General features: G+C 73.5%; 45 protein-coding genes (1 of these 45 running past the window's edge). 26 read left to right on the forward strand and 19 right to left on the reverse strand.

Annotated features, from left to right (window positions below; genetic code table 11):
- Positions 1-407 precede the first annotated feature (407 nt).
- The 12 genes from DSZ44_RS13760 (at position 408) to DSZ44_RS13815 (ending at position 16,455) form a co-directional block, all read left to right on the forward strand.
- Positions 408-1,448 (forward strand): LacI family DNA-binding transcriptional regulator, encoded by a 1,041-nt coding sequence (locus DSZ44_RS13760; RefSeq protein ID WP_110853211.1) that lies wholly within the window; start codon positions 408-410, stop codon positions 1,446-1,448.
- Positions 1,445-2,419 carry a carbohydrate ABC transporter permease gene (locus DSZ44_RS13765; protein ID WP_110853212.1) on the forward strand — a complete coding sequence of 325 codons (975 nt, stop codon included), beginning with the start codon at positions 1,445-1,447 and terminating at the stop codon, positions 2,417-2,419. The genes DSZ44_RS13760 and DSZ44_RS13765 overlap by 4 nt, the downstream gene beginning before the upstream one ends.
- A 4-nt stretch (positions 2,420-2,423) precedes the next feature.
- Entirely contained in the window at positions 2,424-3,251 is an 828-nt protein-coding gene (locus tag DSZ44_RS13770; protein ID WP_110853213.1) for a carbohydrate ABC transporter permease, read from the forward strand.
- 41 nt (positions 3,252-3,292) lie between these two features.
- Positions 3,293-4,579 (forward strand): ABC transporter substrate-binding protein, encoded by a 1,287-nt coding sequence (locus DSZ44_RS13775; protein ID WP_110853214.1) that lies wholly within the window; start codon positions 3,293-3,295, stop codon positions 4,577-4,579.
- Between the two features lie 98 nt (positions 4,580-4,677).
- Positions 4,678-5,841: an ADP-ribosylglycohydrolase family protein gene (locus DSZ44_RS13780; RefSeq protein WP_110853215.1), complete on the forward strand. Its 1,164-nt coding sequence runs from the start codon at positions 4,678-4,680 to the stop codon at positions 5,839-5,841.
- On the forward strand, positions 5,838-7,220 hold the full coding sequence (locus tag DSZ44_RS13785; RefSeq protein ID WP_110853216.1) for an ADP-ribosylglycohydrolase family protein: 1,383 nt from the start codon (positions 5,838-5,840) through the stop codon (positions 7,218-7,220). Before DSZ44_RS13780 ends, DSZ44_RS13785 begins: the two co-directional genes overlap by 4 nt.
- A complete protein-coding gene (locus DSZ44_RS13790; protein ID WP_110853217.1) occupies positions 7,217-8,125 on the forward strand; it encodes a ribokinase in 909 nt (302 codons plus the stop codon). The genes DSZ44_RS13785 and DSZ44_RS13790 overlap by 4 nt, the downstream gene beginning before the upstream one ends.
- Positions 8,126-8,139: 14 nt before the next feature.
- Positions 8,140-10,293, forward strand: coding sequence for an SUMF1/EgtB/PvdO family nonheme iron enzyme (locus tag DSZ44_RS18840; RefSeq protein WP_110853218.1), 2,154 nt, complete (start codon positions 8,140-8,142; stop codon positions 10,291-10,293).
- Complete coding sequence (locus DSZ44_RS13800) at positions 10,290-11,498, forward strand: CaiB/BaiF CoA transferase family protein (RefSeq protein ID WP_110853219.1); 1,209 nt, start codon at positions 10,290-10,292, stop codon at positions 11,496-11,498. The genes DSZ44_RS18840 and DSZ44_RS13800 overlap by 4 nt, the downstream gene beginning before the upstream one ends.
- The gene (locus DSZ44_RS13805; RefSeq protein WP_110853220.1) at positions 11,495-12,334 is read left to right on the forward strand and encodes an HpcH/HpaI aldolase/citrate lyase family protein; all 840 of its coding nucleotides are present in this window, start codon (positions 11,495-11,497) and stop codon (positions 12,332-12,334) included. The genes DSZ44_RS13800 and DSZ44_RS13805 overlap by 4 nt, the downstream gene beginning before the upstream one ends.
- 177 nt (positions 12,335-12,511) lie before the next feature.
- Entirely contained in the window at positions 12,512-14,959 is a 2,448-nt protein-coding gene (locus DSZ44_RS13810; protein ID WP_110853221.1) for an alpha/beta hydrolase-fold protein, read from the forward strand.
- A gap of 269 nt (positions 14,960-15,228) precedes the next feature.
- Complete coding sequence (locus tag DSZ44_RS13815; protein WP_110853222.1) at positions 15,229-16,455, forward strand: cation:proton antiporter domain-containing protein; 1,227 nt, start codon at positions 15,229-15,231, stop codon at positions 16,453-16,455.
- On the opposite strand, the gene DSZ44_RS13820 is transcribed toward DSZ44_RS13815, so the two are convergent.
- Together DSZ44_RS13820 and DSZ44_RS13825 are read right to left on the reverse strand one after the other, a co-directional pair.
- On the reverse strand, positions 16,452-17,156 hold the full coding sequence (locus DSZ44_RS13820; protein WP_181424647.1) for a hypothetical protein: 705 nt from the start codon (positions 17,154-17,156) through the stop codon (positions 16,452-16,454). The two genes, DSZ44_RS13815 and DSZ44_RS13820, sit on opposite strands and share 4 nt — an antisense overlap.
- A gap of 164 nt (positions 17,157-17,320) precedes the next feature.
- Complete coding sequence (locus DSZ44_RS13825; RefSeq protein WP_373681254.1) at positions 17,321-18,766, reverse strand: MFS transporter; 1,446 nt, start codon at positions 18,764-18,766, stop codon at positions 17,321-17,323.
- Positions 18,767-18,941: 175 nt separating this feature from the next.
- Between DSZ44_RS13825 and DSZ44_RS13830 the strand changes: the two genes are divergently transcribed.
- The gene (locus tag DSZ44_RS13830; protein WP_110853224.1) at positions 18,942-19,493 is read left to right on the forward strand and encodes a TetR/AcrR family transcriptional regulator; all 552 of its coding nucleotides are present in this window, start codon (positions 18,942-18,944) and stop codon (positions 19,491-19,493) included.
- Between the two features lie 71 nt (positions 19,494-19,564).
- Here the strand turns inward: DSZ44_RS13830 and DSZ44_RS13835 are convergent, their stop codons facing one another.
- The 4 genes from DSZ44_RS13835 to DSZ44_RS13850 form a co-directional block, all read right to left on the reverse strand.
- Entirely contained in the window at positions 19,565-19,783 is a 219-nt protein-coding gene (locus tag DSZ44_RS13835) for a hypothetical protein (RefSeq protein ID WP_110853225.1), read from the reverse strand.
- A gap of 32 nt (positions 19,784-19,815) precedes the next feature.
- Positions 19,816-20,475 carry a hypothetical protein gene (locus DSZ44_RS13840; protein WP_110853226.1) on the reverse strand — a complete coding sequence of 220 codons (660 nt, stop codon included), beginning with the start codon at positions 20,473-20,475 and terminating at the stop codon, positions 19,816-19,818.
- A gap of 34 nt (positions 20,476-20,509) precedes the next feature.
- Positions 20,510-20,887 (reverse strand): nuclear transport factor 2 family protein, encoded by a 378-nt coding sequence (locus DSZ44_RS13845; protein WP_110853227.1) that lies wholly within the window; start codon positions 20,885-20,887, stop codon positions 20,510-20,512.
- 178 nt (positions 20,888-21,065) lie between these two features.
- On the reverse strand, positions 21,066-22,346 hold the full coding sequence (locus tag DSZ44_RS13850; RefSeq protein WP_258369519.1) for a glutamyl-tRNA reductase: 1,281 nt from the start codon (positions 22,344-22,346) through the stop codon (positions 21,066-21,068).
- 40 nt (positions 22,347-22,386) lie between these two features.
- Here DSZ44_RS13850 and hemE point away from each other — a divergent pair, with 40 nt between their 5' ends.
- From hemE to hemL, 6 genes are all read left to right on the forward strand, one after another.
- Positions 22,387-23,448: a uroporphyrinogen decarboxylase gene (gene hemE / locus DSZ44_RS13855; protein ID WP_181424648.1), complete on the forward strand. Its 1,062-nt coding sequence runs from the start codon at positions 22,387-22,389 to the stop codon at positions 23,446-23,448.
- Positions 23,445-24,872, forward strand: a complete 1,428-nt coding sequence (locus DSZ44_RS13860) for a protoporphyrinogen/coproporphyrinogen oxidase (RefSeq protein WP_220035203.1) — start codon at positions 23,445-23,447, stop codon at positions 24,870-24,872. The genes hemE and DSZ44_RS13860 overlap by 4 nt, the downstream gene beginning before the upstream one ends.
- Before the next feature lie 239 nt (positions 24,873-25,111).
- Entirely contained in the window at positions 25,112-26,068 is a 957-nt protein-coding gene (hemC, locus tag DSZ44_RS13865; protein ID WP_110853230.1) for a hydroxymethylbilane synthase, read from the forward strand.
- Between the two features lie 82 nt (positions 26,069-26,150).
- Complete coding sequence (locus DSZ44_RS13870; protein ID WP_146237562.1) at positions 26,151-26,912, forward strand: uroporphyrinogen-III synthase; 762 nt, start codon at positions 26,151-26,153, stop codon at positions 26,910-26,912.
- Positions 26,909-27,889 carry a porphobilinogen synthase gene (gene hemB, locus DSZ44_RS13875; protein WP_110853232.1) on the forward strand — a complete coding sequence of 327 codons (981 nt, stop codon included), beginning with the start codon at positions 26,909-26,911 and terminating at the stop codon, positions 27,887-27,889. Before DSZ44_RS13870 ends, hemB begins: the two co-directional genes overlap by 4 nt.
- A gap of 23 nt (positions 27,890-27,912) precedes the next feature.
- The gene (gene hemL / locus DSZ44_RS13880; protein ID WP_110853233.1) at positions 27,913-29,244 is read left to right on the forward strand and encodes a glutamate-1-semialdehyde 2,1-aminomutase; all 1,332 of its coding nucleotides are present in this window, start codon (positions 27,913-27,915) and stop codon (positions 29,242-29,244) included.
- Positions 29,245-29,655: 411 nt separating this feature from the next.
- On the opposite strand, the gene DSZ44_RS13885 is transcribed toward hemL, so the two are convergent.
- Positions 29,656-30,921, reverse strand: coding sequence for an AGE family epimerase/isomerase (locus tag DSZ44_RS13885; RefSeq protein ID WP_110853234.1), 1,266 nt, complete (start codon positions 30,919-30,921; stop codon positions 29,656-29,658).
- A 180-nt stretch (positions 30,922-31,101) separates the two neighbouring features.
- Here DSZ44_RS13885 and DSZ44_RS13890 point away from each other — a divergent pair, with 180 nt between their 5' ends.
- Together DSZ44_RS13890 and DSZ44_RS18980 are read left to right on the forward strand one after the other, a co-directional pair.
- Complete coding sequence (locus tag DSZ44_RS13890) at positions 31,102-34,134, forward strand: amidase family protein (RefSeq protein WP_110853235.1); 3,033 nt, start codon at positions 31,102-31,104, stop codon at positions 34,132-34,134.
- 146 nt (positions 34,135-34,280) lie between these two features.
- Positions 34,281-34,916 (forward strand): Atu4866 domain-containing protein, encoded by a 636-nt coding sequence (locus DSZ44_RS18980; protein ID WP_220035204.1) that lies wholly within the window; start codon positions 34,281-34,283, stop codon positions 34,914-34,916.
- Between the two features lie 147 nt (positions 34,917-35,063).
- Here the strand turns inward: DSZ44_RS18980 and DSZ44_RS13900 are convergent, their stop codons facing one another.
- The 6 genes from DSZ44_RS13900 to DSZ44_RS13925 all read right to left on the reverse strand — a co-directional run bounded on the left by DSZ44_RS13900 (position 35,064) and on the right by DSZ44_RS13925 (position 44,189).
- On the reverse strand, positions 35,064-38,030 hold the full coding sequence (locus DSZ44_RS13900; protein ID WP_220035205.1) for a metallophosphoesterase: 2,967 nt from the start codon (positions 38,028-38,030) through the stop codon (positions 35,064-35,066).
- 147 nt (positions 38,031-38,177) lie between these two features.
- The gene (locus tag DSZ44_RS13905) at positions 38,178-39,335 is read right to left on the reverse strand and encodes a DUF916 domain-containing protein (protein ID WP_110853236.1); all 1,158 of its coding nucleotides are present in this window, start codon (positions 39,333-39,335) and stop codon (positions 38,178-38,180) included.
- 72 nt (positions 39,336-39,407) lie between these two features.
- On the reverse strand, positions 39,408-41,306 hold the full coding sequence (locus DSZ44_RS13910) for an alkaline phosphatase (protein WP_181424649.1): 1,899 nt from the start codon (positions 41,304-41,306) through the stop codon (positions 39,408-39,410).
- A 397-nt stretch (positions 41,307-41,703) separates the two neighbouring features.
- Positions 41,704-43,230 (reverse strand): glutamate--tRNA ligase, encoded by a 1,527-nt coding sequence (gltX, locus tag DSZ44_RS13915; RefSeq protein WP_110853237.1) that lies wholly within the window; start codon positions 43,228-43,230, stop codon positions 41,704-41,706.
- A gap of 12 nt (positions 43,231-43,242) precedes the next feature.
- Positions 43,243-43,815 (reverse strand): DinB family protein, encoded by a 573-nt coding sequence (locus DSZ44_RS13920; RefSeq protein ID WP_220035206.1) that lies wholly within the window; start codon positions 43,813-43,815, stop codon positions 43,243-43,245.
- On the reverse strand, positions 43,812-44,189 hold the full coding sequence (locus DSZ44_RS13925; protein WP_220035207.1) for a VOC family protein: 378 nt from the start codon (positions 44,187-44,189) through the stop codon (positions 43,812-43,814). Before DSZ44_RS13925 ends, DSZ44_RS13920 begins: the two co-directional genes overlap by 4 nt.
- 105 nt (positions 44,190-44,294) lie before the next feature.
- Between DSZ44_RS13925 and DSZ44_RS13930 the strand changes: the two genes are divergently transcribed.
- The 3 genes from DSZ44_RS13930 to DSZ44_RS13940 all read left to right on the forward strand — a co-directional run bounded on the left by DSZ44_RS13930 (position 44,295) and on the right by DSZ44_RS13940 (position 47,377).
- On the forward strand, positions 44,295-45,665 hold the full coding sequence (locus DSZ44_RS13930; protein WP_258369521.1) for a TrkH family potassium uptake protein: 1,371 nt from the start codon (positions 44,295-44,297) through the stop codon (positions 45,663-45,665).
- Positions 45,658-46,356, forward strand: coding sequence for a potassium channel family protein (locus tag DSZ44_RS13935; RefSeq protein WP_258369522.1), 699 nt, complete (start codon positions 45,658-45,660; stop codon positions 46,354-46,356). The genes DSZ44_RS13930 and DSZ44_RS13935 overlap by 8 nt, the downstream gene beginning before the upstream one ends.
- Before the next feature lie 223 nt (positions 46,357-46,579).
- Positions 46,580-47,377: a carbon-nitrogen hydrolase family protein gene (locus DSZ44_RS13940; RefSeq protein WP_110853238.1), complete on the forward strand. Its 798-nt coding sequence runs from the start codon at positions 46,580-46,582 to the stop codon at positions 47,375-47,377.
- A gap of 168 nt (positions 47,378-47,545) precedes the next feature.
- On the opposite strand, the gene DSZ44_RS13945 is transcribed toward DSZ44_RS13940, so the two are convergent.
- Both DSZ44_RS13945 and DSZ44_RS13950 read right to left on the reverse strand, forming a co-directional pair.
- Positions 47,546-47,908, reverse strand: coding sequence for a hypothetical protein (locus DSZ44_RS13945; protein ID WP_146237563.1), 363 nt, complete (start codon positions 47,906-47,908; stop codon positions 47,546-47,548).
- Positions 47,909-48,396: 488 nt separating this feature from the next.
- The gene (locus DSZ44_RS13950; protein ID WP_110853240.1) at positions 48,397-49,884 is read right to left on the reverse strand and encodes an AAA family ATPase; all 1,488 of its coding nucleotides are present in this window, start codon (positions 49,882-49,884) and stop codon (positions 48,397-48,399) included.
- Between the two features lie 957 nt (positions 49,885-50,841).
- Between DSZ44_RS13950 and DSZ44_RS13955 the strand changes: the two genes are divergently transcribed.
- Positions 50,842-51,690 carry an early set domain-containing protein gene (locus DSZ44_RS13955; RefSeq protein WP_110853241.1) on the forward strand — a complete coding sequence of 283 codons (849 nt, stop codon included), beginning with the start codon at positions 50,842-50,844 and terminating at the stop codon, positions 51,688-51,690.
- A gap of 260 nt (positions 51,691-51,950) precedes the next feature.
- Here the strand turns inward: DSZ44_RS13955 and DSZ44_RS13960 are convergent, their stop codons facing one another.
- The 3 genes from DSZ44_RS13960 to DSZ44_RS13970 are packed head-to-tail and all read right to left on the reverse strand — an operon-like array spanning position 51,951 to position 54,459.
- Entirely contained in the window at positions 51,951-52,760 is an 810-nt protein-coding gene (locus tag DSZ44_RS13960; protein WP_110853242.1) for a MetQ/NlpA family ABC transporter substrate-binding protein, read from the reverse strand.
- An 11-nt stretch (positions 52,761-52,771) separates the two neighbouring features.
- Positions 52,772-53,473 carry a methionine ABC transporter permease gene (locus tag DSZ44_RS13965; protein ID WP_110853243.1) on the reverse strand — a complete coding sequence of 234 codons (702 nt, stop codon included), beginning with the start codon at positions 53,471-53,473 and terminating at the stop codon, positions 52,772-52,774.
- Positions 53,470-54,459, reverse strand: coding sequence for a methionine ABC transporter ATP-binding protein (locus DSZ44_RS13970; protein ID WP_110853244.1), 990 nt, complete (start codon positions 54,457-54,459; stop codon positions 53,470-53,472). The genes DSZ44_RS13965 and DSZ44_RS13970 overlap by 4 nt, the downstream gene beginning before the upstream one ends.
- Before the next feature lie 339 nt (positions 54,460-54,798).
- On the opposite strand from DSZ44_RS13970, the gene DSZ44_RS13975 reads away from it, so the two are divergent.
- Positions 54,799-57,153 carry a hypothetical protein gene (locus tag DSZ44_RS13975; RefSeq protein ID WP_110853245.1) on the forward strand — a complete coding sequence of 785 codons (2,355 nt, stop codon included), beginning with the start codon at positions 54,799-54,801 and terminating at the stop codon, positions 57,151-57,153.
- Positions 57,154-57,171: 18 nt separating this feature from the next.
- On the opposite strand, the gene DSZ44_RS13980 is transcribed toward DSZ44_RS13975, so the two are convergent.
- Positions 57,172-57,671, reverse strand: the end of a protein-coding gene (locus DSZ44_RS13980; RefSeq protein WP_110853293.1) for a pyridoxal phosphate-dependent aminotransferase. It continues 721 nt past the right edge of the window; only the last 500 of its 1,221 coding nucleotides appear in the window; the start codon falls outside the window, past its right edge; it ends in the stop codon at positions 57,172-57,174.

A 57,671-nucleotide genomic window follows, 5' to 3' on the forward strand; every position in this document is an offset into this window, starting at 1 on the left:
CTCCACCATCGAGCGCGGCAAACGCCGCGACGACGACCTCGCCCACCGCTACCGCCAATGGCTCCTCGCCGCTTGACAGACCATAGGAGCATCATCGCCCCGGGCGCCGGTGCGCCGGCACTCCCCGCGCCGCTCGGCCACCCACCCCGCACGACGGCACCGTCCGCGAGCGCCCCGCGTGCCGTCATCGACCCCACCTCCAGCGGTGCCCTCCTGCTCCTTCCACCGTAGAACCGACCACTGACGTCGCTCCGCACCACTGTGTTGACAGCCACACCCGTCCGGTGCCAGGATCTCGGCCAATCCCGGAAACGATTCCAGACCTCGCACCGGACTCGCTTGGAAACGTTTCCACCCCACCGCAGGGGCACACCGGCACCACCACTCAACGACGAAGGAGGGCGACAGTGACGTCACCACGCGCGACGCTGGTCCAGGTCGCCCGCCACGCGGGCGTCTCCCTCGCCTCCACCTCCCGCGCCCTGCACGGCACCGGCGCCAGTCCCGCGATGGTCGAGCGGGTGCGCGCCGCCGCGGCGGAGCTCGGCTACCGCCCTCACGAGACGGGCCGGTCCCTGCGGATGAGGCGCACCTTCCAGGTCGCCTTCGCCGTCGCGGACATCGGCAACCCCGTCTACGTCGAGATGCTCACCGCGATCCACGCGGTCCTCTCCCCCCACGGCTACCGCGTCGTCGTCATGTCCACCGGGGACACGGTCGCCTCCACCGTCGACCTCGTCCGCAGCCTCGAGGGCGGCTTCGTGGACGGCATGATCATCAGCCCCCTGCGCGTGGACGACGCCTTCGTCGCCGCCGTCGAGGAGGCCGCGGTACCGGTCGTCGTCATCGGCCGCTCCCTCGCCGCGCACGGCATCGACTCCGTCTCCACCGACTCGGCGGGCGGCATCGCGCAGGCGGTGGACCACCTCCTCGCCGTCGGCCGCCGGCGGATCGGCTTCCTCAACGGCCCTCTCGACACCACCCCCGGTGAGGCCCGCCAGCGCGGCTTCGACGCCGCCACCCGCGCCGCCGCCTTCACCGCCGGCGGCACCGAGGTGGCCGACGACTTCACCGTCACCGCCGGCCTCGCCGCCGCCCACCGCCTCCTCGACCGCGCGCACGACGCCCGCACACCGCTCGACGCCGTCGTCGCCGCCAACGACCTCCTCGCGATCGGCGCCATCCGGGCCGCCGGCGAGCGTGGACTCTCCGTCCCGGGCGACCTCGCCGTCACCGGCATGGACGACACGGACATCGGCCGCGTCTACCAGCCCAGCCTCACGAGCGTCTCGCTCGGCTCGGGACGGCGCGGCCACCTCGCCGCCGAGCTCGTGCTCGGCCTCGTCGACGACGGCGAGGAGCGGGGACGGTACGTCACCGTCGGCCCCGAGCTCATCGTCCGCGAGTCGTCCACCCCCACCCCAGCACCCCGCAAGGAGGACGCATGACGGCACCGACGCTCGCCGCAGGAGCGAGGCCGGACGCACCCGCGCCCCGGCCCGGCCGCGGCTCACCCCGTCGCCGCAGCGGGCTCGAGCGGGCCCGGCGCCGCGAGGCCGCCGCGCTCGTCATCCCCTCGCTCATCCCCATCCTCGTGCTCAGCGTCGCGCCCCTCGTCATCGGGGTCGCGCTCGCCTTCACCGACGCGCGGCTCGTGCGCAACCCGGAGTACACCGTCGTCGGCGCCGACAACTTCGCCCGGCTGCTCGACAACTCCTTCTTCTGGGACTCCTTCCGCATCGGCATGGTGTGGGCCGTCTCCGTCACCCTGCTCCAGCTCCTTGCCGCCCTCGGCCTGGCGCTGCTCCTCAACTCCGGGCTGCGGATGCAGGGGCTGACCCGTGTCCTCGCCCTCATCCCGTGGGCCATGCCGCCCGTCGTCGTGGCGATCATGTGGCAGATGATCTACTCGCCCAACGCCGGGCCGCTCAACGCCGTCCTCGGCGGCGTGGGCCTGCCGGACAACATCAACTGGCTGGCGAACTTCTCCACCGCGCTGCCCGCCGTCATCGTCGTCGGTGTGTGGGTCGGCATGCCGCAGACCACCGTCACCCTGCTCGCCGGTCTCCAGCAGATCCCCGAGGAGCTCCACGAGGCCGCCTCGATGGACGGGGCCTCCGCGTGGCGCCGCTTCACCGCCGTCACCTGGCCGAGCCTGCGCCCCATCGTCACCTCGATCACGTCGCTGAACTTCATCTGGAACTTCAACTCGTTCTCGCTGGTCTACGTCCTCACCGAGGGCGGACCGGGCGGCCGGACGATGCTGCCGATGCTCTTCACCTACCTCGAGGCGTTCAAGAACCGGAACATCGGGTACGCCGCCGCGATGGGCGTCGTCCTCGTCGCCGTCGTCGTCATCCTCCTCGCCGTCTACCTGTGGTCCCAGTTCCGCGAGGACCGCCCCGAGAGGAAGGGCTGAGCCGATGCGCACCCTGATCCGCCCCGCCCAGTACGCGGCGCTCGTCGCCTACATCGTCTTCCTGGGCTTCCCGCTCCTGTGGCTCATCTCGGCTTCGTTCAAGTCCTCGGGCGAGCTGAACTCGCTGTCGATCAGCCTGCTGCCGAACGAGTGGCACTGGGAGAACTACTCCGAGGCCCTCGCCCGGCAGGGTCTGGTGCGGTCCGCCGCCAACAGCGCCGCCGTCGCGCTCGTCTCCACGCTGCTCGTCATCGTCATCGCGATGCCGACGGCGTACGTCCTGGCCCGCCTCAAGGGCAAGGTCCGCATGGCCGGGATCGGCTGGATCCTCGTGAGCCAGGTCTTCCCCGTCATCCTCATCATCCTGCCGCTGTTCCTCATCCTGCGGACGCTCGGCCTGACCGACAGCCTCGTCGGCCTCACCCTCGTCCACACGACCTACACGCTGCCCTTCGCCCTGTGGATGCTCCAGGGCTACGTCACCGGCATCCCCGTGGACCTCGAGGAGGCCGGCTCGATGGACGGCGCCGCCCGCCTGCGGGTGCTCCGCTCGATCGTCTTCCCGCTGCTCGTCCCGGGAGTCGTCGCCACCGCGATGTTCTCCTTCGTCTCCTCGTGGAACGAGTTCTTCTTCGCCCTCGTCCTGCTCCAGTCCCCGGAGAACTACACGCTGCCCATCACGCTGAAGATGTTCATCGGCGGCGAGGGCAAGGTGGCGCTCGGCCCGCTGGCGGCCGGCTCGGTGCTGGCGGCGATCCCCAGCATCGTCTTCTTCTCGATCATGCAGCGCAAGCTCGTCGGCGGCCTCATGTCCGGTGCCGTCAAGGGCTGACCCCTCAACCCCTCAACCCATCCCCCTCGAAAGGTCGACCAATGAAGATCCGTGGAGCCTCCACAGCCGCATGCCTCACGATCGCCGCGCTCACCCTCGCCGCCTGTGGCGGCGGCGGGGACGACGACGGCGCCAGCGCGGACGGGCCCGTGACCCTCACCTTCCAGTCCCTGTCCGACCAGCCCGCCGCGATCGAGGCGACGGAGTCGATCGTCGCGGAGTGGAACGAGGCGAACCCCGACACCCAGGTCGAGATCGTCCCCGCCGGCTGGGACGGCATCTACGACAAGCTCATCACCCAGTTCAACGGCGGTGCCGCCCCCGACGTCATCCACTACGAGGCGGCGAGCATCGTGCCCTTCGCCCGGGACGGCTACCTCGCGGACCTCTCGGAGCACATGTCCGACGAGCGCCGCGCGGACATCCCCGAGGGCATCCTCGACTCGGTGACGGTCGACGACCAGGTCGTCGCCTACCCCACCGAGCTGCAGTCCTACATGGTCTTCGCCAACACCACCCTCCTGGAGGAGGCGGGCGTCGAGGTCCCCACCGGGGAGACGATGACCTGGGAGCAGCTGCGGGAGATCGCCCAGGCGACGACGTCGGGCGACACCTACGGCCTCGGCTGGGGCCTGGCGAGCCCGACGGCGGCGTTCATGTCCTTCGCCCCCGGCTTCGGCGGCACCTTCTTCGAGGGCACCGGCACCGACGCGACCCTCACGGTCGGTGAGGGCGAGCTGGCCGTGCCCGAGCTCGTCCACACCATGGCCTTCGAGGACGAGACGATCCTGCCGGTCACCCTCACCCAGTCCGGCTCGGAGGTCCTCGCCTCCTTCTACGCCGGCCAGATCGCCATGACGGTCCAGGGCTCCTTCCAGGCCGCGAACATCGCCACCGACGCCCCCGAGGGCTTCGAGTGGACCGTGCTGCCCCCGCTCGAGGGCCCGCAGGGCGCCGGCCAGGCCGCCAACCCGCAGACCCTCTCGGTCAACATCGACTCCGAGCACGTCGAGGAGTCGGCCGAGTTCATCGAGTTCTTCACCGAGACGGAGAACCTCGCCGCCCTCAACGAGGCCGACGCCCTCATCCCGGCGACGACCTCCGCCCAGGAGCACATGGCCGAGAACCTCGGCGAGGAGAACGGCTGGGCGACCATCCTGTCCTCCGGCCAGCACCTCGTCTCCGCGCCGTACCTCTTCGTCGACGCGTACGCGCAGTGGAAGGACACCGTGGCCACGCCCGCCTTCCAGCGCTACCTCGCGCAGGAGATCGACACCGCGGGCCTGGGCACCCAGCTCGAGGACGGCTGGACCGAGATCACCGGCTGACCCAGGCGCGGGGCGGCCCGGCCACCGGGCCGCCCCGCGGCACCCGGCCGCCCCGCGGCCACCGCACGTACCGCAACACGAAGGCAGGGAGTAGATCTGTGAGCTGGCTGGACGATCGATGCGTGGCGGTGATCACCGGCGCCGCCGTCGGGGACGCCCTGGGCGGAGCCACCGAGGGATGGACACCGGAGCAGATCGAGGAGCGGCACGGTGGCCGGGTGCGCGGCATCGTCGGCCCCTGGTACGAGAACTGGCGCACCGCGCGCCCCATCGCGCCCTACCACAAGGGCGACGGGCACATCACCGACGACACCCTCATGACGCAGGCGCTCGTGGAGGTCTACGCCAAGCGCCGTGACCACCTCGACGCCTACGCCGTGGCCGAGGACCTCGTCCCGCTGATGATCGGCGAGCCGCGCTGGATCCCCGAGCTGGAGAGCGAGGCGCTCATCCTCCAGCGGGTCTTCCTCGCCGAGAAGTGGATCGTCGCCCGCCTCCACTACGGGCACGTCGACCCGCGCGAGGCCGGCGTCGGCAACGTCGTCAACTGCGGCGCCGCCATGTACATGGCGCCGGTGGGGCTGGCCAACGCCGGTGACCCGCGCGCCGCCTACGCCGAGGCGATCGACGTCGCCGGGGCCCACCAGTCCAGCTACGGGCGCGAGGCCGCCGGCGTCTTCGCCGCCATGGTCGCCGCCGCCGTCACCCCCGGCGCGAGCGTCGACGACGTCACCCGCGCCGCCCTGGACGTGGCCCACGACGGGACCGCCGCCGCCCTGCGGGCCGTCGTCGACGCCGTCGCCGGCCGGGAGGTCCCCACCGACGACGACGGCGAGCGCGAGCTGGCCCGCGTCGTCCGGGAGGCCGTGGCCCCCTTCGACTCCGTCGGCCCGGAGTACCGGCAGATGTCGATGGACGCCCGCCGGCCCTCCCGCACGAAGTCCATCGAGGAGCTGCCCGCGGCGCTCGGCTTCGTCCTCGGCCACCGCGGAGACTTCCGCGGCGCCGTCCTCGGCGCCGTCAACTACGGCCGCGACGCCGACTCGATCGCCGTCATGGCCGGCGCCGTCTGCGCGGGCCTCGGCGGCACCGAGGTGGTCCCCACCGAGTGGCTCGACGAGGTCGAGGAGGCCAGCCGCACCGACGTGCGCGCCACCGGCCGGCTCATGGGCTCCGTGGCCGCCGACATCCTGCGCGCCGACCGGGAGCGGGCCCGCGCCCGCGCCGCGGCGCTCGACCAGCTGGAGGGGGCGCCGGCATGAGGCTCACCTGGGCCCAGCCCGAGGACCTCCTCGCGCACGAGCTCGTCCAGTCCGCCGCCGAGGGCCGGGACGTCACCGCCGTCCGCGAGCGCTGGGTGGCTGCCGGCGGGGACCCCGTCCCGGCCGTGAGCGGCGCCGGCCCGGTGCCCGCTCCCCCGGCGCTGCGCACCCTGGCCCGCGAGCTGCTCGACGAGCTCGCCGCCACCCCCGCCCCGGCGTCGCCGGCCGAGCCGGACGAGTGGGAGGCGATCGCCGCCCTCCTGCCCCCGGCCCCGCAGCTCGCCGGCCGTCCCGACGACGACGCCTGCCGCGAGCGCCTCGTCGGAGCGTGGACCGGCCGCGCCGCCGGCTGCCTTCTCGGCAAGCCGGTGGAGAAGATCCCGCGGCAGGGCATCGAGGAGATCCTCCGGGCCACCGGACGGTGGCCGCTGGATCGCTGGTTCACCGCCGTCGGCCTGCCCGACGACGTCGCGGCCCGCTGGCCCTGGAACCGCCGCTCGGCCCCGACCTCGCTGGAGGAGAACATCTCCGGCATGCCGGAGGACGACGACCTCAACTACCCGATCCTCGCCCTCGCGCTCCTCGAGCGGCACGGCCACGGCTTCACCACCGAGGACGTCGCCCAGCTGTGGCTCGACCACCTCCCCGCCGGGCGGGTCTTCACCGCCGAGCGCGCCGCCTACCGCAACATCCTCGACGCGCGCCCGGTCCCGGGGACGGCCACCCACCACAACCCCTTCCGGGAGTGGATCGGTGCGCTCATCCGCACCGACCTCCTCGGCTGGGTGCTGCCCGGTGACGTCCGCGCGGCGGCCCGTCTCGCGTGGGTCGACGCCCGCCTCAGCCACACCCGCAACGGGGTCTACGGCGCCATGTGGGCCGCGGCCCTGGGCGCGGCGACGATGGTGTGCGACAGCGTCGAGGAGGTCCTCGACGCGGCCGACGCCGCCGTCCCGCCCGCCAGCCGGCTCGCCGCCGCCGTCCGCCGGGGCCGCGAGGCCGGGGCCGCCTGTGACGGCAGCGAGCCCTCGGTCCGGGGGGGGTTGGACCGGCTCCACGCCGCGTACGGGGACCTGCACTGGGTCCACACGCTCAACAACGCCGCGACGATCGCCTTCGCCCTCACCGCGGGGCGCGGCGACTTCGGGGCCAGCGTGTCGATCGCCGTCACGGCCGGCTGGGACACCGACTCCGCGGCCGCCACGGTCGGCGCGGTGGTCGGCGGCCTCCTCGGCGCCGACGGCATCGGCGAGCAGTGGACCGCGCCGCTCGAGGGGCGCATCGCCACCTCGCTGCCCGGCGGTGAGCAGCGCATCACCGACCTCGCCGAACGCACCCTGGCCCTGGCCGTCCCGCTCGCCGCGGCGGTGACCCCGTGAGCGCGGGGCGCGTCGTCGTCGTCGGCTCGGCGAACGTCGACCTCGTCGTCCCGGTGCCGCGCCACCCGACCGGGGGCGAGACCGTGCTCGGCGGCACGCTCGAGCGCCACCCCGGCGGCAAGGGCGCCAACCAGGCCGTCGCGGCCGCCCGCGCGGGCGGCGCGGACACGACCTTCGTCGGCGCCCTGGGCGAGGACGAGTCCGGCGAGCTCCTCCACGCCTCCCTGAGCGGCGCGGGCGTGCGCACCGACCTCGTCGCGCGCGTCGCCGAGCCCACCGGGACCGCGCTCATCTCCGTGGACCCGAACGGTGAGAACACGATCATCGTCGCCCCGGGCGCCAACTCCCTCGTCACGGTGGGGCCCGCGCAGGCGGAGCGTCTCGCCGAGGCGGATGTCGTGCTCGCCCAGCTCGAGATCCCCCTCGAGGCGATCACCGCCGCCGCGGCCGCCCGCCGGGAGGGTGCGCTCCTCGTCCTCAACGCCGCCCCCTCCAGGGAGCTGCCGCCGGAGGTGTGGTCCGCCGTCGACGTCCTCGTCGTCAACGAGCACGAGGCGGCCGACCTCGCCGGCCGCGGTGACGGCACCGAGCCGGCGGACCTGGCGCGCGCGCTGCTCGCCCGGGTGCCCGCCGTCGTCGTCACCCTCGGCGGGGCCGGGAGCCTCGTCGCCGAGCGCGACGGCGAGCCCGTCCACGTCCCCGCGTTCCCCGTCGAGCCCGTCGACACGACGGGGGCCGGGGACACCTTCTGCGGCGTCCTCGCCGCAGCCCTCGCCGGTGGTGCGCCCCTCGCCGACGCGGCCCGCCTCGCGGCCGCGGCCGGCGCGCTGGCCACCACCGCCCCCGGCGCCCAGGAGTCCGTCCCCACCGCGGCCGCCGTCGCGGACCTCGCGCGCCACCGCTGAGCAAGAAAGGCGTCATGTACACGTTCGACCCCCTCGTCCCGCGGCCCATCGACCTGCCCACCGAGGTCCCCCTGGGCGGCCTCACCCCCGAGCAGTCCACGGCGCTGGACGAGGCGAAGATCTTCGTCGGACCGCCCGACCCGGCCGACCGGCCGGCGTGGCGCGAGGCCCTGCACCGCTGGCGCGAGGACGCCCGCGAGCGCCACGGCTACCGCGGCGCCGCCTACGAGCGGCCCGGCGCGCAGTGGGCCGCGCGCTGCCACACGGTCGCGCAGGTCTGGCTGTGGGACGAGCTGCTCTACTCCTTCGAGAAGCACCGCTTCAGACCGGAGCGTCTCCTCGCCGACGCCCGCGAGCGCTTCGGCGGGCTCGACGCCGTCGTCCTGTGGCACGCCTACCCGGTCATCGGGATCGACGACCGCAACCAGTGGGACTACTACCGCGACGTGCCCGGCATCGTCGAGCTCGTCCGCGAGCTGCACGACGCCGGCCTCCACGTCTTCGTCGACTACAACCCGTGGGACACCGGCACCCGCCGCGGCGCCGACGACGTCACCGAGCTCGCCGACGTCGTCTCCTGGCTCGGCGCCGACGGCGTCTTCCTCGACACGCTGAAGAAGGCCGAGCCCGAGCTCGTCGCCCGCCTCGAGGAGGCCCGTCCGGGCATCGTCCTCGAGGGCGAGTCGAAGCTCGCGGTCGAGCGCATCGAGGACCACTCCTCCTCGTGGGCGCAGTTCTTCGCCGACTCCCCCGTGCCGGGCGTGCTGCGCGCGCACTGGTACGAGCGCCGGCACATGCAGCACCACGTGCGCCGCTGGCACCGCGACCACTCCGAGGAGCTGCAGTCCGCGTGGCTCAACGGCGTGGCCGTCATGGTGTGGGAGGTCGTCTTCGGCGTGTGGGTCGGCTGGACGCCGCGCGACGCCGCGACGGTCGCTCGGATGGTCGCCGTCCAGCGCGCCGCCGGGGACCTCCTCCTCGAGGGCGGGTGGACCCCGCTCACCGAGCTCACGCCGGCCGCCGAGGCCGTGGGCGTCCACGCCTCCCGCTGGGAGCACGAGGGCCTCACGCTGTGGACCCTCGTCAACCGCGGTGAGGAGGACTGGACCGGCCCCGTCCTGCCCGACGGCACGGTCACCGGCGGCCGCCTCCTCACCCTCACCGGCGACGACGGCGCGGGCGAGGTCGTCGTGCCGGGCCGCGGGATCGCCGCGCTCCTCCACGTCGCCGACGGCGTCGCCGAACCCGCGTGGCTCGCGCCGCTCCAGGAGGAGCTCGCCCGCCGCCCCCACGTGCGCGACGCCCGCTTCCAGCACCGCAAGGCCCACCGCCTCAGTGCTGCCACCCCCGCCCCGAACGGCGCCCCCTCCCTCCCCGCCGACAGCCGGATCTCGCCCGCCGACAGCGCACTTGTTACCGACAGCGCACTTACCGCCGAGAGCGCACCTACCGGCGCTGTCCAGCCCCCCGCCGCCACCCCTTCCCCCGCCGACAGCGGAGTTGTTACCGACGGCGCACCGGCCCCCGCCGTCGTCGTCCCCGCGGGTGAGCACGTCCTCACCGTCCGCCACCGCGCCCGCGAGACGGGCATGTACCAGGGCGCGCCCTACGTCGACGAGTGGAAGCCGCTGCCCCCACGGCTGCACGACGCTCGCACCCTCCAGCGGGAGGTCGTGCTCGAGGCGCCGGTCGCCGTCGCCGTCCACGAGGTGACCAACGAGGAGTTCGCCGCCTTCCTCGACGCGACCGGCTACGCGCCCGCCGTCGGCCACCGCTTCCTCGCCCACTGGCTCGAGGGCCGTCCGGCACCGGGCACCGAGGAGGAGCCGGTGACCTTCGTCGACCTCGCCGACGCCCGCGCCTACTGCGCGTGGCGCGGCGGCCGGCTGCCCACCGAGGACGAGTGGCAGCTGGCCGGGCAGACCGGCGAGCTGCACCGCGGCACGCCGGCCGTGTGGAGCTGGACCGAGAGCGAGCACAGCGACGGGCGCACCCGCTTCGTCATGCTCAAGGGCGGCAGCGACTACCGGGCCGACGGCTCGGACTGGTACGTCGAGGGCGGCGTCCACGCCCCCGACCACTCCCTCAAGTACCTCCTGCCCGGCCTCGGCCTGGCCCGCTCGGCGACGATCGGCTTCCGCTGCGCCTGGGACGGGGTGGCCCGGTGACCGTCTCCCGCGACCCGGCCGCCGGTGCGCTGAGCGGCCTGCGTGTCGTCGACGCCTCCACCCTCTTCGCCGGCCCGATGGCGGCGATGCACCTGGGGGACATGGGCGCCGACGTCGTCAAGGTCGAGCACCCCGACAGGCCCGACCCCTCCCGCAACCACGGCGCCGCCAAGGACGGGGTCAACCTGTGGTGGAAGACGCTGGGGCGCAACAAGCGCACCGTGACCGCGAACCTCGGCAGCCCGGGTGGACGCGAGGTCTTCCTCGCGCTCGCCGAGCAGGCCGACGTCGTCATCGAGAACTTCCGCCCCGGCACCCTGGAGCGGTGGGGCCTGGGCTACGAGGAGCTGTCCGCGCGCAACCCACGGCTCGTCCTCGCCCGGGTGAGCGGCTTCGGGCAGGTCGGTCCCTACCGGACCCGGCCAGGTTTCGGGACGCTCGCCGAGGCGATGAGCGGCTTCGCGGCGATGACCGGGGAGCCGGACGGCCCGCCCACCCTGCCGCCGTTCGGCCTCGCCGACGGCGTCGCCTCGCTCGCCACGGCCTTCGCCGTCATGGTCGCGCTGCAGTCGCGCGAGCGGACGGGGCACGGGCAGGTGGTCGACATGGCGATCATCGAGCCGATCCTCGCGATGCTCGGCCCGCAGATCACCCGCTGGGACCAGCTGCGCACCGTGCAGCCGCGCACCGGCAACCGCTCGGCCAACAACGCGCCGCGCAACACCTACCGCACCCGTGACGGGCAGTGGGTGGCGGTGTCGACCTCGGCGCAGTCGATCGCCGAGCGGGTCATGCGGCTCGTCGGGCGCCCCGAGCTCATCGACGAGCCGTGGTTCGCGCGCGGCGCGGACCGGGCGGCGCACGCCGACGTCCTGGACGACGCCGTGGGCAGCTGGATCGCCCAGCGCACCCGGGAGGAGGTGGTGACCGCCTTCGAGAAGGCGCAGGCCGCCGTCGCCCCGATCTACGACGCGCAGGACATCGTCGCCGACCCGCAGTTCCAGGCGCTCGGCACCCTGCACGAGATCGAGGACCCCGAGCTGGGGCCGATGCTCATGCAGGGCCCGCTGTTCCGGCTCTCCGGCGCCGACGGCGTCATCCGCTTCACCGGGCGGCCGCACGGCGCGGACACCGAGGCCGTGCTCGAGGAGCTCGGCTTCTCCGCCGAGCGGGTGGCCGCGCTGCGCGAGGAGGGGTCGGTATGAGCCTCCCCCCGCCGCTCACGCTGCTCTACGTGCCGGGCGACCGGCCCGACCGGGTGGCCAAGGCGCTGGCCTCCGCGGCCGACGCCGTCATCGTCGACCTCGAGGACGCCGTCGCGCCGGGCGTGAAGGACGCGGCCAGGGGGCACGTGGCCGAGCTCCTCGCCGACGTGCCGCCGGAGCGGGCCGTGCAGGTGCGGGTCAACGCCGCGGGGACCCCTTGGCACGACGACGACGTCGCCACCGTGGCCGCGCTGCCGGCCCACGTGGGTCTGCGGCTGCCCAAGGCGGAGGACCCCGCCGCGGTGGCCGCACTCGCCGGCCGGGTGGGCGGCCGGGAGCTGCACCTGCTCGTCGAGTCGGCGCTCGGGGTGGAGCGCGCCTTCGACCTCGCCTCCGTGGCCGGGGTGGCCTCGCTCGGGCTCGGGGAGGCGGACCTGCGCTCGGAGCTGCGTGTGGACGACGACGCCGGGCTCACCTGGGTCCGCAGCCGCGTCGTCGTCGCCGCCCGGGCGGCCGGGCTGCCCTCCCCGGTCATGTCGGCCTACCCGCACGTCACGGACCTGGCCGGGCTGGCCGAGTCCTGCCGCGCCGGGCGGCGGCTCGGCTTCAGCGGCCGCACCGCCGTCCACCCCGCCCAGCTCGACACGATCCGCGCGGCCTTCCTGCCGAGCACGCAGGAGGTGGGCCGGGCGCGGGAGGTCGTCGAGCGGGTGGAGGGCGCCGTCGCCGCCGGTACCGGTGCCCTCGTCCTCGCGGACGGGACCTTCCTCGACGTCGCCATGGTCGAGCGCGCCCGCGCCACCCTGGCCCTCGCCACCCACCACGGCCAGACCTGACCCACCCCAGCCTCGTCCACCCCGCCCGCCGACCACCGACCTACCGCCGACCTACCGCGCACAGCCGACTCGCCACCGCAGTCCCGCTCCTCCCCCGCCGCAGCACCGTCGCCCGGCCCACAGACCACTCGCCCTCACCCCGAGCGCGAGCCCCACCGGTCCCACCAAGGAGAACGCATGATCCCCGCCCGCCTCTCGCGGCGCCTGGCGGTGACGGCAGCAGTCGCCGTCGTCGCCGGTGCGTCGCTCACCCTCCCCGCGCTCGCCGCCGAGCAGGGCACCCTCGTGTCCGCCGAGGCCACCGGCACCGCCGCCGGCACGGTCGACTACACGGTCTACCTCCCGCCCGGCTACGAGGACAGCACCGACCGCTACCCCACCGTCTACCTCCTCCACGGCCGCGGGGACACCCAGGCCGCCTGGCAGCGGGTCGCCACCGACCTCGACGAGCTCATCGCCTCCGGGGAGCTCCAGCCCGTCGTCGCCGTCATGCCCGACGCCCCGTGGAACGACCGCGGCAGCTGGTACACCGACTCCCTCTACACCGGCGACGCCGCGTCCGGTCCGGGCCTGCCCGTGGAGACCGCGCTCGCCGAGGACCTCGTCGACCACGTCGACGCCACCTACCGCACGGTCGCGCACCGCGAGGCCCGCGCCGTCGGCGGCTACTCCATGGGCGGTGCGGGCGCGCTGCGTCTGGCCCTCGCCCACCAGGAGGACTTCTCCGCCGGCATCGTCCTCAGCCCGGCCGCGTACGTGCCCCAGCCCCCGGTCGACTCCTCGGTGCGGGACTACGGCGCCTACGGCGTCGGCGACGCGCTCTTCGACGCCGACCGGTACACCGAGCTGTCCTACCCGACGGCGCTCGAGTCCCTCGACCCCGCCCTGCCGGTCCACCTGTTCGTCGCCGTCGGCGACGACGAGTGGCCCAACCCCGACCCGGCCGAGGCGCAGCACGACATCGACCTCGAGTCGGCGCAGCTCTACAACACCGCGCGGCGTGTGCCGGGCGTGACGGCGGAGCTGCGGGTCCTCGACGGCGGTCACGACTGGGACGTGTGGCAGCCGGCCTTCCGGGAGGCGATCGTCGACGTCGGCCAGCGGCTGCGGACCGAGCCGGCCGCGACGTGGGACGCCGAGCTGCTCGGCTCCGCGGGTGACGACCGCGCCGGCGGGATCGTCGAGACGGCCGACGGCGGGACCGTCGTCGCGCTCGGCCTCGCCGACGAGTGGGACGGCTACGAGCCGGCCGGCGAGATGGACACCCTCCTCGTGCGCCGCGCGGCGGACGGCACGGAGGCCTGGCGCCACGCGATCGCGACCGGCGCGAACGACCGCGCCTACGGCGTCGTCGACGGGTTCGACGACGCCGTGGTCGTGGGCGGCTACACCCGCGGCACCCTCGCCACGGGTGAGGCGGACACGCAGGACGACGCGTTCGTGGCGGCGGTGGACGCCGACGGCGAGCGCACGTGGACGCTCGAGCTGGGCGACCCGGGCGCTGCCGACCGCTTCTACGCGGTCGCACCGGACGGTGACGGCGGCGCGTACGTCGCCGGCTACACGAGCGGCAGCTTCGCCGGCACCGCGAGCGCCGGGGACAAGGACGCCGTCCTCGCGCGGGTCTCGGCCGCCGGGGAGCTGCTGTGGAGCACCCAGCTGGGCGGTTCCGGTGAGGACAAGGCGATGGCCGTGGCGCTGACGAGCGACGGGGACGTCGTCGTCGGCGGAGTCAGCGGCGCCGGCCTGCCGGGCGCCGAGCACCTCGGCTCCGGGGACGGCTGGGTCGCGCGGTACGACGCCGACGGCGGGCAGCAGTGGGTCCGCGCCGTCGCCACCGCGGAGAACGACATGGTGAGCGGCCTCGTGCCGCTGGCCGACGGCGCGGTGCTGGCCGTCGGGCAGACCAAGGGCGTGCTTGGCGAGGCGGCACTCGGGGACAACGACATCGCCGTGCGCGCCCTCACCACCGACGGCGAGGAGTCGTGGACCCTGCAGACCGGCACGTCCACCGACGACCGCGGCGTCACCGGCGTGGCGACCGCCGACGGCGGCGCGCTGGTCCTGGCGACCACCTACGGCGCGATGGGCGAGCCGCTGGGCGGCGTCGACGTCGTCGCGCTGCCGGTGACCGCCGACGGCGTGGCCGGCGAGCCGCTCCAGCTCGGCTCGCGCGACCGTGACGGCGCCGACGAGTGGGACGAGGCCAACCTCTACGCGGCCGCGGGCACGGATGGCACATGGCTGAGCGGACTCACCTTCGGCGCGCCGGACGGGGCGGTCAACGCCGGGGCGGGCGACGTCTTCGTCATGCAGCTGGCTTCCGCGCCCGGCGAGGAGCCGACGACGGCGGAGCCCACGACCTCACCCGAGCCGACCGGCCCGGAGCCGACCGTCACGCCGACCGAAGGCCCCTCGCCGTCAGCTGCCCCCACCACCGGGACTCCTGACCCGAGCTCGACTCCGGCCGTGCCCGGTGAGGACACTGACCCGGGCGCAGGCACCGGCGCGGGCGCGGGCGGTCTGCCCTCGACCGGCGCCGCCGTGCTCGGTGCGGGCGTGCTCGCGCTCCTGCTCGCGGCGGCCGGCGCCGTGCTCGTGGCGCGACGCCGAGCGGCTGCCTGACCTCAGCCCGACGCACTGTGCGCCCCGCTGCCCCCTGATCCCACGCACTGTGCGCCCCGCTGCCCCTGACCCCCACGCACTGTGCGCCTCTTGCGCCACTGTGCGCCCGGTAGCTAGCCCCGGGCGCACAGCGGACGCACGGGGCGCACAGTCGTGGGAGGCGCTGCTCCCGCGGTTGCGGCGGGCCGCGGTCGCGGCCACGGTCGAGGGGCACCGCCCGCTCCAGGAGCGCGCGGCTCGTCCCCTTCCCGTCGAGCCCCGGAGGACCCGTGGAGTCACTGCACCTCGCCTACGCGCTGGTCGGCACGCTCGCCGTCGTGCTCGCCCTGGCCAGCCGCAAGATGCGCGACCTGCCGGTGAGCGAGCCCCTGCTCGCCCTCGTCCTCGGCGCGGTCCTCGGGCCGGTCGCGCTCGGGCTGATCTCCGTGCCCGACGACGTCCGCGACCTCGCCCTGCTCGAGGGCAGCCGCCTTGTCGTGGCACTGTCGGTCATGGCGGCCGCGCTGCGCTTCCCGGCCTCACGGCTGGGGTCCGTGGCGCGCGCCGTCGCGGTGCTCCTCCTCGTCGTCATGCCCGTGAGCGCCGCCCTCTCCGGCGCGGCGGCGCTGCTCCTGGGCTTCCCGCTCGCGCTGGCGGCGCTCGTCGGCGCCTGCCTCGCGCCGACCGACCCGGTGCTCGCCGGGTCCATCGTCTCCGGCGAGCCCGCGGAGAGGACGCTGCCGGGGCGGCTGCGCCACATGCTCAGCGCCGAGAGCGGCCTCAACGACGGCCTGGCGCTGCCCCTCGTGGCGCTGGCGATCGCCGTCGTCGTCCCCGGTGGCACGCTCGGGGAGCACGTGGGGCGGGTCGCCTACGAGGTGCTCGTCGCCGTCGTCATCGGCGGTGTCCTCGGGGCGCTGGGCGGGTGGGCGACGCGCTTCGCGACACGTCACAGGGACCTCGAGCCCGCGCCCGACCTCGTCCTCACCATGCTGCTCGCCGTGGCGGCCCTCGGCGTCGCGCGGACCGCGCACACCGACGGCATCCTCGCCGTCTTCATCGCCGGGACGGTGTACAACCTCCTCGTCACCGGCGACGAGCGCGAGCCCCAGGAGGACACCGACGAGGCGGTCAACCGCTACCTCTCGCTGCCGGTCTTCTTCCTCCTCGGGCTCGTCCTGCCGTGGGAGGACTGGGGCCGGCTCGGACCGGCCGCCGTCCTCTTCGTCGTCGCCGTCCTCGTGGTCCGGCGGCTGCCCGCGGTCGTGGCGCTGGCCCGGCCGCTGGGGCTGGACCTGCGGCAGGCGGCCTTCCTCGGCTGGTTCGGCCCGATGGGCGCGAGCTCGATCTTCTACGTGGCCCACAGCATCGACAAGGGCGTCACGGACCCGCGCTTCTTCGCGGCGGCCACGCTGATGATCGTGGCGAGCGTCGTCGTCTTCGGGGTGACGTCGTCCCCGGGCCGCAAGCTCTACGGGCGGAGCGCGGCGCCCGAGCCGGCACGGGCGTCGGGCTAGACAGCGCCGCCGGCCTGCCCCGCCCGCTCAGGCGCACGGCCGGCCCGTTCCCTCCGGTCCTGAAACGCCGTCGTCGCGAGGACGGAGGTGAGGAGCACGACCTCGAAGAGGTTGGTCACCGCCCCGCTCTCCACGGGGACCGGCACGGCGCTGCCCACCGACATGAGGGCCGTCCCCACGAGCAGCCACACCCAGCCCTGCCGGCGCCACACGAGGAAGCCCGCCACGAGCAGGGCGGCGCTGACGAGCAGCACCATGAGCGGTGGCCCGCCCGCCTCCTCGACGGGCGCGTAGCTCAGCACGCCGTGCTCCCGCCGCGCCTCGAGCTCGAGCCCGACGACGTGGGTCACCTCCAGCGCCACCAGCGCCCCCGCGGCGACCCAGGCGCCGACCACGGCGAGCCGCGTGCGCGCCCAGCCCACCCCGGCACGCACGACGACGTGCCAGGCGAGGACGACGAGCAGCGGCGTCACGAGCGCATGGGTCCAGTAGCGCGGCAGGTTGAGCCCCTCGAGCAGGGCGCCCTCGCCGATGAACCGGCCGAGGCCGAGGACGGCGTTGTCGTACACGAGGCCCGCCACGACGAGCAGCGGCACGTTCACCGGCGTCCACCACCGCCGTCGCCGGACCGCGAGCGCCAGCCCCCACGCGAGCAGGACGAGGTAGATGCCGGTGTAGGCGAGGAACAGCACCGTGTCCATGCCTCCACCCTCACCCGGCCCAGACGCCCGGGCCACTGCGCGGTGCGGCGCCGCCCGGTGCCTCACCCGACCCTGCGCCCTCTCCTCCACCGTGCTGCCGGTCTACCACCGGCACGGTGGAACCAGGAGGCGCACGGTCGGTGAAGGCTCCGACGGAGCAGGCGCTACTCCGCGCTGCGCAGCGCCCGCAGCGCGATCAGCGCGGCCACGACCATGAGCACGACGCCGATCGCCGAGGTGATGACGACGCCGGAGTCGAAGGCGTGCCGCGCCGACTCCAGCAGCGCCTGCGCCACGGGGTCCGGCAGCCCGCTCGCCACCTCGGTCGCGCCGCCGAGGGTCTCCCCCGCCGCCCGCGCGTCGTCCCCCACGACGGCGCCCGGCACGACGACGTTCGTGCGGTACACCGCGGTGAGGATGCTGCCGAGGACCGCCGTCCCGAGGACCGCGCCGAGCTCGTACGCCGTCTCCGACACCGCCGACGCGGCGCCGGCCTTGGCCGCCGGGACACTGGAGAGGATGAGGTCGTTGGAGATCGTCTCGGCCGCGCCCACACCCGCGCCGAGGACCACGAACGCGACGAGGAGCCCGCCGTCGGACCCTGCCGACCCGCTCGCCAGGACCAGCCCGTACCCGACGGCGTTGAGCAGCAGCCCGCCCGCGACGACGCGCGCCGGGCGCACGTGCCGCACGATCCGCACGACGGCGAGGCCGGCGATCACGGTGACGACCAGCCCCGGCACGAGGACGAGCCCCGCCTCCACGGGCGTGCGGCCGCTGACGAGCTGGAGGTGCTGGGAGACGAAGAAGAGGAAGCCGACCATCGAGAAGACGCTGAGGAGGTTCGCCGCGACCGAGCCGCTGAAGACCGGGTTGGCGAAGAGCCGCACGTCGAGCAGCGGCACCGGCCGGCGCAGCTGGCGACGGACGAAGCCGTAGCCCAGGGCGAGGGCGAGGGCGATCGCGAGCACCGCCGTCGCCGTCGGTCCCTCCTCCGCGATGCGCTTGATGCCGTACACGAGCGGGACCATGGCGCCGAGCGAGAGGGCGATGCTCACCGGGTCCACCGGCCCGGGCTCGGGGTCGCGGGACTCGGGGACGAGCACCGGGCCCAGGGCGAGCAGCGGCACGAGGACGGGCACGGCGAGGAGGAAGACCGAGCCCCACCAGTAGTGCTCGAGGAGGAAGCCGCCGACGATCGGGCCGAGCGCCGCGCCGCCGGAGAAGCCCGCGGCCCAGATGGCGATTGCCGTCCGCCGCTGGACCGGGTCGGTGAAGATGTTGCGGATGAGGGAGAGCGTCGCGGGCATGAGCATCGCGCCGAAGAAGCCGAGGGCGGCGCGCGCGGCGATGAGGAGCGGCGCGCTCGGCACGAAGGCGGCGACGGCGGAGACGACGGCGAAGCCCGTGGCGCCGATGAGCAGCAGCCGGCGGCGGCCCACCCGGTCACCGAGGCTGCCCATCGGCACGAGCAGGCCGGCGAGCACGAGCGGGTAGGCGTCCACGATCCACAGCAGCTCGGTGCCGCCGGGGCGCAGCGACTCGGAGATCGACGGCACCGCGAAGCTGAGGACGGTGTTGTCGACCGCGATGAGCAGCACCGGCAGCATGAGGACGACGAGCGCCGCCCAGGGACGGGCGGCCGGCGAGCTCGGGGTGACGGGTCGCGATGAGGTGGTCGAGGCCAAGGTGGTGCTCCGGGGACCGCAGGAACGGGCGCTGACTGCGCCGTCGTTAACTGTACCGTCTGGACGGTTGACGGTCACTGTGGGTAGCGTCTCCCCCATGTCGGCGCGAGAGAAGGTCCTGGACGCGTTCGAGGATCTCCTCGTCACCGAGGGCGCCCGGGCGACCACGCTGGACGCCGTCGCCGCCCGCGCCGAGGTCTCCAAGGGCGGCCTGCTCTACCACTTCAGGAGCAAGGACGCGCTCGTCGAGGGCCTCCTCGAGCGCCTGGCCGCCCTCGCCGCCGCCGACACCGAGGCGATGGCGGCCGACCCGCGCGGCCCGTCCGCGTACTACGTCGACACCTCCGTCGCCGACGGCTCCCCGCTCGACCGGGCGATCGTCGCGGCCGCAGGACTCGCCCAGGAGGCCAACGCCCGGGCACGCGGGGCGCTGCACGAGATCCACCGCGGCTGGTTCCGGCTCATCCTCGAGGAGGTGGGCGACCGAGCGACCGCGCGCGCCATCGTCCTGCTCGGCGACGGCCTGTACTACAACGCCGTCCTCGCGGGGGCCATCGCCTCCGACGACGTCGCGGCCACCGGGCCGCAGGACCGCGCCGAGCTCCTCGAGGTCGTCGCCCTCCTCACGGAGCGGGCGGCGCAGGGCTGACCACGCCGGCACGCTGCGTGCGACTCGCGGGCCCCCAAGGAGCGCGGAAGCCACACGGTCCGCAGCGGGCGTCAGCCGCTGTTGCGCGGGTGCTGCCGAGCCTGCCGCTCGTTCCCGCGCCGGTAGTTGCCGGTGAGCCGGGCCATGAGCTCCTGCGGGTCCTCGCCCTCGACGTCCTCGAGGAACTCCGCGGCCCGCCTGCCCCGCAGCGTCGTGGCAACCCGCCCGTGGTGGCTGATGACGACGTCGTCGCCCCGGGTGACGTAGGTGAACCCGGTCGGGCGCGGCATGGGCGCCACCCTACGCGCGGCCCGTCCGTCACTCAGCGGGGGTGGAGGACCTCGACCTCACCGGTGACCGGGTCGGTGAGCGTCACGCGGTCGCCGCTTGCGAGGTCGATCGCCACCGGCTCCCCCCACACGAGGACGTGGACCGTCGCACCCGGCTCGGCCTCGGCGATGCGCCGGCGCAGCAGCGCGACGTCGAGGTCGGTGCCCTCACGCACCTCCCACGAGTGCGAGCCGACGGCGAGGACCCAGCGCCGCGCCGTCGTCGTCTGCCGCGGGGTGGTTCCGGGCAGGTTGATGCCGAAGATGGTGGTGGGCGGCGGGGCGAGCTCGTCGGCGGGCGGCTCGCCGGCCGGCTCCCCCTCCCCGACCCAGACGCGCCGCTGCCCGCCGACCTCGACGACCGAGCCGGGTGCCACGAGCGTCCCCTTCCCGGCGGCCTCGAGCTGGCCGCGCAGCGGGGCGGCGCGGTCGGGCGGCACGAAGCCGACGATGACGTTGCGCCAGGCGACCACGACGCGCCCCTCGGCTCCCGGGGAGAACTCGACACGCGCGGGCACGGCGGACCGGGAGCGCTCTGCGCCTGCGAGGGCGGTGACGATCGCGCGCTGCATCGCGGCGGCCTCGGCCACCCAGAAGCCGGCGCCGACGTCGGCGGGAACCTCGGCGGAGCGCCAGCGGTCGAAGAGTCTCACGGGTCCATCATTCCTGACGGCGAGGCGGGAGCGGTCAACCCGCCCGCGGAGTCAGCGTCGTCACGACGCACCGCCACCCGCCGTCGGCGTCCCGGGTGAAGACGTCGGTCGTGTACTCGTCCTCGTGGAAGGGCTCGCCCTCCCAGTGGCCCGAGTTGGTCCCGTGCGCGATGACGACGACGACGTCACCCAGGTCGCGCACGTCGAGCAGCGCGAAGGTCATCTCCTCGTGCGTCAGCCGCCCCGATCGCACGAGGTCGAGGAACCGTTCGCGGGGGACCGTGCCGCCGGTCCCGACGAGCACCCAGTCCTCGGCGGCGTAGCTACCGATCCGGTGGGCGTCGTTCGCGACGATCGCCGCCGCCCAGGCGTCGAGGACGTCGCGCATCTCCTGCCTCAGGTCCTGCCCCATCCCCCGATGCTCCTCCGCCGGTGGCCCTGTGTCACGGACCCGTCGGCAAGTCACCTGTCGGCGGAAAGTGCGCTGTCGGCGGCAAGTCACCTGTCGGCGGTGAGTCACCTGTCGGCGGTAAGTGCGCTGTCGGCGGGGAGAGCGCTGTCGGCGAAGGTGGCCGGGGCCGGGGCCGGGGTCAGTTGACGGTGACGGCGGGGATCGAGAGGCCGAGGACCTGCTCGAGGGCGCGCACGTGCTCCTCGGCGCGGCCGTCGCGGGCGGCGGTGCGGGCGTGGACCGTGGGGGTGTGGAGGAGCCGCGCGGCGAGGCGGCGCAGCGCCCGGGCGGCGTCCTCGGAGGACACCTGTCCGCCGTCCGGCAGGCGCGACAGCTCATCGGCCACGGCGCCCTCCACCCGGCGACGCAGCGCGACCACGGCCTCGTCGACGGCGCGGCTGGCGAGGTCGTCCCCGAGCCGCTCGACCCCGCGCGCGACGAGCTCGCGGGCACGGTCGACCTCACCCGCCGTCGTCGTCGGCAGCTGCTCACGCACGGTCTCGAGGTCGACGAGCCGCACGCCGGGCAGCTCCCCCACGGCCGGGTCCACGTCGTGGGCCAGCGCGAGGTCGACGATGACGAGCTCCGCGGCGCCGGGCCGGTCGCGCAGGGCCGCGCTGACGGCGGGGACGTCGAGCACCACGGTGCCGGTCCCGCGGCAGGTGACGACGACGTCGGCCCGGGCGAGGGCGGCGGCAAGATCAGGGACGGCGACGACGTCGTGGCTCTCGGCGAAGGCAGCGGCGCGCCCGGAGGCCGACCACACCGCGACGTCCTCCACACCGCGCGAACGCAGCGCGGCGAGCGCGACCCCGGCGTACGCGCCCGTACCGATGAGCAGGGCCCGGTCCCCGGCCAGCGCGCGGCCGGCGAGGTCGAGGGCCACCGACGCGACGGAGGCGCCCGCCCGGGCGAGGTCGGTGGTCACGGCCACCTCGCGGGAGGTGCGGGAGGCGTGCTGGAAGGTCCGCTCGAGGAGCGGCGTCGTCAGCCCTGCCGCGCGGGCGGCGTCCAGGGACCGGCGCACCTGCCCGACGATCTCCCGCTCGCCGACGACCATCGAGTCCAGCCCGCTCGCCACCTCGAACAGGTGCCGGGTGGCGGCGTCGCCGGACAGCGCGACCGTGTGCTCGGACACCTCGGACGGGCAGATCCCGCTGGCCCGGGCGACGGCGTGCCGGGCGTGCTCGGCCGCGGCCACCGGGTCGTCGGCGTCGAGGTAGATCTCGAGGCGGTTGCACGTCGACAGGACGACGGCGCCGCCGATCCCGCAGTCCGCGGCAGGGTCGAGGGTGCCCGCGCCGGGCACGGCGTGGTCGGCCAGGACGGCGAGGAGCCGATCGGCTCCGGCCGCACTGAGCCGGTCGACGTGGGCCAGCCCCGCATGGCGGTGGTTGGCCGAGATCACTGCAAGGGTCACGAGTCTCCCCTGGGAACCGCTGGTCGTCGGTGCAGGCACAATGGCTGGCATGACTGCTCCAAGCGGCAACGGTAATACATCAGACGAAGCAGGGGCGCCGCTTCTGGCCGCGTACTCCGGCCGGCGGCCCGAGCGCCTGCCCGTGTGGTTCATGCGTCAGGCCGGGCGTTCCCTGCCCGAGTACCACGAGGTGCGGCGCGGCGTCGGCATGCTCGAGGCCTGCCTGCGGCCCGAGCTGGCGACGGAGATCACTCTCCAGCCGGTGCGTCGGCACGGCGTCGACGCGGCGATCTTCTTCTCCGACATCGTCGTGCCGCTGCGCCTGGCCGGGGTGGACGTCGAGATCGTCTCCGGGGTGGGCCCCGTCATCGCCGACCCCGTCCGCACGGTCAGCGACGCCGAGCGCCTCGCCGCCCACGCCGCCGGCGACCACGCCGCCGTCCAGGAGGCCGTGCGCCTCACCGTCGCCGAGCTGGGCGAGACCCCGCTCATCGGCTTCGGCGGCGCCCCCTTCACCCTCGCCGCCTACCTCGTCGAGGGCCGCCCCTCGCGCGACCACCTCGCCGCCCGCGGGCTCATGCACTCCGACCCGGCCACCTGGGACCGGGTGATGACGTGGGCCGCGGACCTCACCGGCGCGTTCCTCCGCGCGCAGGTCGAGGCCGGTGCCCGCGCCGTCCAGCTCTTCGACTCCTGGGCCGGGGGCCTGTCCCTGGCGGACTACACCGCGTACGCCGCCCCTTACAGCGCCCGCGCCCTGTCCCACGTCAAGGACCTCGGCGTCCCGATCGTCCACTTCGGCACCGGGACGAGCGAGCTGCTCGGCGCGATGAAGGACGCCGGGGCGGACGTCGTCGGCGTCGACTACCGGCTGCCGCTGGACGAGGCGAGCCGCCGGCTCGGCGGGACGACGCCGCTCCAGGGCAACATCGACCCGGCCCTCCTCACCGCCCCGTGGGAGGTCCTCGAGGCCCACGTGCGCGACGTCGTCGCCCGCGGGCGACAGGCGCCCGCCCACGTCCTCAACCTCGGTCACGGTGTCCCGCCCACCACCGACCCCGGCGTGCTCACCCGGATCGTCGAGCTCGCCCACACGCTGTGACCGAGCGTCGTGACGCCGTCGTCGTCGGCGCGGGGATGGGCGGCCTCACCGCCGCCCACGCCCTTGCCGCGGCGGGTCTGCGTCCCCTCGTCCTCGAGGCGGGCGACCGCGTGGGCGGGCTCGTCCAGCACGCCCGGGTGGGCGGGATCGACGTCGACGCCGGTGCGGAGTCCTTCGCGCTGCGCCGCCCGGAGGTCGCGGACCTCGTCGGGCGGCTCGGGCTCGAGCGGGCGACCCCGGCGTCGGACTCGACGATCTGGCTTCCCGACGGCGGTGGCCGGGCGCTGACCACGCCTGCCCGCTCGCTCCTCGGGATCCCGGCCGACCCGCTGGCCGACGACGTCGTCGCCGTCGTCGGCCGCGACGCCGCCGCGCGCGCAGCGGCCGACCTCACGCTCGACCCGGCCGCGGGCGCCGACTCCGCGACCCTCGCCGAGCTCGTCACCGTGCGCATGGGCGCCGACCTGCTCGAGCGGCTCGTCCGGCCGGTGGCGCGCGGGATCCACGGGGCGGACCCGGAGAACCTCGCCGTCGACGCCGTCGCACCGGGCCTGCGGGCGGCGCTCGTCACCCACGGCTCGCTCGCCGCGGCGGTGGGAGCGACGGTCGGTGACGGCCCGGCCGTGGCCTGCGTGGTCGGTGGGATGTGGCGCCTGCCCGAGGCCCTCGCAGCGAGCGCCGAGGTCCACACGGGGACGCGCGTGACGTCGGTGGTCCGGGAGCCGGACGGCACGTGGTCCGTCCACGCCGACGACGGCGCTGCGCCCGTCCGCACGCGCCGGCTCGTCCTCGCCGTGCCCGGTCCCGAGACGGTCGAGCTGCTCTCCGGCGCGCTGCCCGGTGAGGTGCCCGAGCTGCGGCCGGGGCACCCGATCGTCCAGGTCACCCTCGTGCTCGACGCGCCGGAGCTGGACGCCGCACCGCTCGGCTCCGGGGTGCTCGTCGGCCCCGACGCGGGTGTGCGGACCAAGGCGCTCACCCACGCCACCGCGAAGTGGGCCTGGCTGCGGGCCGCGGTGCCGCAGGGCGTCCACGTGCTCCGCCTGTCCTACGGCCGCGCCGGGGACGACCCCGCGGCGATCGAGGCCGTCGACGCCGAGGTGGCCCGCGCCGACGCGCAGGCGCTGCTCGGCGTGCCGCTGGCTCCCGCGCAGGTGCTCGACAGTCTGCGGGTCCGCCGCCCGCTCGGCCTGCCGCCGTCGGCCGCCGCCGACCCGGCCCTGCGCCCGCTGCTCGAGCGGGTGCGCGCGGCGTCGGGGCTCGGGGTGTGCGGGGCGTGGGTGGCCGGGACGGGCGTGGCCGCCGTCGTCGCCCAGGCCGAGCAGGAGGCCCGGCGCCTCCTCGACGCCCCCGCCGCCGGCGACCACGCGACGCCCGGTGACGCCTCCCCACTCCTCGCCGTCCACCCACCCATCCTCGACTGACTGCCCCACCTCCTCTTTCCGCCGAGCGCTGAGTTGTTACTCACGGCCCCCGTAACAACTCAGCGCTCGGCGACATGGGTAGCGCGTCGGGAGCGCTCGGCGACGAGGGGGCTTTCCTCCGGGGGGCGTCGGGAGCGCTCGGCGACATGGGGGGGCCTTCCTCTCGCCGAGCGCTGAGTTGTTACGACGCGACGGAGGTCACCTCGACGTTGCTTCGTCGCGGCGTGCACACTTGAGGGGTGACCCCTCCCCCTCTTCGGCTCGGCACGCGCGCCTCGACGCTGGCGCTCACGCAGTCCACCACCGTGGCGAAGGCACTGGAGGCGGTGACCGGCCGGGAGGTCCAGCTCGTGCGGATCCGCACCGAGGGCGACCGCAGCCGCGCCTCCCTCGCCAGCCTCGGTGGCACCGGGGTCTTCGCCGCCGCGCTGCGCGAGGCGCTGCTCGCCGGGGAGTGCGACTTCGCCGTCCACTCGCTCAAGGACCTGCCCACCGCGCCGACGCCCGGCCTGTCGATCGCCGCGCTCCCCGAGCGCGCCGACTCCCGCGACGTCCTGTGCGCGCGCGAGGGCTGGACCCTGCAGACCCTCCCCGAGGGCGCGCGCGTCGGCACGGGCTCACCGCGCCGCGCCGCCCAGCTCCTCGCCGCCCGCCCCGACCTCGAGATCGTCGACATCCGCGGGAACGTCGAGACCCGCCTCGGGCGCGTGCAGCCCGGCGACCTCGACGCCGTCGTCCTCGCCCGCGCCGGGCTCGCCCGGGTGGACCGCCTCGAGGCCGTCACCGAGACGCTCGACGCGGAGGTCGTCGTCCCCGCCCCCGGGCAGGGTGCGCTGGCCGTCGAGTGCCGCAGCGAGGACCTCGCCGACCCCGAGCACCCGCTCACCACCGGCCTGCGCGCGCTCGACGACCACGCCACGCGCCTGGCCGTCACCGCCGAGCGTGTCGTGCTGCGTGTCCTCGAGGCCGGCTGCGCGGCGCCGCTCGGCGCCCTCGCCCACCTGGACGGCGAGACCCTCCACCTGCACGCGACCGTCGTCGAGCACGACGGCAGCCGCCGCCTGAGCCACCGCGCCGACGTCGCCCTCCCGGTCGACGAGGCCGCCTCCCTCGCGGCGGCGGAGTCCCTCGGCACCGAGGTCGCGAACGCGCTCCTCGAGGCGGGTGCCGCGAGCATCACCGGGCGCCCCGCGTGAGTCCGGACGCCTGCACCCCGGCCGCGCTCCGCGGGGCCGGATCGCCGCGGCCCGGGGCCGCGAGCGCCACCGGACGGACGGCATGAGCCTCGCCGGCCGCACGCTCCTGCTCCCCCGCACCGACGCCGCGGACCGTCTCGCCCACGCGGCCGAGGAGGCCGGTGCGCGCACGGTGACCGCGGACCTCATCCGGCACGAGACGGTCACGCCCACCGACGAGCTCGACGCCGCCCTCCGGGACGCCGGCAGCGTCGACTGGGTCGCCCTCACCAGCGCCACCACCGTCGCCGTCATCGCCGAGCGCGCCGCCGCCCTCGGCACGACGACGGCGCAGCTCCTCACCGGCCCGCGCGTCGCCGTCGTCGGCCGGGCGACCGGCGCCGCCCTCGCCGCGCACGGCGTCGGCGCGGACCTCGTCCCGCCGGAGCGCTCGAGCGCCGTCGACCTGCTCGCCGTGTGGCCCGAGGGCAGCGGCACCGTCCTCGTGCCGCGCTCGGAGATCGCCGCACCCACGCTGGTCGCCGGCCTGCGCGAGCGCGGCTGGCAGGTGCGCGACGTCGTCGCCTACCGGACCGTGCCGGTGACGGTCCCCGACCCCGCGGTCGCGGGCCTGCTCGACGGCGGAGGGGTCGACGTCGTCGTCCTCACCTCGGGCAGCACCGCGAGCGCCTTCGCCGCCCTGTACGGCACCGCCGCCCCGGCCCGCGTCTGCGCGATCGGCACGAGCACCGCCGACGCCGCCCGCCGCGCCGGGCTGCCGGTGCACGCCGTCGCCGACCACCAGACCACCGCCGGCCTGCTCGAGGCGGCCGGCCTCGCCCTCACCACCGGAGCCCGCCCATGACGCACCAGGTCCCCACCGCCCGCCCGCGCCGCCTGCGCCGCAGCCCGGCGATGCGGCGGCTCGTCTCCGAGACCCGCCTGCACGCCGCGGACCTCGTGCTGCCGATGTTCGTAAAGGAGGGCGTGGACGAGCCGGCGCCGATCACGTCGATGCCGGGCGTGGCCCAGCACTCGATGGACTCCCTGCGCCGCGCCGCCGTGGAGGCCGCCGAGGCGGGGGTCGGCGGGCTCATGCTCTTCGGCGTCCCGGCGACGCGCGACGCCGTCGGCTCCTGCGCGACCGAGCCGGATGGGATCCTCAACGCGGGCCTGCGCGCTCTCGTCGAGGAGGTGGGTGACGACGTCGTCGTCATGGCCGACCTGTGCCTGGACGAGTTCACCGACCACGGCCACTGCGGCGTGCTGCGCGCCGACGGCACCGTCGACAACGACGCCACCCTGGCGCGCTACGCCGACATGGCCCTCGCGCAGGCGGAGACCGGCGCCCACCTCCTCGGCCTGTCCGGGATGATGGACGGCCAGACGGCGGTCGTGCGCGCGGCCCTCGACGGCGCCGGGCACACCGACGTCTCCCTCCTCGCCTACTCGGCGAAGTACGCCTCGAGCTTCTACGGCCCCTTCCGTGACGCCGTCGACTCCGCGCTCCAGGGCGACCGGCGCACCTACCAGATGGACGCCGGCAACCGCCGCGAAGGGCTGCGGGAGGCGACGCTCGACCTCGCCGAGGGCGCCGACGTCGTCATGGTCAAGCCCGCGATGAGCTACCTCGACGTGCTGTCCGACGTCGCCGCCCACTCCCCCGTGCCCGTCGCCGCCTACCAGGTGTCCGGCGAGCTCGCGATGATCGAGGCCGCGGCCGCGCAGGGCTGGATCGACCGGCGCCGCGCGATCGAGGAGTCCCTGCTCGGCATCCGCCGCGCGGGCGCGGACATGACCTTCACGTACTGGGCGACCGAGGTCGCCGGCTGGCTCCGCTGACCACCCGACCCGAGAGGCACCCCATGACCGACCCGATGGACGAGATCTTCACCTCCGCCCGCGCCGTCATCCCCGGCGGGGTGAGCTCCCCGGTGCGCGCGTACGGCTCGGTGGGCGGGGTGCCGCGCTTCGCCGCGTCCGCGCGCGGGCCGCACATCACCGACGTGTCGGGCCGGGAGTACGTCGACCTCGTCATGTCGTGGGGGCCGGGACTGCTCGGCCACGCCCACCCGGAGGTGGTCGACGCCGTCCAGCAGGCCGCGGCGCGCGGGCTCTCGTTCGGCGCGCCGACGGTCGCGGAGGTCGAGCTCGCGGAGGCGATCCGCGAGCGCGTGGCCCCGGCGCAGCGGGTGCGCTTCGTCTCCACCGGCACCGAGGCGACGATGACCGCGATCCGCCTCGCGCGCGGCGCCACCGGGCGCGACCTCGTCGTGAAGTTCTCGGGCCACTACCACGGGCACGTCGACGCGCTCCTCGCCGAGGCCGGCTCCGGGGTGGCGACCTTCGGCATGCCCGGGTCCGCCGGCGTGACGGCGGCGACCACGGCACAGACGATCGTCCTGCCCTACAACGACGCCCCCGCCCTCACCGAGGTCTTCGCCGCCCGCGGGCACGAGATCGCCGCGGTCATCACCGAGGCGGCGCCCGCGAACATGGGCGTGGTCCCGCCCGAGCCCGGCTTCAACGGCCTGCTGCGGCAGCTGACCGAGGCCCACGGCGCGCTGCTCGTCCTCGACGAGGTGCTCACCGGCTTCCGCGTCCACCCCTCCGGCTGGTGGGGCCTGGAGCAGGCCGCCGACGACGGGACGCGAACCTGGGAGCCCGACCTCGTCACCTTCGGCAAGGTCGTCGGCGGCGGCATGCCGCTCGCCGCCGTCGGCGGCCGGGCCGAGCTCATGGACCTCCTCAGCCCGCTCGGACCGGTGTACCAGGCCGGCACGCTCTCGGGGAACCCGCTGGCGACGGCGGCCGGCCTGGCAACCCTGCGGCTCGCCGACGACGCGGTGTACGCGCGGGTGGACGAGGCGGCCGGGGTCATCGCCGACGCCGCCGGTGCCGCGCTGGACGCCGAGGGGGTGGCCCACCGCGTGCAGCGTGCCGGCAGCCTGTTCTCCGTGTTCTTCGGAGAGGCGGCGGCTGCTGCGCCGGTGCGGAACTACGCGGCCGTGCAGGCGCAGGAGGCGTTCCGCTTCCCGCCGTTCTTCCACGCCATGCTCGACGCCGGGGTGGCCCTGCCGCCGTCTGTCTTCGAGGCGTGGTTCCTCTCCGCCGCCCACGACGACGACGCCGTCAGCCGCGTCCTCGACGCCCTGCCCGCCGCCGCGAGGGCCGCAGCCGCCGCCCGCCCGGAGTAGCGGGGCCGGCGGCCTCCCCCGCCGACCATGCGCCCCCTGGGCCACTGTGCTCCCGGTCGACCGGGCGCACAGTGGCCCTGGGGGCAGCAGGGTGGGGGCGGGCGCCCGCCGTGCGTCCGCGCTGCTGGACGCGCTCTGTGGGGGCGTGCGAGGTGTGGGCTCTTGGCACTCCGGGGTCCACAGGTCCACACCTAGCCGCTGCAGGTGACCGTCCGCCGGTAGCGAGGCCCGCCGGCCGCCCGGCGAGCCTCGCTCGACCGACCTTGCGCCCTTCGGTCCACCATGCTTCCGGTCTACCGGGCGCATGGTGGACCAAGGACCAGCAAGGTCGGATGGCCGGAGCCTCCAGCCACCGACAGCCGGGTCCCTCGTCGGGAGGGATCGATCCGGCTGTCGGCGCGTGAGAGGAGGTCAGGCCGGGCGGGGGGCGCGGGCGCGCAGGGCCGAGGCGAAGGACGGGGTGAGCGGGACGTCGGCCATGAGGGCGGCCTGGTAGGCGTGGTAGACGTCCGGCTTGCCCTCCCACGTGCCCGACGCCGGCCGGTTGGCGGAGTCGAGCTCGTGGTGCCAGGAGCCGCCCTCGTGGTCGACGAGGGCGGTGTCGGCGTACGCCCACCAGCGCTCGAGGTCGGCGGCGTGGGCGGCGTCGCCCGTCACCCGCTGCAGCACGGTGGAGGTGGCGATCGCCTCGGTGACGACCCAGTGCATCCGCGCCCGGACGACGGGCTCCCCGGACCAGTCGGTCGTGTAGACGAAGCCCTCCGCGCCGTCGGCGTCCCAGCCGTCGGCGACGGCGCGGGCCGCGAGCGCCACGGCAGCCTCGGGCAGGCCGGCGGGGGCGTCGGCGCCGAGCGTGGCGTCGACAGCGAGGAGCAGACGCGCCCACTCCAGGCCGTGGCCCACGGTGGCGCCGTAGGGCTTGAAGGGGTCCGCCGGACGGTCGCGGTTGTGCTCGAGCAGCGGTGTCCAGTCGGTGGCGAAGTGCTCGGGGATGCGCCAGTCGTTCTCCCGCGCCCAGGTCGCGACGTGCGCGGAGATGCGGCCGGCGCGATGGTGCCACAGCGGGTCTCCGGTGACGTCGCCGGCGGCGAGGTAGGCCTCGACGCTGTGCATGGTGGCGTTGATGCCGCGGTAGGGGTCCAGCACGGTCCACGCGCGGTCCCACTCGTCGACGACGAGCCCGGCCTCCTCGTCCCAGAAGCGCTCCTCCTGCGCGGCGAGCGCGAGGTCGAGCAGCTCCTGCGCGCCCTCGATGCCCGCGGCGAGCGCGGAGCTGGCCGCGAGGACGACGAAGGCGTGGCCGTAGGCCTGCTTGATGGTGCTCGACGGGCCGTCCGCGGTGACGCCGGCGAACCAGCCGCCGTGCTCGTCGTCGTGGAGCGGGCCGAGCAGGGCCCGCACGCCGTGGGCCGCGAGCTCGCGGAGCGTGTCCCGGTCGGGTCCGTCCGGTGCCGGTGCCTCGTCGGCGAGCACACCGAGGCTGAACACGTGCGTCATCCGGCACGTGATCCACAGCTCGACGGTGGTGGGGTCCACCGTCCCGCGCTCGTCGAGGTAGCCGAAGCCGAGGTCGCAGCGCGCGCCGACGGCGAAGCGCAGCAGCTCGGCGCGCTGGGCTCGGCGGTACTCCGCGCTGCCCGGGCGGGGGCGGTGGTCCTGGTGTGCGGCAGTGCTCACGTCGTCGTCATCTCCCTCGGTGCGTCACAGGTGCGCGACCCGACAGTACGCCCCGCGCGGCACCCACCCGCACACGCGAGGAGTTACGCCACCGAAACGTCTCCGACGCGGCCCGGCAATGCGCCCCCGGTTCGATGACGGCACCGCCCGGAGGGGGCGGACCCCAGCGGAAGGACGCCCATGCCCACCCCGAACCGCCGTCACCCGGTCGCCCCACGCGGGCGACGGACCGCCGCCACGTGCGCGGCCGCCGTCGCCCTGGCCGCCCTGGCACTCCCGGCCTCCGCCATCACCGACGTCACCACGCCCGGCGGCGCGACCTTCACCGTCCACGACGCCTACCGGCCCGGCCTGGACACCGGCTCGATCCGGTCCCTGTCCGACTCCCGGGTGGAGGGCTTCGGGAACGTGTTCCTCAGCGTCGAGGGCGGTGACGACCGGATGAACGGTCAGATGCTGCGCGGCTTCGAGCTGACGGCCGACGGCGAGGGCGGGTTCGACTCCGCCTCCTCCGTCCTCCTCGACGGCGTCCAGGTCGCCCGGACGCTCGACGTCGTGGGCGAGAGCGCCCGGTTCCTCGACACCTTCACCAACACGACGAGCACGCCCCTCACCCTCAGCGTCTCCTTCGGCGGCTCGCTCGGCTACGGCACCGGCAAGAACGCCGGGACCATCACCGGGACGTCCGACGGCGACACCGACCTGGAGACCGAGGACGTGTGGCTGACGTCCGACCCGGCCGACGACGACGTCCGGCCCGTGGGCGTCGTCGTCGGGCATGGCGTCGACGCCCTCGGTGACCAGCAGGCCGGGCCCTTCGCCTCGCCCTACGAGGCGAGCGGCTCGCGGGCCAACCACCCCGGCTTCGTCCACACGCTGACGGTCGAGCCCGATGAGAGCCAGTCCCTCCTGCGCTACGTCGTCGCCGGGGAGGCCAAGGCGGGTGCCCTGGACGCGCTCACGGCGGCCACCGCCACCCTGGCGGAGGCCCCCGCCGTCGAGGGCCTGCCGCTGCCCGCGCTGTGCACCGTCGTCAACTTCGACGTGGCCGACGACGCCGCCTGCGCCACCGCCGGGCTCCTCCCCCAGCCGCCGGCCGAGCTCACGACCCTGACGTCGGAGACCGCGACCACGACGGCGGGCTACGACGTCACCGGCGCGACGATCGCCCGGCTCCAGGCCGACCTGCGCGCCGGACGCACGACGAGCGTCGAGGTCACCCGCGCCTACCTCGACCGGATCGCCGCGTACGACGGCGGCGCGCTGGGCTTCCGCAGCTTCATCACCGTGGCCGACGACGCGCTCGGGCAGGCCGCTGCCGCCGACGCGGCGCGGGCCGCGGGTGCGGACAGCGATCTGCTGGGCATCCCGCTGGCGCTCAAGGACCTCTACGACACCGCCGACATGCCCACGACCGGTGGCACCCTCGCCCTGGAGGGCTACCAGCCCGCGGCGGACGCCTGGCAGGTCGCGCGGCTGCGCGAGGCGGGCGCGGTCATCATCGGCAAGGCGAACCTCTCGGAGTTTGCGAACTCCGGGTCGATGTCCGAGTCCGGGTTCATGCAGACGTGGAACGCGCTGTACCCGTCCAAGACGCCGCACGGGTCCTCCGGCGGCTCCGGCACCGCCGTCGCGGCGGACCTCGCCGCCGGCGCCATGGGCTCCCAGACCGGCGTGTCCCTCTACGCGCCGTCGACCTCGAACGGTCTGGCGACCTTCCGCGGCACCGACGGCCTGTCCTCCACGCAGGGCGTCATGCCGCTGACGTGGGCGCAGGACTACGCCGGGCCGATGGCCAAGACGGTCACCGACGTCGCCTTCCTGCTCGACGCCACGTCGACGCAGAGCACCGGCAACAACCCCGACGACCTGCTCACCGCACGGGTCGACAACACGCTGCGCCCGGTGTCGTTCACCGCCGGGCTCGACGAGGAGGCGCTGTCCGGCGCGGTGCTCGGGGTCATCCCCACCTCCTTCGTCTCGGAGTCGATCCCCGACGACCCGACCGGTCCCGCCGCGCGGGAGACCCTGGAGCAGCTGGCCTCCGAGGCGGGAGCGACGGTCGTCGAGATCCCTGCGCCCGAGGGTTTCGAGCGCGCACCGGGCGGGAACCGCGGCGCGGAGGGCTGGGAGCGCTACATCGCCGACCAGGTCGACTTCCCCTACGCGGACGGCGACGAGCTGCTCTCCTCCCCGCTCGTGCTGCCCTACAACCAGCGTGAGCGGGACACCGAGCCGATGACCGACGAGGAGGTCGAGGCGTACCTCGACTGGCGCGACCGGTACAAGGAGCACATCGAGGCGTGGATGGACGAGGCAGGTGTCGACGCCGTCGTGTACCCGGGCTTCCTCTCCGCCGTCGGCAACAACGACGTCTCCTCGGCCGTGCACACCTCGGACCGTTCCACGGGGGTGCTCACGTCCGGCGTGGGCCTGCCGACGGCCGTCGTGCCGGTCGGGGCCAGCCCGATGGGCGAGTCGATGAGCCTGCAGGTCGTCGGGCGCGCCTGGTCGGACGCCGACGTGCTCGCCATGGGCTACGCGCTGGAGCAGCAGGTCGACAGCCCGGTCGTGACCGGCTTCGCCCCCGCGCTGCCCGCCGACGCGGGTGACGCCGCCACCACCGTGGACGTCGTCGTGCCGGAGAGGGTGGAGGCCGGCGAGCCGGCGAGCGTCGTCGTCCAGGTGACCGCCACGGGCGGTGCGCGGCCGGGCGGCGCCGTTGTCCTCGAGGTCGCCGGGCGCACCTTCACCGGCACGGCCGACGACGACGGCGTGAGCGTCGCGCTGCCGGACGCGCTGCCCGTGGGTGAGTACGAGCTCACCGCGTCCTACATCGGCGACGCCGCCACCGAGCCCTCGGCCGGTGCCGCGCTGCTCACGGTCGTCGAGGCGTCTCCCGAGGAGCCGACCGAGGAGCCCACCGAGGAGCCCACGGAGGAACCGAGCGAGGAGCCCACCACCGAGGAGCCCACCGAGGAACCCACGACCGGCGCGCCGACCGAGGAGCCCACCACCGGGGAGCCCACCGAGGAGCCCACCACCGGCAAGCCCACCGAGGAGCCGGGCCCGGTCGGTGCGGCGGGTCCGCCCACCGGTGGCGGGTGGCTCGCGAGCACCGGTGTCGCCGGGGTCGTGGCGGCCCTGGTCCTCGTCTCCGCCCTCCTCGCCGGGGGCACAGCCCTGGTCGTCCGCCGGCGCACGGCCGGCTAGCGCGCACCTGCCCGTCGACAGCCGGACTCCTCACCAGGAGGAGTCCGGCTGTCGACGGGGTGGCGCGGAGGGAGCTCCGTGGGTGCGCCGCTCCCCGGGAGCACCGCGGCCTTCTCCCGCGTCTCGGGGACCGGCAGGCTGGGACCATGCCCGCCACACCCACCTCAGCCCACTCCTTCGTCCTCACCGGCGCGCACGTGATGCCGGTCCCGGGCGCCGCGGCTCCCGCGGACCTCGCCGTCGTCGGGGGCCGCCTCGCCGCGGGCCCGGCCGGCGGCGACGTCGTGCGGGCCGACGGCGCGTACGCCGTCCCGCTCCTCGTGGACTCCGCCGTCGCCCAGCTGCCGCCCGACGAGCGCGGCGCCTTCGACCTCGTCCCCGGCAACCCGGCGACCTTCGCCGTCGTCCGCCGTCCCGTGAGCGCCGCGCAGGTGCGCACCATGCTCGTCGTCGACCCGACCGACCTGGTGGCCGTCTACGTCCACGGCCACCTGGAGGCGAGCGACGGGCAGCCGGTCCGGCCCGCCGGGCAGGACGTCGCCGACCCCACCGTCGCCGCCACCTGGGTGGGCACCTGGCACGACGCCGGCCGCGGCCTGCAGCAGCACCTGCGGCCCGACGGCCGCTACTCCGAGACCCGCGGTGGGCGCGTCGACGCGTTCACCGGCCGCTACTGGGTGCACCGCGACCGGATCACCTACCTCGACGACTCCGGGTTCTGGGCCTTCGGCCAGCTCGTCGGCGAGGTACTCCACCACGCCGGGTTCGTCATGACCCGATGACCTCGCCTGCCGGGATGCGGGGTCCTGGTCGGTGAGGGACACAGCCCGGGCGGCGCCGTCCTGCGCTCCCCGACCCCGGGCTCCGTCGCGCCGACAGCCGGGCTCCCCGTGAGGAGAGCCCGGCTGTCGGCGTGAACGCCGAGCCGGTCAGCCGCGCGATGCGGCGCGGCGGATGCCCAGGGTGTCGGTGCCGTTGGCGTCCCAGTCACCCACGTGCACCTCGTCGCCCTCGCGCCCGAAGGTGACGACGGTGTCCGGCTCCCCGCCACGGAGCGCGTTGAGCACGTGGTAGGTCCGACCACGCTGGACGGCGAGGGTGTCGGTCCCGTTGCCGTCCCAGTCACCGGCGAGGGTGACGTCGGCCCGGCGACCGTAGGTGAATGCCACGTCCGCGTCGCCGCCGGTGACGGTGTTCCGCACGTGGTAGGCCGCGCCACGCCGTACCGCGAAGGTGTCGGCCCCGTCCCCGTCCCAGTCCCCCACGAGGACGACGTCGCCCGGCCGGCCGTAGGTGACGACGGCGTCCGCGTCACCGCCGCGCAGCGAGTTGCGCACGTGGTAGGTCGCGTCGCGTCGCACCGCGAAGGTGTCGGTCCCGTCCCCGTCCCAGTCGCCCACGAGGACGACGTCGCCGGGCCGGCCGTAGGTGAGGACGACGTCGGCGTCCCCGCCGCGCTGGGCGTTGGACACGTGGAACACGTTGTCACGGCGCACCGCAACGGTGTCACGACCGTCGCCGTCCCAGTCACCGATGAGGACCTCGTCGGCCCACCTGCCGTACAGGAAGTGGGCGTCGGTGGAGCCCTTCCAGGTGTTGGACAGGTGGAACTCCGCGGACGGCGCCGCGGGGGGCACGGTGACGTCCGGGTCGACGACCGACAGCACGGCACCACGGGGTGCCGAGCGGCGCTCGCCGAAGCCCTGCGTCACCTCGAGCTCGTAGGTCCCCCGCCCGAGTGCGGTGCCGGTGGCCTCCAGGGCGAGAGCCCATGTCCCGTCACCGGCCACGACCGCCTCGCCACCGGCCTCGCCGTCCACGTGCACCGTGGCGCCGGCCAGACCCGTGCCGGTGAGAGTCGGCAGTGTCGCGCCACGGTCGACCTCGAGCTCCCCCGTCGTGACGGTGAAGCCCTCGTCGAGGTCGGGACGCGCCGTGAGCCACTCGTCGGCGCCAGTAGGCCGGTCGACGATGCGGGTCTCCCCGAGACATCCGTTCCAGCCGTTGGTCGCGGCGTCGTCCACCCAGTCGGCACCGAGGATCCAGGGCATGCCCTCGTTGAAGCTCATGCCACCGGTTCCGGTCGCGTTGCGCAGCACCGGTGCGCCGTCCACGTACATCGTCGTCGACTCCGCGTCGACGTCGTTGACGAGGGCCACGTGCACCCACCGGTCCAGGAGGATCTCCCCGGACCACGCGGTGCGGTCACCGCGCGTCGTCTCGGCGGGAACCTCGGTCCGCTGGAACTCCTTGAGGTTGGAGATGCCGAGCGCCGCCGGGGAGGCGGTGAAGTCCCACTGGCTCCACGGCATCCCTTCCAGGGTGGACCTGTTGCCGCTGCGGACCAGTGCCTTGCTCCACTGGTTGGCGTCGACGGTCCAGTCCTCGGAGACCTTGACGAACGTCTCGATCGTGTAGCCGTCGTCGAGCACGACGTCGTTGACGGCGGCGTCCGCCTCGGTGGACAGGTAGCTGAAGCGACCCGTCGTGCGGTCGGCGTCGTCGAAGCAGACCGCGGCGCCGTCAGAGGAGAAGGCGTGCGCGTCGTCGCTGATCCGGACGTCGCCGACCTCGGCGGTCCCGGAGCCGGACTCGGCGAGCGGGACGCGGTGGAGGTCGTCGCCCGCACCGCTGATGTCGGCGACCGTTGCGTTCTCACCGAGCACACCGCCGTCGTCGGGATCCGACTCGCTCGGCCGCCAGTGCGCCACGGTCCCCTCCACGTCGACGAAGTCCGCCGAGGAGCCGGGCTGCTCGGTGACCACGGGGGGCGTGCCCTCGAAGCCGTCGAGCAGGATGTCGCGGGCGCGCTGCGAGAGGGAGGGGTACTCGCCGTCGCCCGCGGCGAAGTCCGGGGCGAAGCCGGAGAACCGCTCGGCGAAGTCGATGTCGATCGTGTACTGCTGCGTCGGGCCGTCGAGGAACGGCTGGTCGTAGGCGGTGAGCACGTCCTCGTCCTTCGACACGACCCACGGGGAGGCGGTCTGGACGACGATCTGGTCGCTGTCCAGGTCGAACTCGACGAGCCCGAGGTAGCCGTTGCCACCGTCGTAGGCCATCTGGTGGTCCATGAGCACCTGCGTGACGTCGTTGCCGGCGTCGTTCGTGCGGGTGCGGTAGGTACTGCCGTGGAAGTGGCCGTTGAAGGTGAGGAAGATCTGGTCGTTGTCCGCGATGAGCGCGTCCCACAGCTCCTCGCCGTACGCCGTGTCGACGGGCGAGACACCGTCGGAGGCGACGCTGATGAGCGAGTGGGTGGTGAGGATCGTGGGCAGGGTGGGGTGCTCGGCCATGACCTGCTCGGCCCACGCGACCGTCTCGTCGGAGATCCGCCAGGCCAGCGCGAGGACGAGGTACTGCTGCCCCTCCGCCTCGAAGACCTGGTACTGGTTGAGGCCGGTCTCGTCGGTGCCGCCCTCGGTGGGCTGGGCCGCTGCCCGTTCCGGGGTGAACCAGTCGAGGTAGGGCTCCTCGCCGAGGTCGTAGTCACGGTCGGTCAGACGGTCGTCGGAGTTGCGCACGTCGTGGTTGCCGGGGAGCACCGAGTACGGCAGGCCGCCGTCGTCGAGCGTCGCCATGGCGGCGTCCGCGGCCTGCCACTCGCTGGTGACCCCGGCGCGGTCGACGACGTCCCCCAGGTGGGCGACGAACGGGATGTTGAGCTCGTCGCGGACGTCGACGAGCCACTCGGTCTGGACGGCGAAGGGGTTCGTGCCGTAGCGAGGCTCGAACTGGTCGAAGGCGTAGCGCGAGTAGAACTGGGTGTCCGGCAGGACGGCCAGCGTGAACCGGGACCCGGTGTCGGCTGGGGCCGGGGCCGGGGCCGCGGCGGTCGGGGCGGCGACGAGCGCGCCCGAGGCCGCGAGTACGGCCGCGGCGCACAGTGAGCTGGTCAAGCGGCGTCGGTGACGCACGGTTCTCCCATCATGACGACGACGGCGCCCGGTCGAGCGCCGCGCGCAGCAGACCACGTTCCGATGAACGGACGGCGAGGTGCGGGTGACACCGTCGTGAACGTCTTCTCGCGGTGCCCGTCGGGCGCGTCAGCCTCGCGCGGGGAGCGGCTCCCGGGCGACGTCGTCGGACCGCAGCGCCTCCGCGCGGGCCGCGGCGACGGCGGCGGCGACGGCTGCCTCCTGCCGGCGCCGGCGGCGCACCCCCGTCACCACCGCGAGCGCCAGGAGGACGACGACGGCGAGCTGGGCCCACGGCACCGTCCAGAGGGCCACCGACGCGGTGGCGTCCGTGAGGGCCCCGGCCACCTCGTCCGCACCGACGACGACCGGGGTGACCCGCAGGTCGACCCCGTGGCGGAAGGTCGGCCACGCCTCGACCGACGCCGTGTGCGTCGCGGACTGACCCGGCAGCACCTCGCGCGGCCCGTCGACGGCCACCTCGCCGCCGCCGAGGCCGAGCAGCCCCTCGACGCTCGCCACCTGCGCCGCCCCGAGCCGCACGTTCCCCTCGTTCTCCACGGTCCACGACAGGTCCACCGTCCCGGGCGCGAAGGGGTTCCACGAGGGCCGGTACTCGGCCTGCACGTCCCCCACCGCGAGCGCGGGAACGAGGTCCCCGGCCACCCGCAGGTGCAGCCGCGCACCGGCGCGCGAGTCGAGGGCCACCGAGCTGCCCTCCCCGTCGCTCCCCACGGTCCGCAGCGAGGCGACGATCCCTGTGGGCTGGTCGCCCGGCGTCGCGCCGTCGGGCACGGAGACCGTGAAGGGCACGACGGCGCTGCCCATCGGCTCGAGCTCGATCTCGTCGTCGATCTCGACCCACGAGCCGGCCGCCTCGGGCGCGACGTCGCTGGGCAGCACGTCGAAGTTCCCACCCGCGGTCACGGTCCCGTCCGAGGCGAGGAGCGCGAGCGTGATCGGCTCCTCGGAGTAGTTCGCCACCTCGACGTGGTCGGTGTGGCTCGCACCGGGCTCGAGCTCGAGCCGGAAGGACACGCGCCCGTCGGCGCCGTCCGGCCCGGCGGGAGCGATCCCGAAGGTGATCTGTTCGGCGCTGCCCGGGACGACGTCGCCGGTCGCGTCGCGCGGGTCGGGCTCACCGCCGTCGGAGGGGGTGACGTCGGGGACGGCCTCCTCGGTCACGTGCGGGTCGGCGACGTCGGCCGGCAGCGCGACCGGGACGGCGACGACGGCGGCCGGGAGGGCGAGCAGGACGCTCGCCACGGTGGTGCGCAGGGTGGTCATGAGCGGGTCCTTCGGACGGGCCGTGCCCGCCGGTGGATCGCACCGGCGGGCACGGCAGCGTGGTGGGCGTGGTCAGTCGACCGGGAAGAGGGTCACGGTCAGCGACCCGGCGTAGGCGCCGTCGCGGGTGTCGACGGGCACCTCGAGCTCGAGGTCCGCGTCGAGCACGGCGGTGCCGATGCGGCCCTCGGCGTCAGCGGAGGCGAGGGTCTGCGCGGCGGCGAGCCCCTCACCGCCGGACATCACCGTGCGCACCCGCTCACCGGGGGTGACGCCGGCCTGCTCCTCCACCAGGCCGGGGGTCCAGCCGAGGTGGCCGGGGCGGATGGTGCGCTCGTCCGCGGAGACGAGCGCGGCGGCCTGGCCGGAGACGGACCAGCCGGCGGCCTCGGCGCGCGAGTCGGTCACGGACACCGTGGGCAGCTCGCCGTCCAGGCGCAGGCGGTCACCGGCGTGGCGCAGGTCGCCGAGCTCGACCGTGCCGTCGGCCACGCTGAGGACGAGCGCGCCGGGCAGGCCCGGGCCCTCGCCGCCACCGATCTCCGGGATCACGGCCTCGACCTCGATGCCGCCCTCGGACGGCTGGGTGGCCCACAGGTCCTCGAGCAGGACGTTCGCGAGGTCGGTGTTGTCGAGGTACGCGCCGCGCACCGGGTCGGTGCTCGTGGCGCGGGCGAAGAGCGACTCGACGCCGACGCCCTTCGCGAAGACGGGCACGAGCTGGTTGGTGTGGTTGCCGGAGTACCAGTCGACGTCCGGCAGCTCGCCGGCCGTGCCCTCCATCGGCGTCCAGCCCGGGTCCGACCCGGCGCCGGCGAGGTAGCCGGTCTCGTGGTCGGCGGTGACGATGATGAGGGTGTTGTCCCAGGTCGCGTCGGTGTCCTCGGACTCGACCCACTCGACGGCCGCCTCGACGGACGCGTTGAAGTCCTGCGTCTCCTCGATGTTGCGCGCCGTGTCGTTGGCGTGGCCGGTCCAGTCGATGGCGCCACCCTCGACCATGAGGAAGAGGCCGTCCTCGTCCTGCTCGAGGACGTTGAGGGCGCCGGCCGTCATCGTCACCAGGGACGGGACGTTGTCGTTGAGCGGCGTGTCGTAGGGCGCGGTCTCCTCCCCGTCGGCGGCGCGACCCTGCTGCAGGGTCGAGGCGACCTGGGCGAGGCCGAAGACGCGCTCGGGGACGTCCTCCCCGGCGGCGAGCGCCTCGAAGTCGGCCTTCTCCTCGACGTAGCGGAAGCCGGCCTGCCCGTCCTGCACGCGGGCGAGGTCGCTCTCGGAGATGTAGGTGTAGGAGGGCTCCTCGCGGCGCTCGCCGGAGTCGGTGAACTCCGGGTGCCCGGCGCCCATGATGACGTCGACGTCGCTGCCGACCATCTCGGCGGCGATGCCCTGGTAGTCGTTGCGGTCGGCGTTGTGCGCGACGTACGACGCGGGGGTCGCGTGGCTGAAGGGCACTGACGAGACGACGCCGGCAGCGCGGCCGGTGGAGATCGCCCGCTCGGTGAGGTTCTCCACCCGGTTGCCCTCGTGGTCCACACCGGTGGCGCCGTTCGTGGTCTTGACGCCGGTGGCCATCGCGGTGCCGGCAGCGGCGGAGTCGGTGACCGGCCCGTTGATGTACTGGAAGTCCGTCCAGGCCTTCTCGGCGTCGTAGGAGTTGCCGTGCTGGAAGGTGGCCATGTTGGTCAGCGACCAGTCCTCGTAGACCTGGACGGCCTCGCCCGGCAGCGTCCGGATCTTGCCGTCGGGGCCGCTGAGGACCTGGTAGCGGGCCTGCCCGGTCTCGTAGAGGTTGGTGCTGGCGACGTGGTTGTAGCCCATGCCGTCACCGATGAAGACGATGACGTTCTCGGGGATGGACGGCGCGTCCTCGGGGGCGGCGCTGGCAGCACCGGCCGTGCCGACGAGGGCAGCGACGACTCCGGTGGCGATCAGACCGCGGCGGGTCAGGCCGCAAGGTCGGTGATCCATGGGGATGCTCACTCTCGACTCGGTTCATCGCCCGCGGTGTGCGGGCGCCTCGGACGCTAGGAAGCGGCAGTGAACCGAGAGTCGGAGTTGAGGGAACCCTCCGTGAACGGCAGGCGGCGGGCAGTCGAGACGATGCGGGGTCTGCTACCCGCGCAGGAAGCGGTCAGCACCTTCGTCGGAGGGCTCCCGCGGCGAGATCCGACTCTCGGCGCACGGTGGGCGAGGCGCAGGGTGACGTCGTGCGGAGGCGTCCGATTGAGTCACCGGGTGACTCAGTTGGACGCCTCCGGACACGCACTCCCCGCCGCCTCTCCGAACGCCGACAGCCGGACACCTCGAGGGAGGTGTCCGGCTGTCGGCGAGACGTGTGCTGTCGGCGCGGGCGCCGGGGGTGACGTCAGAGCAGGGCGCGGAGGGCGCGCAGGCGGGTGAGGGAGGCGTCCTTGCCGAGGATCTCCATCGACTCGAACAGCGGCGGCGACACGCGCCGGCCGGTGATGGCCACGCGCAGCGGTGCGTAGGCGAAGCGGGGCTTGATGCCCATCTCCTCGACGAGCACCGCCTTGAGCGCCTCCTGCTGCGCCTCCGGGGAGAAGTCGGCGAGCCCCTCGAGCACGGCGATCGAGCGGTCGAGCACGTCGGCGGCCTCGGGACGCAGCGCCCCGCGCGCGTCCTCCTCCACCGCCACGGCGTCGTCGGCCACGAAGAGGAAGCCGAGCATGCCCGGCGCCTCACCGAGCAGCGTCATGCGCTCCTGGACCAGCGGCGCGGCGGCGGTGAGCAGCGCCTGCTGCTCACCGGTCAGCTCCTCGAAGGACGCCGCCTCCACCACGCCGGCGTCGCGCAGGTACGGCACCAGCCGCCCGCGGAAGTCCTCCGGTGCCAGCAGGCGCAGGTGGGTGGCGTTGATGGCCTCGGCCTTCTTGAGGTCGAAGCGCGCCGGGTTGGGGTTGACGTCGGCGACGTCGAAGGCGGCGACCATCTCCTCGCGGCTGAAGATGTCGTTGTCCGGGGAGATCGCCCAGCCGAGCAGCGCGAGGTAGTTCAGCAGCCCCTCGGGGGTGAAGCCGCGCTCCCGGTGGAGGAAGAGGTTGGACTCCGGGTCCCGCTTGGACAGCTTCTTGTTGCCCTCCCCCATGACGTAGGGAAGGTGCCCGAACTGCGGCATCACCGAGGCGACGCCGATGTCGAGCAGCGCCCGGTAGAGCACCACCTGGCGCGGGGTGGAGGACAGGAGGTCCTCACCGCGCAGCACGTGGGTGATGTTCATGAGCGCGTCGTCGACGGGGTTGACCAGCGTGTACAGCGGCTGGCCGTTCGCGCGGACGATGACGAAGTCCGGCACCGAGCCGGCCTTGAAGCTGATCTCCCCGCGGACGAGGTCGGTGAAGGCGACGTCGTCGTCGGGCATGCGGATGCGCAGCACCGGCTGGCGGCCCTCGGCGCGGAAGGCGGTCTTCTGCTCCTCGGTGAGGTCGCGGTCGTACCCGTCGTAGCCGAGCTTCGGGTCGCGCCCGGCCGCGCGGTGGCGCGCCTCGATCTCCTCCGGGGTGGAGAAGGACTCGTAGGCGTGCCCCGCCTCGAGGAGTCGCGCGGCGACGTCGGCGTACAGGTCCATGCGCTGGGACTGCCGGTAGGGCTCGTGCGGCCCGCCGACCTCCACGCCCTCGTCCCAGTCCAGCCCGAGCCAGCGCATGGCGTCGAGCAGCTGCTCGTAGCTCTCCTCGGAGTCGCGCGCGGCGTCGGTGTCCTCGATCCGGAACACGAAGGTCCCGCCCACGTGGCGCGCGTAGGCCCAGTTGAACAGCGCCGTGCGGATGAGCCCCACGTGCGGGGTCCCCGTCGGCGAGGGGCAGAAACGGACGCGGACGGCGCCGGAGCGGGCGCCGTCGTCGGCAAGGGCGGGAGCGGAGTTCTCGGTCATGGTGCCCCCAGCCTATCGAGCGGCGCCCGCGACCTCCTTCAGCCGCTCCACGTACTCCGCCCACCACCGCTCACCGCGGCGCGGGAGGTTGGTCGCGCCGGTGCGCAGGCCGGCGGCACCGTCGATCTGCTCGCGGACGATGTCGGCGTGGCCAGCGTGCCGGGAGGTCTCGGCGATGACGTGGACGAGCACGTGGTGGAGCGTGACGTCCCCGGCCCGCCACCACGGCACGCGGCCCGGTGAGTCGAGGTCGAGCGCGGCGATGGTCGCGTCGGAGTGCGCCCAGGCCTGGCGGTAGAGGCCGACGACGTCCTCGACCGACTCCTCCGCCGTCGCCCACATGTCCGCGTTGTCCTCGGCGTCGTCGTTCATCCACGGCAGCGCGACCGGGCCGGGCCGCCCGAAGGTGTCCCCGAAGTAGCCGAGCTCGATGCCGGCGAGGTGCTTGACCAGCCCGAGGAGGTTGGTCCCGGTGGGCGTGTGCGGCCAGCGCAGCTCGCGCTCCGGCAGGCCCTCGAGCTTCCACAGCATCGCGTCGCGGGACCGCTGCAGGTACTCCTGGAGCAGGTCCTTGGGGTCCCTCACGGCGCCGTCCGCGAGAAGCACAGGCAGAACGGGTGGCCGGCCGGGCTCGCGTACACCTGGAAGTCCTCGTCCTCCTCGGGGTGCTGGGCCTCCTGGAGCAGCGCGGCGCCCACGGACATGACCTGCTCGTGGGCCGCGGCGACGTCCTCGACCCACAGGTCGAGGTGGGCCTGCTGGGGGTTGCCGTGCGGCCACTGCGGCGGGACGTGGTCGGGGGCGAGCTGGACGGAGACCGGGTTCGCGCCGTCGACCCGGACGGCGCGCCAGTCGTCGTCGGTGGCCTCGACCGAGCCTCCCAGGACGCCCGCCCAGAAGCGGCTCTCGGCGTCGATGTCCGCGGCGTCGAACACGGTGGTCATGCGGGTGATCCTCACGGTGCCTCCTCGCTCGGGTGTGGACACGGTAGCGAGAACCTCCGACACGGGGAACGGCCGCTGCCGGTGTAGGCGCGGTGGCACCGATGGGTCTACAGTCCTCGCGTGCCACTCACGGGCCGCACGCGGCCTCCCTTCCGGCGCCTGCGTTCGGCGCACCCCGCACAGGCGATCGTCGCGGCCTACGCCGCCGCCCTCGCGGCCGGGACCGTCCTCCTCCTGCTTCCCGTCTCCGTCACCGAGGAGGCCGGTGGCCGTGCCGGTCTCGTCGAGGCGCTCTTCACGGCCGGCTCGGCGGTCTCGGTCACCGGGCTCGTCGTCGTGGACACGGCCACGTACTGGAGCAGCTTCGGGCACGTCGTCATCTTCCTGCTCATCGAGCTCGGCGGGCTCGGGCTCATGACCTTCGCCTCGCTGCTCGGTCTGCTCCTCGTCCACCGGCTCGGTCTGCGCACCCGGCTGGTGACGAGCGCGTCGATCGGGACCCCGAGCGGGCAGGACCTGCGCGGCGTCGTCGTCGGTGTCGCCACGATCGCCCTCATCGTCCAGGCCGCCACCGCCGTCGTCCTCGCGGCGCGCCTGGCCCTCGCCCACGACTACCCGCCCGGGCGCGCCCTGTGGCACGGGATCTTCCACGCGGGCTCGGCCTTCAACAACGCCGGTTTCGCGCTCTACTCCGACAACCTCATGGGTTTCGTCGCCGACCCGTGGGTGTGCCTGCCGATCGCCGTCGCCGTCATCCTCGGCGGGATCGGCTTCCCCGTCTTCCTCGAGCTGAGCCGCCACGTGCGCGTGCCCCGGCTGTGGAGCATGAACACCCGCATCGTCCTCGTCGGCACGGCCGTCCTCCTCGTCGGCGCCACGGTGACGATCACCGCCCTCGAGTGGGACAACCCCGGCACCCTCGGCCCGCTCGACGCCCCGGCGAAGCTCCTCGCCGGGTTCTTCGCCGCCGTCGTCGCGCGCACCGCCGGCTTCAACACGCTGGACGTCGCCGAGATGAACACCCAGACGTGGTTCGCCCAGGACGTCCTCATGTTCATCGGCGCGGGTCCCGCCGGCACGGCCGGCGGCATCAAGATCACGACGGCGGCCGTCCTCGTCGCCATCGTCCTCGCCGAGATCCGGGGCGAGGGCGCGGTGACGGTCTTCGGCAAGCGTCTCTCGCGTGCCGTGCACCGCCAGGCCATCACGGTGCTCAGCCTCGGCGTCGCCGTCGTCATGGGTGGCACGTGGGTGCTGCTCATCACCACCGAGTTCACCCTGGACCAGATCGTCTTCGAGGTGATCTCCGCGTTCGCCACGGTGGGGCTGTCCACCGGGATCACCCACCTCCTGCCCGACGGCGGGCAGCTGCTGCTCGTCGTCATCATGTTCGCCGGCCGGGTCGGACCCGTCACGCTGGCGACGGCCCTGGCGCTGCGGCCCCGCACCCGCCTGTACGAACTCCCGAAGGAGCGACCCCTCATTGGCTGAGCACTTCCGTCCCCGCCGCCGCGCGATCACCGCGCTCGGGCGGGGCGACTCCGTCGTCGTCATCGGCCTGGGCCGCTTCGGCCAGGCGCTGGCCCTGGAGCTGGCCGAGTCCGGCGTCGACGTCCTCGGCATCGACACCGACGAGACGATCGTCCAGGACTTCAACGGCCGGCTCACGCAGGTGGTCCGCGCCGACGCCACCCGCGAGGAGGTGCTCCGTCAGCTCGGCGTCGCCGACTTCACGCACGCCGTGGTCGCGATCGGCTCGAGCATGGAGGCCTCGATCCTCGCCAGCTCGTGGCTGCTGCGGCTCAACGTCCCGCACGTGTGGGCCAAGGCGATCACCGCGGCGCACGGGCAGATCCTCACCCAGCTGGGCGTGCACCACGTCGTCTACCCGGAGAGTGACATGGGCCGGAAGGTCGCACACCTGCTGCGGGGCACGATCGCGGACTACCTCGACCTCGGCGGCGGCTTCGCGATGGTGACGGCCCAGGCGCCGGCCCTCATGACCGGCAAGCCGCTGGACAAGGTCGGCTTCCGCAAGAAGCACAACCTCAACGTCGTCGCGGTGCGTCAGCCGGACGGCAGCTGGGGCCACGCCACCGGTGAGACGGTGCTGAGCAGGGGCGACACGATCATCGTCGTCGGGCCGGCCGCCGTCGCCGAGGGCTTCATCGACATGACCTGAGGACGGCGCCGTCGTCACGAGACGACGAACGCGCGCCCGCGAGCGCCGTTGCCCGCTAGTGTGGGCACACGCACAGACCTGAGCCGGCCCACGAATGCCGGCGGGGGCGGCGACGGCGCTACTTCTCGGGCGGGGGGTGGCGCCGTCGTCGTGTGGCGGACCGACGGCGCCGGCGGCGGGCCCGGGCGGTACCCTCGGCCGGAGCGTCGGAGGGAGAGGCACCATGTCGCTGACGGTGGCTGTGGCCCAGTTCGGGCCCGGTGAGGACAAGGCCGCGAACCTGCGGACCATCGAGGAGCACCTGCGCTCGGCGGTCGCACGCGGGGCGCGCCTCGTGGTGCTGCCGGAGTTCTCCGTCTTCACGGCGCCGGCCATGGACGAGCGCTTCGTCGCGAGCGCCGAGCCGCTGGACGGGCCGAGCGTCGGGCGGCTGCGCGAGCTGTCCGCCGAGCTGGACCTCACCGTGGTCGCCGGCGTCAACGAGGTCGCCGACGGCGAGCGGATCCACAACGCGCTCGTCGGCATCCAGGACGGCGAGGTGCGCGCGGTGTACCGCAAGGTCCACCTCTACGACGCCTTCGGCTACCGCGAGTCCGACCGCGTCATGCCGGCGGACCCGCAGGAGGCCGCGCTGCTCGAGGTCGAGGGCTTCGCCGTGGGCCTGCAGACCTGCTACGACGTCCGCTTCCCCGAGGTCTCCCGCACGCTCGTCGACGCCGGGGCGGACGTGCTCGCCGTCCCCGCCGCCTGGGCGCCGGGGCCGCTCAAGGAGTACCACTGGGGCACGCTGCTACGGGCGCGGGCGATCGAGAACACCGCCTACGTGCTCGGGGCGGACCAGACCGGGCCGACGAGCGTGGGCCACAGCGTGGTCCTCGACCCCATGGGCGTGGCGCTGGCCGCCGCCGGCGAGCAGCCGGGCGTGGCCGTGGCCGAGCTGGACCGGGCCCGCCTGGAGCAGGTGCGCGAGGTCAACCCGGCGCTGCGGCTGCGGCGGTACCGGGTGTCGCCCGCGGACTGAGCTGCGCCCGATCACGGCTCAAGGGGGCACATCCATCAAGATACGGGGCGCGGCGCGCTCGGTGCCGCCTCGAACCTCTCATTCCGCGCGACAAATAGAGCACGTCGAACAGTGCCGGTTCTCAGAATTCGTTCAAAGACCGTGCCCTCCACACGGCCCTTACAGCCGTCACATCAGCGCATCGACGTCCGCCAAATAGTTTTCACAAAACCAGTCATCCACCGCCAAAGCCTGGTATAACATCCTCGCCCAAGAATTCAGCCGACTCCCACCGCGAACCTCTGCCTGTTCCCGGAGGTGCGCCCGCACAGCGTCCACTCCCTGCTCTTGGAGCATAGCGGCAAGTCTGGCCGTATCGTCTGCGATCGCCTGAGCAGCAAGCCAGCTGTACCTGTTCACGAGATCCAGCACGTGCAAATGCGCTTCGGCTCGCAATCGAAGCTCGTTCAAGACGTCGCCGCGAACGCGATAGATCACCACCGGGGGCGTCCCACGCGAAATCCGAGCACTCAACCACGGCAGGTCGTCCACGTCGTCGAAGTATGGGTGAAGAATCGCGGTCGAGGCGCCCGTTGGCCTATACTCCCCTTTCTCACTATTGCAGTCACGGCACGACGGCACTAAGTTGTCTGGACATACGGAGACCGTCGGAAAGACCGACTTTGGTAGGTAGTGGTCCAGTGTGTAGACGGTCCCAGTCCCACAATAGGGGCATCTGCGGTTCGGTGCGCTCTCCATCAAAGCGTCGTAGTGGCGGCGGGCCCTACAACTCTTACTCAAGAGACGATCCTCATACTGATATTTGACATCATCTGAAGCGAGCCCACCGGCAGCAAACTCTCTAGGAAGAGCGTCACCCAGACGTTCGCCCGCTCCCGCCACTGCGTAAGCGCGTCCAGCATCCAACATATGCGGCGTGGCTGCCTCGATCCTGACTCGTCGCGGCCCCAGCCGCATACGATAGAGAATGTCTCGAATTACCTCTTCATGACCCATACCCGGGCGCTGAAGATTGAACATCAGCCTTGCAGCCCGTAGCAAAGAGATCGCAGAACTGCCCTTCCTTCACCGCCGAGTTGGCCCCGAAACCGCGCCAGTGCTCGGTCGTAATCGCCTCGCTCCAGAGTAGCCGCATCCTTCAACAGCGCATGAAAACCCGTGTGCGACACTTCCAGCCCAAAGACCATGGACGTCAATACGCCGGTCGACTCGCCAAAGGTTTCGACGTCGAGACTATGCACGCCTAGGCGCCTTCCAGACCTAGAGATCAGGTGCACGCAACTCCGTGGGACCTCTTGAAGCACAACGGGCGAGTGGGTCGCTACAATGGCAATTCCATTTCGCTCCTCCATCAAATCGGATATCGCGCGCATCAGCGCCGACAGCAGAGGCGGATGCAGGTGCGACTCGGGCTCATCGATCAGCACGAGCGACTTCTCATTAACCATTTGAACAAGTTTAGTCACCGTGAGTAGAGCGATCTTGTGACCAGAACTCAACTTCGAGAAGGCACATCCAATGTACTCTGCATCGAAATCGTCGGGCGAGGCTGCCGCGAATCGCCCGATCTCTGACTCTGCGAGCAGAGGATCGCGATAAAGATGCGCCATCGCAGCGCGCCACCGATCGTGCCGCGGGCCGAACCAGCATAGCCGCAGACTGTCTGTAAAATCCCGCGCAAGCTCTTGGTCATTTCGAAGCCCCGAGCCGCCGCCATCACGCAACCCGACATAGCTCACACGGCGCCCCTCCTTTGTCCTATCGGCCATATAGAAGTGATCGAAAGGGTCAAACGCCGAGAACGACACCTTCACGAGGTTCACGAAAGGCAGTTCGCCACCGTCGCCCTCACTCACCCAGCTGGCGTCCGTACGTCCGGGCTCTTGCAACGAGCCAGCCATGCCGCGCAGGAGCGTGGTTTTTCCGACACCATTGCTACCGATCAGCACATGCACATTCGTCGGAGGATTGGCCTCGGGTTGCACTTCGAAACCAAGCGACAGCTGGCCCCCCTCGGTCGGGACCTTATACGCGAATCGATAGCTATCAAGCACCGAGCCGCCATGCACGATCCTGCGGAATTGATCCGTCACGGTGCGCACGTCGACACTTCGCAGAAGGGAGATGTGCAGTACCGGTTCACCAATTGCGACCGCGAAAGCATGCTGGTCGTATGCGATGTCTCTGAGAGCCGCCAACACCTGCTGACCGAGGCCATTGGGCAACTCCCGCAGTTTTTCATAGTATTCGCGGTCTTGCCCTACCGAAAATGCGTCTTGCTCCAGGAGCGTGAAAGAGGTAGGCAGTTTCGTTCGCAGACCTTCATCACCCATGCCAGTTTTGGCGATCTTCACGAACCCAAGTTCCTCGGCGCCGTCTTCGCTGGAGTAATAGAGTTTAAAGAGTGTCTTGAACCCGTAGTCGTCCCAGTTGTCACGAATCAACGACACCACGCCCGCTTTTTGAGCGGGGAACGCACCGCGGGTCAAAACGCGGAAGTGGAGCATGGCGCACCTTCAATCGAGTCGAGGATCCTGCGAAGACACTACAGAAGTCTGCAGAGAAGGAGCCCCGCGCTGATCCGGCGGCGACCAATCAGGATGCAACCTGAGCTGGTCTCTCCACGTCACGAGCGCCCCAGTTCAGCCGAGCGGCCGACCTCCGCCACTCCGCAGGCCTCTCGGGTCTCCCTGGCACTTCGATCCATTGGACTCACGATGGAGAGCCATAGCACGTGTCCATACGGATATTCCGCTGCGCGTCGCCCCATGCCGTGCTTCGGTGACAGAAGGCTTGATCACCGGACTAGTTGACTAGACGCACTGTCGGCTGGCAGGTGCCGTCGGCTCGCGTCGGCCGTCGGTCAGTCAATCGCGCAATGCAGGGAACAAGAGACACTCCCACCCGCTTAGGACGTTCGCGGCACATCGGCGCCACCCGAGGCCACGAGCACCAGGGCGTCCTCGTGCCTGTGAACTCCCCGGACGGGTTCTCTTCCTGGAATCTCGCTGGCAGCACACCGGACTGCGCCGTCGGTGCAATCAGCCGCGCAACTACATATCCGTCGGGGACTGGCATCATAGGCACCGCGACGATCGCGGCGTCGGGATCCTCAACGGCCTGCGGCAGCCTAGTGTTCTCGATCTCGACGAACTCGATGTTGCGCCCGTTTGCGGTGCCGGCGATCTTGATTGGCGGTGACCTCGATAGTCCCTGGCTTCGTGAGGGGCTTGGCGTCATCCTCCGACCCCATGAGCGTGGCCGTGGCCGCCGCCGGGGCGGCCGTGGCGCAGCTGGACCGGGCCCGCCTGAAGCAGGTGCGAGGTCAACCCGGCGCTGCGGCTGCGGCGCTACCGGGTGTCGCCGACGGCGCGCTGACCGTCGGCGGACGGCGGCGTCTGGTTTGGCGCGCATGCCTATACAATCTCGCGGGCGGCAACGGGTGCCGCCGGACGGAGGCAACGATGCGCTCACACATCCGGACGGCAGCTGTCGTCCTCAGCCTGGGCCTCGTGGTGGCCGCGTGCTCCGACGCCGAGGAGGCGCCGGCGGACGCCGCCCCCACGAGTGAGGGCCAGCAGCCGACGGCGGAGAGCACCGACGCCGAGGACCACGGCGCGCACGACTCCCACGGCAGCACGGACCACGACGCCGCTGCCGCCGCAGCAGCCACGGGCCCGGTGGGCGCCTCCGTGCTCGGCACCTCGACCGGCTCCTTCGGCCCGCTGGGCGAGGGCCTGGGCAGCGCGACGAACACGCTCGTCGTCGAGGGCACCGTGACGCTCGTCAAGGACGAGTCCGGCACCGAGATCACCACCAACGTCGGCGGCCTGCTGTCCGGCGCCGACCACGCCGCCCACCTGCACGACGGCTCGTGCACCGAGTTCGGCGGGCACTACATGCACGACCACGCCGGCCCGCCGGAGCCGCCGAACGAGATCTGGCTGTCCTCCACTGGCGACCCGGTCGGGTCCCTCCAGCCGAGCCAGGCGGGCACGGCGGTGGGCGCCGGCGGGGCCGACTGGGTCCCGCGGGAGACGCCGCTGTCGATGATGATCCACGACTCCGAGCTCCCCGGTCTGCCGATCGCGTGCGCGGACTTCGCCGCCTACGACGGGCCCGCCACCCTGGTGCTCGAGCCCACCGACGACGGCATCGACGCGATCGAGTACTCCCTCGACGGCGGCGAGTGGACGGCCTACGAGGCCCCGGTCGAGATCACCGAGCCCGGCGAGCACACCGTGGCCTACGCGCCCGCCGGCGAGCACGACGACGCCCCGGAGATCACCTTCACGGTCGCCGGCGCCCGGTAGCGGCCGCAGGAACAACTCAGCTCTCGGCGAGAGGGTGCGACCCCCTCGCGCCGCGGGCCGGACCAGGAACAACTCAGCTCTCGACGAGAGGGTGCGACCCCCTCGCGCCGAGAGCGGGACCAGGAACAACTCAGCTCTCGACGCGGGGGTGAGACCCCCTCGCGCCGAGAGCCGGACCAGGAACAACTCAGCTCTCGACGCGGGGGTGAGAGCCCCTTGGGGGTGAGCCCCCCTTGCGCCGAGAGCTGAGTTGTTCCGGATCACTCCACCGGGATGATGACGCCCTGGTACTGCTCCTCGAGGAACTGGTCCATCTGGTCGGAGGTGAGCAGCTCGTAGAGCGTGGTGATGCGCGGGTCGTCGGCGAGCTCCGGCGTCGTGGACAGCACGTTGTAGTACTCGCTGTCGCTCTCCTCGGCGAGGATCATCTTGTCCTCGCCCAGCCCCGCGGGCAGCGCGAAGGCGGCGGTGACGATGGCGGCGTCCTGGTCCTCCACGGCCTGCGGGAGCGTCGCGTTCTCGATCTCGACGAACTCGATGTTGCGCGGGTTCGCGGTGATGTCGGCGATGGTGATGGGCTCCTCGGTGACCTCGATGAGGCCGTGGGAGGCGAGGAGCTTGAGGGCGCGACCCTCGTTGGTCGGGTCGTTCGGGATCGCGACCGACGCGCCGTCGGGCAGCTCCTCCAGCGAGGCGAAGTCGTTGGAGTACAGGCCCATGCGCGGCAGGTAGACCTCACCGACGGACACGAGGTCCTCGCCCATCGCCTCGTTGAAGGTCTCCATGAACGTCGTGTTCTGGAAGAGGTTGGCGTCGGCGTCGCCGTCGACCACGGCCGGGTTGGGCGTGTTGTAGTCGCTGAACTCGACGAACTCCACGGTCAGGCCCTCGGCCGGGGCGAGCTCCTCGGCGACGAAGTTGAGCATGTCGCCGGCGGGGACCGCGAGGGCGGCCACGCGGATGGTGTCGGACTCGGCGCCGGAGGTGGCGCCGTCGTCGTCCCCTCCCCCGCACGCGGTGAGCGCGAGGGCGGCGACGACGGCGACGGGCAGGGTGCGGGTGAGGCGCATGGATCTACTTTCTAGCGGTGGGACGCACGTCGGGCGACGTAGTTGCCGACGGACTGGAGGATCTGGACGAGGACGACGAGGAGCACGACGACGACGAGCATGTACTCGAGGCTGTAGCGCTGGTAGCCGTAGCGGAAGGCCACGTCCCCGAGCCCGCCGCCGCCGACGGCCCCGACCATCGCGGAGTAGCCGATGAGGCCGACGACGGTCGTGGACAGCCCCAGCGTGAGCGCGGGGACCGCCTCGGCGAGGAGGACCTTGAACATGATCGTGCGCTTGGTGGCACCGAGGGAGACGGCGGCGTCGACGACACCGCGCGGCACCTCGCGGACGGCGATCTCCACGAGGCGCGCGAAGAACGGGATGCCGGCGATGGTGAGCGGGACGATCGAGGCGGTCGGTCCGATGAACGTGCCGACGACCAGCCGGGTGAAGGGGATGAGCAGGATCATGAGGATGATGAACGGGATCGAGCGGCCGATGTTGACGACGACGTCGAGCACCCGGTTCACCACCTTCCCCAGGGCTCGAGAGCCGAAGGGCTTGGCGTAGAGGCCGCCGTCCTCGGTGGTGACGAGGAGGACGCCGATCGCAGTGCCGACGACGACCGTGAAGAGGAGCGCGACGAAGACCATGTAGAGGGTCTCCCAGGTCGCGCCGGTGACGATCTCGACGAGGTCGGACCAGAAGTCCGGGTCGTTGCGGTCGATCATCGGACCACCTCCACGAACAGGCCCTGCGAGCGCAGGTAGGTGAGCGCGGCCTCCACCTGGTCACCGGTGGCGGCGGGGATCTCCAGGCGGGTGCGGCCGGTCTGGGTGCCGTCGTGGATGGTCTCCATGGCGGCGCCGAGGATCGCGACGTCCAGGCCCTGCTCCCGGGCGAGGCGCGCGATGACGGGCTCGGAGGAGGTCTGCTTGGTGAAGGTGACGTCGATGATCGTCGTGCCGCGTGAGTCGGGCAGCTCGCCGAGCTGGAAGAGCTCGGCGGCCAGGCGCGAGCCCGGGGTGGTGAGCAGCTCGTCCATGGGGCCGTGCTCGAGGATGCGTCCGTGCTCCATGAGGGCGGCGGAGTCGCAGATGCGCTTGATGACGTCCATCTCGTGGGTGATGAGGAGGACGGTGAGGCCGAGCTCGCGGGACAGCCGGCGGATGAGGTCGAGGACCGAGCGGGTGGTCTCCGGGTCGAGCGCCGAGGTGGCCTCGTCGGAGAGGAGGACACGCGGGTTGTCGGCCAGGGCGCGGGCGATGCCCACGCGCTGCTTCTGGCCGCCGGAGAGCTGGGCGGGGTAGGCACCGGCGCGGTCGGACAGGCCGACGAGCTCGAGGATCTCCGTGGCGCGGTGGCGGCGCTCGGACCGGCCGGTGCCGGCGATCTCGAGGGCGAGCTCGACGTTGGCCTGCGCGGTGCGGGAGGACAGGAGGTTGAAGTGCTGGAAGATCATCCCGGCACGGCGGCGGGCCTCGCGCAGCTCCTTGCCCTTGAGCTGGGAGATGACGGCGCCGTCGACGGTGACCGTCCCGGAGTCCGGCTTCTCCAGGGCGTTGACCGTGCGGATGAGGGTGGACTTGCCGGCACCGGACTGGCCGACGATCCCGAAGATCTCCCCCGGCTCGACGCGCAGGGAGACGTGGTCGAGCGCGTGGACCTCACCGCCGGGTGTGCGGAAGGTCTTGGACACGTCCTCCAGATCGATCAACCGGGCCTCCTCCAGGTGCACGAGGCGCGCGGGGGTGCGGCACGTCGTGGCAGGTCCAGGGTCCGACGGCCGACGGTGCGATGTCCACCTCTAGAGACGCCTGTCTCAGCATGCGACCTGTGACATGCAGCGCGGCCGGGTCCAAGCGGCTCGGCGCACTCGCGCACGTGCGCCGCACCTCTCGATCGTAGATCGCCCCGTGCGGCGATCGGCAGGCGAGGCGGTCACCCTCGCCGCCAGCCGCGACCGCCGGAGCATCACCCGCTCCGCCCCTCCACCGTCGGGCGTCCCGGTGCAACGGTGGGACAGGAGGTTCGACGTCGACGTCGGGAGCACACGATGGTCTGCACGAGCGTCACCGGTGCGGTCGGCGGTCGGGTGCGCGCCGTCGTCGTCGCGCTCGCGGGGCTGCTCGCGGTCCTCGCCCTCCTCACGGCACCCGGGGCACAGGCGCAGACGGAGGAACCGACCCAGGACCCGACCGATCGTGCCTGCGCACTCGCCCGCAGCCTCAACGCACAGGCCCGCCCTCAGGACGCGCGCGCCCTCATCGACGAGCACCGCGGCGCAGCGGCAGCGCACCGCCGCGACTGCGCCCCGGAGTACTTCGAGGCACAGGCGCGGACCTCGCTGGCGGCCGTCGTCTCCACGCTGGCGGACGATGCCGCCCTCGCCCCGCTGCGCGGCCAGCTCTCCGACGTCTGCGGCACGTCGGCGGACACGCGCAGCGAGGTTCTCGCGGCCTGCGACGTCGCCGTGTCCACCGAGCAGCCCCTGACCTGGAGCGAGGACGTCGCGTCCTCCCTCGCGAGCTTCGTCGAGCGGTGGGCTGGTCCACTCCGGGAGCTGGCGCTCGCCGTCGTCGGCTTCCTTGCCGCCGTCTACGTGCTCGCCCGTGTCCGGACCCGTCGCCTCTCGCCGACGCGGTACGCCACGCTGGCCAGGATCGGCGCCAGCCGTCGTGGCGCGACGGTCGCCACCGGGGTGGTGGTGCTCGCCGCGACGGCTGTGTTCGTCCTCCTCATCGTCTGGGCACCACGCGCCAGCGGGGACGCACCGGAGATCGCTGCTGTCGCCGTCGGGGTCCTCGCTCTCACGGCGTCGGCGGTGGACCACGCCGCCCAGCTCCTGGCGAGCTCGCTGCGGATCGCGGTGACGGTGCGAGGCGCGGACGGCAAGGAGTCGACGAGTGCGACCGCGCACGTCATCGGCATCCTCAACGAGCTCGGAGCCCGGGGCCCACGGGGGGCGCAGTTCCCCCGCGGCACGGACGTCTCCGCGCTCGACACCGCCGTCATCAGCGCGCTCCCCGCGGGCGTCGTCGCGAAGCTCCTCCTCGCCGTCCTCCACGTGCTCGTCCCGCGCGCCCCGTGGGAGGTGTCCGTCGACGAGGAGTCCGTGGACCGCGAGACGGTGGAGGTCACCCACAACGGCCGCTCCGCCCTCGTGGCGGTCGTGGACCGCGACGCGCTCGGCCTCCGCACGCCGGTGCTCACCGCGAGTGCATCTCCGTCCTCGGGAGCGGCGGTCCTGCCCGACCTGCACCGCATGAGCGCCGCCCTGGTGCTGGCCAAGCTGCACGAGGTGCACCGGTTCCCCGGGCTGGGCGGCGCGACCGACGGCCTGTCCGTCGGGTTCCAGACGGTGGCGACCAGCGACTTCGCACGCGACTACGACGCGGCCGCTCCGCTCCTGGCCCGGGCCGTGGGCCTGGACAGCGGGAACCTCGCCGCGATGCTGGGCCTGCTCCACTGCCGCTTCCGCAGCGCCAGCACCGCGCCCGACCTCAGGCTCTACGTCGACGAGCTCGCCGCCCTCCTCGACCGGCTCGAGCGCCTCCGCGAGGACGACCCCGCGGGCGCGGTGCTCCTCATCTGCCGAGCACGGCTCAACCGGCTCGTCGCCCGGATCAACCTCGCCTTCGCCGACGGCGGTGACGGTGCCGCCGGGCTGGAGCGTGCCCGGGAGCTGGCGACGGCGCTGGTGACGGACGTGGACACGCTCGCCGCGGCTCCGGCCGTCCCCGCCGAGAGCATCACGCTGCTCCGGGCGATCGGGCGCAACGCCCGGATCCTCATGGTCGTCGGGACGGACGGCTGCCTCGAGCCGCCGCTCACCCCGCTCGAGCACCACCAGGCCGCCTGCCACTACGCCACGGCCCCCACGCCGGACCTCGAGCAGGCGGTCCACCACCTGCGTCTCGCGGCCGCCGAGCCGCAGCTCGCCGCATGGCGCGCACTGGACCCCCAGCTCGCGCAGTTCCGCCGCACCGACACCTACCGTGCGGCGTTCCCGCCCGAGAAGGAGGAGTTCTTCTCCCTGCCCGGGATCGCCCGCGTGAAGGACCACCTCACGCGCCTGGGCATCACGGGTGAACGCGACCTCCTCGCGCACTCGCCCGCGGAGCTCGCCCAGCTGCTCGGCACGACCTCGGTCGTGACGGGCCGCCTGCTCGCGCTCGCCCGCCTGGTCTCCCAGGTGCCTGCCGGCCTCCACCCCTGGCGTTTCACCATCGGCTCCTGGGTCGCACGGACGGCGCGCCCGGGCCTCACGCGGGCGGAGCTGGCGGATGCTGTCGCCGAGGACCTCGGGGAGCAGCTCACCGCAGGTGAGATCACGGCGCTGCAGGCGTGGGTCCGCGGGGGCTCCTGCCGCCGGTCCGACGTCGCGGACTACCTGCGGGCCGTCACCTGAGCGAGCGGCGCGGCGCCCTCAGCCGCGCAGTCGCGTGAGCCCCTCGGCCGCGCGCTCCAGGACGCTCTCCTGCTTGACGTAGGTGAACCGCACCCATGAGCCGAGCGCCTGCGCCGTCGGGGACCCCGCGGCACAGAACGCACTGACGGGGATGCCGACGACGCCCGCCAGCTCCGGTAGCCGGCGGCACAGGTCGACGGCGTCGGTGAAGCCGAGCGGCGCGGCGTCGGCGACGACGAAGTACGTGCCTGCCGCGCGCACCGTGGCAAAGCCGGCGGCGTCGAGCGCGCCGGTGAGGAGGTCCCGGCGGGACTGCAGCGAGGCCTGGAGCCCGGCGACGTACTCCCCCGTCTGCCCGTCCTCGTCCGTGAGCGCCGTCGCGACGGCGTGCTGGAAGGGACCGGAGGCGACGTAGGTGAGGAACTGCTTGACGGTCCGCACGGCGGTGACGAGCTCGGCCGGCCCGTGCACCCAGCCGACCTTCCACCCGGTGAAGGAGAAGGTCTTGCCGGCCGAGG

Origin of the sequence: Georgenia satyanarayanai (assembly GCF_900116375.1) — a bacterium.
Classification (GTDB): Bacteria; Actinomycetota; Actinomycetes; order Actinomycetales; family Actinomycetaceae; genus Oceanitalea; species Oceanitalea nanhaiensis.

Bases quoted from the DNA above. Each gene is read 5' to 3' on its own strand.
- DSZ44_RS13805 (WP_110853220.1), top strand. From the start codon at position 11,495: ATGAGCCTCCCCCCGCCGCTCACGCTGCTCTACGTGCCGGGCGACCGG.
- DSZ44_RS13960 (WP_110853242.1), bottom strand. From the start codon at position 52,760: ATGCGCCTCACCCGCACCCTGCCCGTCGCCGTCGTCGCCGCCCTCGCG.
- DSZ44_RS13770 (WP_110853213.1), top strand. From the start codon at position 2,424: ATGCGCACCCTGATCCGCCCCGCCCAGTACGCGGCGCTCGTCGCCTAC.
- DSZ44_RS13890 (WP_110853235.1), top strand. From the start codon at position 31,102: ATGCCCACCCCGAACCGCCGTCACCCGGTCGCCCCACGCGGGCGACGG.
- DSZ44_RS13830 (WP_110853224.1), top strand. From the start codon at position 18,942: ATGTCGGCGCGAGAGAAGGTCCTGGACGCGTTCGAGGATCTCCTCGTC.
- DSZ44_RS13845 (WP_110853227.1), bottom strand. From the start codon at position 20,887: ATGGGGCAGGACCTGAGGCAGGAGATGCGCGACGTCCTCGACGCCTGG.
- DSZ44_RS13955 (WP_110853241.1), top strand. From the start codon at position 50,842: ATGCGCTCACACATCCGGACGGCAGCTGTCGTCCTCAGCCTGGGCCTC.
- DSZ44_RS13775 (WP_110853214.1), top strand. From the start codon at position 3,293: ATGAAGATCCGTGGAGCCTCCACAGCCGCATGCCTCACGATCGCCGCG.
- DSZ44_RS13835 (WP_110853225.1), bottom strand. From the start codon at position 19,783: ATGCCGCGCCCGACCGGGTTCACCTACGTCACCCGGGGCGACGACGTC.
- DSZ44_RS13870 (WP_146237562.1), top strand. From the start codon at position 26,151: ATGAGCCTCGCCGGCCGCACGCTCCTGCTCCCCCGCACCGACGCCGCG.
- hemL (WP_110853233.1), top strand. From the start codon at position 27,913: ATGACCGACCCGATGGACGAGATCTTCACCTCCGCCCGCGCCGTCATC.
- DSZ44_RS18980 (WP_220035204.1), top strand. From the start codon at position 34,281: ATGCCCGCCACACCCACCTCAGCCCACTCCTTCGTCCTCACCGGCGCG.
- gltX (WP_110853237.1), bottom strand. From the start codon at position 43,230: ATGACCGAGAACTCCGCTCCCGCCCTTGCCGACGACGGCGCCCGCTCC.
- hemB (WP_110853232.1), top strand. From the start codon at position 26,909: ATGACGCACCAGGTCCCCACCGCCCGCCCGCGCCGCCTGCGCCGCAGC.
- DSZ44_RS13820 (WP_181424647.1), bottom strand. From the start codon at position 17,156: ATGGACACGGTGCTGTTCCTCGCCTACACCGGCATCTACCTCGTCCTG.
- DSZ44_RS18840 (WP_110853218.1), top strand. From the start codon at position 8,140: ATGTACACGTTCGACCCCCTCGTCCCGCGGCCCATCGACCTGCCCACC.
- hemE (WP_181424648.1), top strand. From the start codon at position 22,387: ATGGCTGGCATGACTGCTCCAAGCGGCAACGGTAATACATCAGACGAA.
- DSZ44_RS13965 (WP_110853243.1), bottom strand. From the start codon at position 53,473: ATGATCGACCGCAACGACCCGGACTTCTGGTCCGACCTCGTCGAGATC.
- DSZ44_RS13825 (WP_373681254.1), bottom strand. From the start codon at position 18,766: ATGCTGCCGGTGCTGCTCATCGCGGTCGACAACACCGTCCTCAGCTTC.
- DSZ44_RS13975 (WP_110853245.1), top strand. From the start codon at position 54,799: ATGGTCTGCACGAGCGTCACCGGTGCGGTCGGCGGTCGGGTGCGCGCC.
- DSZ44_RS13810 (WP_110853221.1), top strand. From the start codon at position 12,512: ATGATCCCCGCCCGCCTCTCGCGGCGCCTGGCGGTGACGGCAGCAGTC.
- DSZ44_RS13910 (WP_181424649.1), bottom strand. From the start codon at position 41,306: ATGGATCACCGACCTTGCGGCCTGACCCGCCGCGGTCTGATCGCCACC.
- DSZ44_RS13940 (WP_110853238.1), top strand. From the start codon at position 46,580: ATGTCGCTGACGGTGGCTGTGGCCCAGTTCGGGCCCGGTGAGGACAAG.
- DSZ44_RS13905 (WP_110853236.1), bottom strand. From the start codon at position 39,335: ATGACCACCCTGCGCACCACCGTGGCGAGCGTCCTGCTCGCCCTCCCG.
- DSZ44_RS13765 (WP_110853212.1), top strand. From the start codon at position 1,445: ATGACGGCACCGACGCTCGCCGCAGGAGCGAGGCCGGACGCACCCGCG.
- DSZ44_RS13785 (WP_110853216.1), top strand. From the start codon at position 5,838: ATGAGGCTCACCTGGGCCCAGCCCGAGGACCTCCTCGCGCACGAGCTC.
- DSZ44_RS13950 (WP_110853240.1), bottom strand. From the start codon at position 49,884: ATGCTCCACTTCCGCGTTTTGACCCGCGGTGCGTTCCCCGCTCAAAAA.